Here is a 53,324-nt window from a genome sequence, read left to right as displayed (position 1 = left end):
GGCGCCGAGACGGAGAGAGCGCAGCGAACGTAGTGCGCCGGACGCCGCCGGGCCCGCCCTGCGGGCGGACGGCGCTACTTTCGCAACACGCCCTAGAAGGAGGCCACCGCCAGCCGGGCGGCGGCCTCCGCGCAGCCCCAGGCCACGGTGACTCCCGCGCCGCCGTGCCCGTAGTTGTGCACCACCCGCCCGCCCCCGGGCAGCGGCACGGCCTCGGCCTCCAGCCGCACCCGGGGACGGGCGGGCCGCAGCCCCACCCGGTGCTCAAGCACCCGCGCCCCGGCCAGTTCGGGCCGGATCCGGGCGCACCGCGCCACGATGGCCGCCGCCTCGGCCGGGTCGGGGCTCAGATCCCAGGAATGATCGCTCGCCGTGCCGCCGAGCAGCACCCCGTACGGCTGAGGCATCAGATACGTCGTCTCGGAGGACCCGGGAACGGCCGCCACGAACCACTCGTCGATCCCCGGGTTCTCCACGATCACCACCTGACCGCGCACCGGATACAGCGACGCGTCCCCCGCCAGCTCCCGGGCACCGAGCCCGGTGCAGTCGACCACGACGGACGACTCGGCCGCCGGCTCGGCGAGGTCCGTGACCGACCGGCGCTCGACCGTGCCGCCCGCCGTGCGCAGCCGCGCCTTCAAGTACCGCAGATACACCGGCATGTCGATCAGCGGGACCGCGGCCCGCAGCCCCTGGGCGACACCGTCGGGCAGCTCGTCCGTACGGGCCTCGCGCAGTTCGGGCACCCGCGAGGCCCAACTGCCCAGTCCCGCGAGCGGGGTGTCCGCCATCAGCCCCGCGACGATACGCACGCCGGTCCTGTCCGGGGTCCGCGCCAGCTGTACGTAGTGGCGCAGTGACTCCTCCAGCCACGCGCCGACCTCGCGCGCGGGCTCGATGCGATAGGGCCAGACCAGCGCTCCCGCCACCGCGGAGGTGGTCCGCGCCACCGGATCGCGGGTCCACAGCCCGACGTGGTGGCCGCTCTCCGCGAGCACCACCGCCGTCGTCAGCCCTATGACTCCGCCGCCCACCACGATCACATCAGTGCTTGTGCCGCTCATGCCCGGACCGTACCGGAATCCGCCCCGGTAGGATCAGCGCTCTGATGACTGCCACGCTCGTTGCCAAAGACCTCGCCGCGGGACACGGCGACCGCTCGCTGTTCTCCGGGCTCGATCTGGTCGTCGCGCCCGGCGATGTGATCGGACTCGTGGGCGCCAACGGCGCCGGGAAATCCACTCTGCTCCGGCTGCTCGCCGGAGTGGACACGCCCGAGAACGGGCAGCTGAGGCTGTCCCCGCCCACCGCCGCCGTCGGCCACCTCCCCCAGGAGCCCGACCGGCGCCCGGGGGAGACCGTACGGGCCTTCCTGGGCCGCCGTACCGGCGTCACCGCCGCGCAGACCGCCCTGGACGAGGCGACACTGGCGCTGGTCGAGAACGCGCCCGGTGCCGATGACGCCTACGCGACCGGCCTGGAGCGCTGGCTCGCCCTCGGCGGCGCCGACCTCGAAGAGCGGGCCGAGGAGGTCGCCGCCTCACTGGGGCTGACCGTCGGCCTGGACCAGCCCATGACCACGCTCTCCGGCGGCCAGGCCGCCCGCGCGAGCCTGGCCTCGCTGCTGCTCTCGCGGTACGACATCTTCCTGCTCGACGAGCCGACCAACGACCTCGACCTCGACGGCCTGGAGCGGCTTGAGGGCTTCGTCTCGGGCCTGCGCGCCGGCACGGTCGTCGTCAGCCATGACCGCGAGTTCCTGGTACGCACCGTGACCAAGGTGCTCGAACTCGACCTGGCCCAGCAGAGGATCACGCTCTTCGGCGGTGGCTACGAGGCGTATCTGGAGGAGCGCGAGACCGCGCGGCGGCACGCCCGTGAGGAGTTCGAGGAGTACGCCGACAAGAAGTCGTCCCTGGAGGCGCGGGCCCACACCCAGCGCTCCTGGATGGAGAAGGGCGTCAAGAACGCCCGGCGCAAGGCGAGCGACAACGACAAGATCGGCCGGAAGTTCCGTGCCGAGTCCACCGAGAAGCAGGCGGCCAAGGCACGCCAGACGCAGCGGCTGATCGAACGTCTCGATGTGGTCGAGGAGCCCCGCAAGGAGTGGGAACTGCGGATGGAGATCGCCTCCGCCGACCGGTCGGGAGCCGTGGTGGCGACGCTCCGTGCGGCCGAAGTGGCGCGCGGGGACTTCCACTTCGGACCCGTCACCCTCCAGATCGACCGGGCGGACCGGGTCGCCATCACCGGAGCCAACGGCAGTGGCAAGTCCACGCTCCTGGCCGCCCTGCTGGGCCGGCTTCCGCTGGACGAGGGCCACGCCACGCTCGGATCCGGTGTGGTCGTCGGGGAGGTGGACCAGGCACGCGCCCTCTTCCACGGTCCCGAATCCCTGCTGGACGCCTTCCGTAAGGCGGTCCCCGACACCGAACCGGCCGATATCCGTACGCTGCTCGCGAAGTTCGGCCTCAAGTCCGACCATCTCCTGCGCCCCGCGACCACGCTCTCACCGGGCGAGCGCACCCGCTCCGCGCTCGCGCTCCTCCAGGGCCGGGGCGTCAATCTCCTGGTCCTGGACGAGCCGACCAACCACCTCGACCTGCCGGCCATCGAACAGCTGGAATCGGCGCTCGACTCCTACGACGGCACGCTGCTGCTGGTCACACATGACCGCAGGATGCTGGACGCGGTCCGCACGACCCGCCGTCTCGATGTGGCGGACGGCAAGGTGACCGAGATCTGAGGCGGCCGGCGCGGAAGGTGTGAGGGCGGGGGGGGCTCCCGCCCGTCCACAGAGCCCCCGCACCCCCTCCCGCACCGCCGCGCCCAGGGCGCCTCAGCGCCGCTTGCCGCCGCCGTTCGGATCCGTCAGACCCGCCCGCCGCAAGGCGTCCGCCATCGCGCTGTTCGCCGGCGGCGGGGCCGAGGCCTGGCGTCCGCCACCGCCACCGCGGCCACCACGCCCCGCTTGCCGCTGCTGCGGAGGCCGCCCGCCGCCGCCCCCGGACCGCTCCCGGTCCTGCTTGGCCGGCTGTGCCTCGTCGTCCAGCCGCAGCGTCAGGGAGATCCGCTTACGGGGGATGTCGACGTCCATCACCTTCACCTTGACCACATCACCCGGCTTCACCACCTCGCGCGGGTCCTTCACGAAGTTCCTGGACATGGCGGAGACATGGACCAGACCGTCCTGATGCACCCCGATGTCGACGAACGCGCCGAACGCGGCGACATTCGTCACGACCCCTTCGAGCACCATCCCGGACGCCAGATCACCGAGCTTCTCGACGCCGTCCTTGAACGTGGCGGTCTTGAACGCCGGCCTCGGGTCCCGCCCCGGCTTCTCCAGCTCGCGCAGGATGTCGGTGACGGTCGGCAGACCGAAGGACTCGTTCACGAAATCGTCGGGCCGCAGCGTGCGCAGCACCGAAGCGTTCCCGATCAGCGAGGCGACCTCACTGCCCGTCCGCTTCACCATCGACCGCACCACCGGATACGCCTCGGGATGCACACTCGACGCGTCCAGCGGGTCGTCACCGCCGCGGATACGGAGGAAGCCCGCGCACTGCTCATACGCCTTCGGACCGAGCCGGGCCACATCCTTGAGCGCGCGCCGCGAGCGGAACGGGCCGTTGGCGTCGCGGTGGGCCACGATGTTCTCGGCGAGTCCCGCCCCGATGCCCGATACGCGGGAGAGCAGTGGCGCGGAAGCGGTGTTGACGTCCACACCGACACCGTTCACACAGTCCTCGACGACCGCGTCCAGTGAACGGGACAGCTTCACCTCGGACAGATCGTGCTGGTACTGGCCGACACCGATCGACTTGGGGTCGATCTTCACCAGCTCGGCCAGCGGGTCCTGGAGCCGGCGCGCGATGGAGACGGCGCCACGGATCGACACATCCAGCTCGGGCAGCTCCTGCGAAGCGAACGCCGAGGCGGAGTACACGGAGGCGCCCGCCTCCGAGACCATCACCTTCGTGAGCTTCAGCTCGGGGTGCTTGGCACAGAGGTCACCGGCGAGCTTGTCGGTCTCCCGGGACGCCGTGCCATTGCCGATGGCGATCAGATCGACGGAGTGGTCCTTGGCGAGCCGGGCCAGCTTCGCCAGCGACTCGTCCCACTTGTTGGCGGGCACATGGGGGTAGATCGTGTCGGTGGCGACGACCTTGCCGGTCGCGTCGACCACGGCCACCTTCACGCCCGTACGGAACCCGGGGTCGAGGCCGAGCGTGGCGCGGGTGCCGGCCGGGGCCGCCAGGAGCAGATCGCGGAGGTTGGCGGCGAACACCCGTACGGCCTCGTCCTCGGCTGCGGTCCGCAGCCGGAGCCTGAGGTCGATCCCGAGGTGCACCAGGACGCGGGTACGCCACGCCCAGCGCACCGTGTCGGCGAGCCACTTGTCGGCGGGACGGCCGCGGTCGGCCACGCCGAAGCGGCGCGCGACCATGTTCTCGTACATGCTCGGGCCCGGCTGCTCCGACGGCTCCTCGGGCTCCAGGACCAGATCGAGGACATCCTCCTTCTCGCCCCTGAGCATCGCGAGGACGCGGTGCGAGGGCAGCTGGGAGAAGCCCTCCGCGAAGTCGAAGTAGTCGGCGAACTTGGCGCCGGCCTCCTCCTTGCCGTCCCGCACCTTCGCCACGAGCCGGCCCCGGGTCCACATCCGTTCACGCAGCTCACCGATGAGATCGGCGTCCTCGGAGAACCGCTCCGCGAGGATGGCGCGGGCGCCCTCCAGCGCCGCCGCGGGGTCGGCGACCCCCTTGTCCGCGTCCACGAACGCGGTGGCCGCGACGAGCGGATCCACCGAAGGATCGCTCAACAGCCCCTCGGCGAGCGGCTCCAGACCGGCCTCCCGGGCGATCTGCGCCTTCGTACGCCGCTTGGGCTTGAACGGCAGATAGATGTCCTCAAGCCGCGCCTTCGTGTCGGCGGCCCGGATCCGCGCCTCCAGGGCGTCGTCGAGCTTGCCCTGCTCGCGTACGGACTCCAGGATCGCTCCCCGTCGCTCTTCCAGTTCGCGCAGATAACGCAGCCGCTCCTCAAGCGTGCGCAGCTGCGCGTCGTCGAGCATCTCGGTCGCTTCTTTGCGATAGCGCGCGATGAACGGCACGGTCGACCCGCCGTCGAGCAGCTCGACGGCCGCCTTCACCTGCCGCTCCCGTACGCCGAGTTCCTCGGCGATCCTGCCTTCGATGGACGTCGTCACGATCACGCTCCGCTGTTCAGTGGTCCGCCATGTGCATTGTGGCAGGTGGCACCGACATCAGCGGGCACGACCGGCGGTGACGAGCCGCTACAGGGACTGGTCGGTACGTGCGGCGGGGCGGGGAGGGACGGGCCGGGAATGGCAGGAAGGGTGGGGAATTCGTCCTTGCGGCCGTCGGACGCCGGGCCAAGGATGAGAACCATGACAGAGCGATCCGTACTCGTCGTCCTCTACGACGATGTGCAGAGCCTTGACGTGACCGGCCCCGTGGAGGTGTTCAACGGCGCCGGGCTCGCCATCGGCGACCGCGGCGCGTACCGGATCCGCACGGCCTCGCTCGACGGCGCTCCCGTACGGACCTCAAGCGGGCTGACCCTCGTCCCCGATCTCGCGCTCACCGACGCTCCCGACCCGCACACGCTGCTCGTGCCCGGCGGAAACGGCAGCCGCGCCCCCGACCCGCTGCTGATCGCGTGGCTGCGCCGCCGGGCGCCCCGCGCCGGGCGGATCGTCTCGGTCTGCACCGGAGCCCTGCTGCTCGCCGAGGCGGGGCTGCTCGACGGACGCCGCGCGACCACCCACTGGATAGCGGCGGACCTCCTCGCCAGGCGCTACCCCGCCGTCGACGTCGACCCCGACCCGATCTATGTACGGGACGGGCAGGTCTCCACCTCCGCCGGGGTCACCTCGGGCATCGATCTCGCCCTCGCCCTTGTCGAGGAGGACCACGGCCGCGAGGCGGCGCTCTGTGTGGCCCGTCATCTCGTGGTCTTCCTGCGCCGCCCCGGCAACCAGGCGCAGTTCAGCGTCCAGCTCGCCGCGCAGACCGCCCGGCGTGAGCCGCTGCGCGACGTACAGAGCTGGATCAGCGAACACCCGGGCGGTGATCTCTCGGTCGACTCCCTGGCGGCGCGGGCCAGTCTCTCGCCCCGTCACTTCGCGCGCGCCTTCCGGGCGGAGACCGGTATGACCCCGGGCCGCTATGTGGAACGCGTACGGCTCGAACACGCCAGAAGGCTGCTGGAGGAGAGCGCCGACGGCGTCGAGGAGATCTCCCGCGCGTGCGGCTACGGCACGCCCGAGGCCATGCGCCGCGCCTTTGTCAGAGCTCTGGGCACAGCGCCCGCCGAGTATCGCCGCCGTTTCCGTCCGAGCCCGGCTCTCGCGCCTGTCGGACCCTCTGCGCCTGTCGGACCCGCCGCGCCCGTTGCCAACCGATCAGTGACCCCGTCGAAAGGCCCCTTATGAAGATCGCGATCGTCCTGTTCGAAGGCTTCACCGCGCTCGACGCCGTCGGCCCCTACCAGATGCTCTGCTACACCCCGGGCGCCGAGACCTTCTTCGTCGCCGAGAAGACGGGGCCCGTGGCCGACGACACCGGCGCTCTCTCGCTCGTCGCCGGCAAGACGCTCACCGAGGTCCCCGCGCCGGACGTCCTGGTGGTGCCCGGCGGACCCGGCCAGGAGAAGCAGATGGAGAACGAGACGCTCCTCGGCTGGCTGCGCACGGCCGACGCCACCACCACCTGGACCACCTCCGTCTGCACCGGCTCCCTGCTGCTCGCCGCCGCCGGGCTGCTGCGCGGACGGCGGGCCACCTCCCACTGGCTGGCCGTGGACACACTGCGTACGTACGGAGCCGAGCCCACGGGCGAACGTGTCGTCACCGACGGCAAGTACGTCACGGCCGCCGGTGTCTCCTCGGGGATCGACATGGGGCTCACCCTCGCGGGCAGGCTCGTCGACGACCGGTTCGCCCAGACCGTCCAGCTGCTGACGGAGTACGACCCGCAGCCGCCCTACGACGCGGGCTCGGCGGACAAGGCGCCCGCCGATCTCGTCGCGGAGATGCGGGACGGGAGCCGGTTCATCGCTCAGTGACGGCCCGGCCCGCCTCGGCCGGTCCGAACGTCCAGTCGAAGCGCGGCTCGCGGCGTTCCAGGAAGGCTGCGACCCCCTCCGCGGTGTCGCCGCTGCCGTGCGCCTGCGCGGTCCAGTACGCCGCACGGTCGGTACGGCCCGAGGCGAACTCCTTGGCCGCCGCCTGGGTCAGCGGCGAACGCGAGACCAGCACGCGCGCGAACTCCGCCACCCGCTTGCCCAACTCGCCCTCCGGCAGCACCTCGTCGACGAGTCCGGTACGCAACGCCCGTTCCGTCTCGATCAACTCGGCCGAGAACAGCAGGTATTTGGTCGTGGCGGGACCCACCAGCGAGGCCAGCCGGCGCGTGGACGACTCCGGGTAGACGATCCCGAGCCGCGCCGGGGTGACCCCGAACCGCGCCCCCTCCTCGGCGAACCGCAGATCGCAGGCCGCGGCCAGCTGGCAGCCGCCGCCCACGCAGTAGCCGCGTACGGCCGCGAGCGTCGGCTTCGGGAAGGCGGCCAGCGCCTCCTCGGCGGCCACCGCCAGTGGCCGTGGATCCTGGTCCGGCTCGCGCAGCGAGGAGATGTCGGCGCCCGCGCAGAAGGTGGTGCCCTCACCGGTCAGGACCAGCACCCGTACGGCGGGGTCGTCCGCCAGCGTCCCGAGCAGCGGTGGCAGCTCGCGCCACATCCGCGCGGTCATCGCGTTCCGCTTGGCGGGATGGTGGATCACGACGGTCGCGATGCCGTCCGCGACGGTGTGCAGCAGCTGGGGCTCCATGCGCCGGATGCTATCCCCGCTCGCCATGACCCCGGCAACCGCTCAGAAATGGCCAGCGGATGAGCGGAGGCGATCGTGTTGCCCGTCGTGTCGTTCGAATGCGGTCGCGACACGGCAATTCCGGCTGACTTCTGTTCAGTACTCAGGTACGGACCGCGCCGGTCCCAAGACTCGGTACCGATGGACGACACCGTTCGACGCAAGGGTGGGTGCCGCACGATGGAGAGCCGCGGAAGTGTTCCGGCCCGGCCGCTGTCGTACGAGGGGGTCTGGCGGTTCACCGCACCCGCCATCGACAGCTCCGTGCCTCAGACCAGACACGCCGTACGTGACCTGCTGAAACGTCAGCGCGTACCGGTCAGGGAAGGGGTCGTCCAGGGGGCGCTACTCATCGTCTCCGAGCTGGTCACCAACGCCGTACTGCACGCGGCCCTGCTCTCGCCGGAGATCGCCGTCGAGGTCGCCATCGGCGCGACATGGATCCGGGTGTCGGTCGAGGACAACCATCCGTACCGGCCCACGGCGCTGGAGAGGGATCACGCCAGGACGGGCGGGCGCGGGCTGCTGCTCGTACAGGAGATCTCGCGTGAGGCCGGCGGGAACTGCGGTGTGGAGCACACCGCCGGCGGCGGGAAGATCGTCTGGGCGGTGCTGCCCTTCCCGTCGCCGGCCGCGCCGGACAGGACCTAAGCCCCGGGGTTACCAGCCCCCGGCAGGCCCGGTGAGCTCCCTGATGGCCGGGCGCGCCGTGTCCAGGACGGTCATGAACCACGCGGAGAACGCGGCCTCGCCATGCCGCTCGGTCAGCTCCGCCGGGGTGACGAACACCGTCTCACAGACCTCCTCGGGGTCCGGCCGCGGCGGCGCCTGCGCGAGCCCGACGAAGAGATGGTTGTACTCCTGCTCGACCAGCCCCGAGGCCGGGTCGGGGTGGTTGTAGCGCACCGTCCCCGCCTCGGCGAGCAGCGAGGGCGAGATGCCCAGCTCCTCGTGGGTACGGCGGGCGGCGGCGGCGAACGGCGCCTCGCCCGGGTACGGATGCCCGCAGCAGGTGTTCGACCAGACACCGGGGGAGTGGTACTTGCCGAGCGCACGGCGCTGGATCAGCAGCCTGCCCTGCTCGTCGAAGAGGAAGACCGAGAACGCCCGGTGCAGTTGGCCGGGTGGCTGATGGGCCGAGAGCTTCTCGGCGGTGCCGATGGTATTGCCGTGCTCGTCGACCAGCTCCAGCATGATCGTTTCTTGTGCGCCGTTCGACGAGCTGTTCGCCGCAGTGACTGGTGTGGTCGGCATAACCATCCTTCGCATCGGGCCTCGGGGCCCAAGTCTGCCGTACAAAAGCCTCGTGTCCGCACTTCGGGGGCGTGGGCATGTTCGTTCGGCGCCAGGCCGTGCCCCGGGGTGTGCCCGAGGGCGTCAGTGGCAGAGCTTCGCCTCGTGCTCCGCATGGCCCCGGGGCTCCAACTGGAAGGTGCAGTGCTCGACATCGAAGTGATGGCCCAGACATCCCTGCAGGTCATGGAGTATCTTCTCGTGGCCCACCGCGTCCAGCGCGTCCTGGTCCACCACCACATGCGCGGAGAGCACCGGCATCCCGGAAGTGATCGTCCAGACATGGAGATCGTGTACGTCCGCCACCCCGGGCAGTGCGAGCATATGCGCGCGTACCTCATTCATGTCGACGTTCTTGGGCGCCGCCTCCAGCAGGACGTTCAGCGTCTCCCGCAGCAGCTTCACCGTACGCGGGACGATCATGAGCCCGATCAGCAGGCCCGCGATCGGGTCGGCCGTCTGCCAGCCCGTGGTCAGGATGATGACGGCCGAGACCAGCACCGCGAGCGAGCCCAGGGTGTCCGCGAGGACCTCCAGATACGCGCCGCGCACATTGAGGCTCTCCTTCTGCCCCCGCATCAGCAGCGAGAGGGAGACCATGTTGGCGGCCATACCCACCAGGGCGAAGATGATCGTGAGCCCGCCCCTGGTCTCGGGCGGCACGAGGAAGCGCTCGATCGCCTCGTAGAGCAGGAAGCCACCGACCCCGAGCAGCAGCACACAGTTGGCCAGCGCGGCGAGGATCTCGGCCCGCGCGAAGCCGAAGGTGCGGGTCTCGTCCGCGGGCCTGGCTGCGAAGTGGATGGCCAGCAGGGCCATCCCGAGGCCCACCGCGTCCGTCGCCATATGCGCCGCGTCCGCGAACAGGGCGAGGGAGTCGGAGGCGATACCGCCGACGATCTCCACCACCATGACGGACAGCGTGATCGACAGAGCGATCCGCAGCCGGCCCCGGTACGCGGCGGTCGCGGTGCCCGCGGGTGGTCCTCCGTGCGTGTGCCCGTGGTTGTGCCCTGCCCCCATGAAGATGCCTCCCGGTCGTTCGGACAAACTGCCGACGAGGTCAGTGAACTACGGGTGGGGGGTATCCGGCAACACGGCACTGAACACCGTTGTCATATGCTCTGACCTGCGGAAATGACCGCAGGTCAGAGCGCGGCACGGTCACCCGACCGAGGCCGTGGGACGGTGCAGTCGCCAGCCCTCCCAGGCCGACTCGACCATCTCGCGTACACCGCGGCTCGCCGTCCAGCCCAGCTCCTCGCCGATCAGCCCGACGGCCGCGACGGCCCGCGCGGCGTCGCCGGGACGGCGCGCCTCGACCACCGGTTCCGTACGGTCGCCGGTCACCTCCGCCACCAGATCGGCCAGCTCTCGGACCGAGACCCCCTCGCCGCGGCCGATATTGACGGTGAGATCCCGGGCACGCTCCTGGCCGGCCAGCCACCGGGCGGCGGCGAGATGGGCCTCGGCGAGATCGGCGACATGGATGTAGTCCCGGATACAGGTGCCGTCCGGGGTCGGATAGTCGGCGCCGAAGATCCGCGGCGCCTCGCCCCGGCTGATCCGGTCGAAGAACATCGGGATGATGTTGAACACCCCGGTGTCCGCGAGTTCGGGCCGCCCGGCGCCCGCCACATTGAAGTAGCGCAGACAGCCGGTGGCGATCGAGTGCGCCTTTCCGGTCGCCCGTACCAGCCACTCACCCGTGAGCTTGGTCTCGCCGTACGGGTTGATCGGCACGGTGGGTGTCCGCTCCGTGATCAACTCCACATCCGGCACGCCGTACACGGCCGCCGAGGAGGAGAAGAGGAAACGCCGCACCCGCGCCGCCACCACGGCCTCCAGCAGCACCGTGAGCCCGTGCACATTCTCCCGGTAGTACCTCAGCGGCTGCTCGACGGACTCCCCGACCCGCTTCTTCGCCGCGAGATGCACGACCCCGGTGATCTCGTGCCCGGCGAGCGTACGGTCGACGAGCTCCCTGTCCAGCAAGGAACCCCGTACGAGCGGGATCCCCGCGGGCAGCCGGCCGGCGACGCCGGTCGACAGATCGTCGAGCACGACGACGCGCTCGCCCGCCGCCGCCATGGACCGCGCGACATGTGCCCCGATATAACCCGCTCCACCTGTGATCAACCACGTCATGCCGTCACCCTAGGGCGTGTCTTCGCGGGCCCGAGCTGCCGCCCGGCCGGGAACGCCGGGGACGAGCGCTCGTCAACGCCTTCTCGGCCCTCTCCGGCTTCTCCGGCGCCCTCGCTCAGGTTCTGTTCCTGTCACGGCCCGTTCATGTCATGGCCCCGCCCACAGCACCCACGGTTTGTGGGGCGGGCCGTCGATCGACAATGATGATCTCCAGGCGGGCTGTTCCCGGCCCAGATCATGGCGTCCGGGGCGTAAACGGTCGGTGAACTAAGTCTTCCGTTCATCCGATAGCCTCTGCCGACGTGCCGCAGCCCGCATCCCGGGGCGTTCGCCGCGCACCCCGCCCTGTCAGCGCCAAGGAGTGAGTTCGTCTGTCGACCGCCATCCTCACCGGTCCACCGGTACCCGGATCGTCGCTCGAAGGCGATCTGCGGTCGCTGGGTTTCGACGTACGTACCGCACCGGACGCGGAAGAGGCCCGGGGTCTGCTCGCCGCCGCCCCCGCGACCGAGCGGGTCGCGCTGGTCGACTCCCGCTTCGTCGGCCATGTCCACGCCCTGCGGCTGGCCCTGACCGATCCCCGCTTCCCGGTCGCCGCGGTGCCCGGCGCGGTCACCGCCCAGCCCGGCGCCCGTGCCGCCCTGCTGCGCGCCCTGACGTCCCTGGACGGAACCGGGGACGGGCCCCGGCAGGCCGGCGGTACGACGGAGCCGGCGCGGCCGGCCGCCACGGCCGTGGCCCCGTGTGAACCGCTCGCCGACCGGGTCGCCACCGCGCTCGACGCCGGCGGCACCACCGTCACCCGCCCCGTACTCGGCTCGCTCGTCGCCGCCGTACCGGCCGACGCCGCCGCCCGGGAACAGGCCGAGGCCGCCGTCGCCGCCGTGGACGACGAGGCCGTACGGCTGCGCTCCGCCGTGAAGGCCCGCGACGGCTTCTTCACCACCTTCTGCATCAGCCCGTACTCCCGCTATCTCGCCCGCTGGTGCGCCCGTCGGGGGCTGACCCCCAACCAGGTCACCACCGCCTCGCTGATCACCGCGCTGATCGCGGCGGCCTGCGCGGCCACCGGCACCCGCGGCGGCTATGTCGCCGCCGGCGCGCTGCTGCTCTTCTCCTTCGTCCTGGACTGCACCGACGGGCAGCTCGCCCGCTACTCGCTCCAGTACTCCACGATGGGCGCCTGGCTGGACGCGACCTTCGACCGCGCCAAGGAGTACGCCTACTACGCGGGTCTGGCGCTCGGCGCCGCGCGGGGCGGCGACGACGTATGGGCGCTCGCGCTCGGTGCGATGGTCCTCCAGACCTGCCGCCATGTCGTCGACTTCTCGTTCAACGAGGCGAACGTCGACGCGACCGCCGCGAACTCCTCGGGCAAGGCCGTGGTGGGCACCCCCACCGCCGCGCTCTCCAGCAAACTCGACAGCGTCGGCTGGACGGTCTGGGTGCGCCGGATGATCGTGCTGCCGATCGGTGAGCGCTGGGCGATGATCGCTGTTCTGACGGCCGTCACCACCCCCCGGATCGTCTTCTACGCACTGCTCATCGGCTGCGCCTTCGCCGCCTGCTACACCACCGCGGGCCGGGTCCTGCGCTCGGTGACCCGCAAGGCCGTCCGTACCGACCGGGCCGCCCAGGCGCTCGCGGACCTGTCCGACTCGGGGCCGCTCGCGGAGCTCGTCGCGCGCGTGCTGCGGCGCCCGGCCCGCGCGCTGCCCGGTGTGCTGCCGTTCCTGATCGCGCTGGCCGGTGGCGTCGTGGTCGTGGCCACGGCGGCCTTCGCGCCGCTGAAGGACCTCTCCGACAGCCCCGTGCTCATCCTCGGCGCCCTGGTGTACGTCCTGACCTCGGGGTTCGCCGTCGCCCGCCGGATGGGCGGCCCCCTCGACTGGCTGATCCCACCGGTCTTCCGGGCGGCCGAGTACAGCACTGTCCTGGTGTTCGCCGCCCGCGCCGATGTGCCCGGCGCGCTGCCCGCGGCATTCGGGCTGGTGGCGGCGGTCGCCTACCATCACTACGACGCGGTCTACCGCATCCGCGGCGGCAGTGGCGCCCCGCCCCGCCCGCTCGTCCGAGCGCTCGGCGGCCACGAGGGCCGTACGTTGCTGGTCACCGTCTGCGCCGCTCTCTCCACGCGCGAATTCGACTTCCCGCTGGAACTGACGGTGCTCGCCGTCGCCGTGGCGCTGGTCGCGCTCACGGAGTCCATCCGGTTCTGGGTGTCCTCCGGAGCCCCCGCCGTGCATGACGAAGGAGAACCCGCATGATCGGCCTCGTACTCGCCGCCGGTGCCGGAAGGCGTCTGCGCCCCTACACCGACACACTGCCGAAGGCCCTCGTGCCGGTGGATCCGGCCGGGGAGGGCACCACCACGGTTCTCGACCTGACGCTCGGCAACTTCGCCGAGGTCGGCCTCACCGAGGCGGCGATCGTCGTCGGCTACCGCAAGGAGGCCGTGTACGAGCGCAAGGCCGCGCTGGAGAAGACGTACGGGCTGAAGCTCACCCTCGTCGACAACGACAAGGCCGAGGAGTGGAACAACGCCTACTCCCTCTGGTGCGCGCGCGAGGTGCTGGCGCGGGGAGTGATCCTCGCCAACGGCGACACCGTGCACCCTGTCTCCGTCGAGAAGACCCTCCTCGCCGCCCGCGGCGAGGACCGCAGGATCATCCTGGCCCTCGACACGGTCAAGCGGCTGGCCGACGAGGAGATGAAGGTCATCACGGACGGCGCCAGGGGCGTACGCCGGATCACCAAGCTGATGGACCCGGCCACCGCCACCGGCGAGTACATCGGGGTCACCCTGATCGAGCCCGAGGCCGCCGCGGATCTCGCCGACGCGCTCAAGGCCACCTTCGAGCGGGACCCCGACCTCTACTACGAGGACGGCTACCAGGAGCTGGTCAACCGCGGCTTCACCCTCGACGTGGCGCCGATCGGCGACATCCCCTGGGTCGAGATCGACAACCACGACGACCTCGCGAAGGGCCGTGAGATCGCGTGCCAGTACTGACCCGGCTCATCCCGTCCCCGGTCGTTGTCGACATCAACCGCGGCGCCCTGGACGATCTCGCCGGCCTCCTGGCCGACCAGCGGATCTCCAGCTCGGGCCGGCTCGCCGTGGCCATAAGCGGCGGCTCAGGACAGGTGCTGCGCGAACGCCTCGCGCCGGACCTGCCGGGCGCGGACTGGTTCTCCGTCGCGGACGGCACGATCGACTGCGCGGTCAGGCTCGCCGACGACATCAAGGGCAAGCGGTACGACGCCGTGGTCGGCCTCGGCGGCGGCAAGATCATCGACGTGACGAAGTACGCGGCGGCCCGGGTGGGCCTGCCGATGGTGGCCGTCGCCACCAACCTCTCGCACGACGGCCTGTGTTCACCGGTCGCGACACTCGACAACGACAACGGCCGCGGCTCGTACGGCGTCCCCACCCCCATCGCCGTCGTCATCGATCTCGATGTGATCAGGGACGCGCCGATCCGCTTCGTACGGTCCGGCATCGGCGACGCCATCTCGAACCTCTCGGCCATCGCGGACTGGGAGCTGTCGCACCGGATCAACGGCGAGCAGGTGGACGGACTGGCCGCCGCCATGGCCCGTACCGCGGGTGAGGCCGTGCTGCGCCACCCCGGCGGGGTCGGCGACGACGAGTTCCTGACCGTCCTGGCGGAGGCCCTGGTGCTCACCGGTATCGCCATGTCGATCAGCGGGGACACCCGCCCCTCGTCCGGTGCCTGTCACGAGATCAGTCACGCCTTCGACCTGCTCTTCCCCAAGCGCTCCGCTCTCCATGGCGAACAGGTCGGCATCGGCGCCGCCTTCGCCATGCATCTGCGCGGCGCCCATGAGCAGTCACACCTGTTCACCGAGGTGCTGCACCGGCACGGGCTGCCCGTGCTGCCCGAGGAGATCGGCTTCTCCGTGGAGGAGTTCGTACGGGCCGTCGCCTACGCGCCGCAGACCCGCCCCGGCCGCTTCACCATCCTTGAGCACCTCGACCTGTCCACCGACCACATCAGGGACGCGTACGCCGACTATGCCAAGACCATCAGTAGCTGAACTCCGCCCGGTCGTACACCCGGAGGGGGTCAAGGACCGGCGCAGCGGTGAGCACTGGGCCGGGCGCCTGTACATGCGGGAGATCTCGCTGCGCGTCGACCGGTACCTGGTGAACACGCGGGTCACGCCCAACCAGCTGACGTACGTGATGACCGTCGCCGGTGCCCTCGCCGCCCCCGCCCTGCTGGTGCCGGGGATCACGGGCGCGGTGCTCGGTGTGCTGGCGGTCCAGCTCTATCTGCTGCTGGACTGCGTCGACGGTGAGATCGCCCGCTGGAAGAAGCAGTACTCGATGACCGGGGTGTATCTGGACCGGGTCGCCGCCTATCTGTGCGACGCCGCCGTTCTGCTCGGCTTCGGGCTGCGCGGCGCCGACCTGTGGGGCACCGGACGGATCGACTGGCTGTGGGCCTTCCTCGGTACGCTCGCCGCCCTCGGCGCCATCATGGTCAAGGCGGAGACCGACCTGGTCGGTGTCGCCCGCCATCAGCAGGGGCTGGCCCCGGTCAAGGAGGCGGCCTCCGAACCGCGCTCGTCCGGTATGGCGCTGGCCCGCAGGGCCGCCGGGGCGCTCAAGTTCCACCGGCTCATCCTCGGGATCGAGGCGTCCCTGCTGATCCTGCTCCTGGCGATCCTGGACTCGGTCAGGGGCGATCTGTTCTTCAGCCGTCTCGGGATCGCGGTCCTGGCCGCGATCGCCGTCGTACAGACCGTGCTGCACCTGGTCTCCATCCTGGCGTCCAGCAGGCTGAGGTGAGCGACATGCGGCTCGGCGCGGTGATTATCACGATGGGTGACCGCCCCGGCGAACTGCGTGCGCTGATCGACTCCGTCCGCCGCCAGAACGGCGACCCGGTCGAGATCGTCGTGGTCGGGAACGGCGCCCCCGTGGGCGCCGTCCCCGACGGCGTACGGACGGTCGAGCTGCCCGAGAACCTCGGGATCCCCGGCGGCCGCAACGTCGGGATCGAGGCGTTCGGACCCGCCGGCTCTGATGTGGACGCCCTGCTCTTCCTGGACGACGACGGTCTGCTGCCGCACACCGACACCGCCGAGCTGCTCCGCGAGGCGTTCGCGGCCGATCCCGTGCTCGGGATCGTCAGCTTCCGGATCACCGATCCGGAGACCGGTCTCACCCAGCGCCGCCATGTCCCGCGGCTGCGCGCGTCGGACCCGCTGCGCTCCTCCCGGGTGACGACCTTCCTCGGCGGTGCCAGTGCCGTACGCACGAGGGTCCTCGCGCAGGTCGGCGCGTTGCCCGGCGGTTTCTTCTACGCCCATGAGGAGACCGATCTCGCCTGGCGGGCGCTGGACGCCGGCTGGATGATCGACTACCGCGCCGACATGGTGCTGAACCACCCGACCATGCCGCCGTCCCGGCACGCGGTCTACCACCGCATGGTGGCCCGTAACCGGGTCTGGCTCGCCCGTCGCAATCTGCCCGCCCCCGTCGTCCCGCTCTATCTCGGCGTATGGGTGCTGCTCACCCTGGTCCGGCGCCCTTCCGTGTCCGCGCTGAAGGCGTGGTTCGGCGGGTTCCGGGAGGGGTGGGCCACCCCGTGCGGGCCGCGCCGTCCGATGAAGTGGCGTACGGTATGGCGGCTGACCCGGCTGGGCCGACCGCCTGTCATCTGACAAGCTCGGTTCTGAGAGCATCGGACAAGAGGCCGCCTGCCTCTTAACCCCCCGGGGCCGGGCCGTCCGCGCCCGCGCCCGACCGGCTGCGCATCTTGAACACGAAAGTTTCAACTTGTGAGTGACACAACCCAAGAGGGTGCGATCGCTGTGAGCGCCCCCCCGTCGCCCGACGACGGTCTGTCCGCGGCGGATCTCGCCGCCAAGTACGGTCTGTCGGTGAGCGGCGCCCGGCCAGGGCTGCGCGACTACATCCGGCAGCTGTGGGGCCGGCGTCATTTCATCCTGGCCTTTTCCCAGGCGAAGCTCACGGCCCAGTACAGCCAGGCGAAGCTGGGCCAGCTCTGGCAGGTGGCGACGCCGCTGCTGAACGCCTTCGTCTACTACTTGATCTTCGGCCTGATCCTGGGGACCAAGAAGGACATCCCCCAGGATGTCTTCGTGCCCTTCCTGGTCACCGGGGTCTTCGTCTTCACCTTCACCCAGAGCTCGGTGATGGCCGGCGTCCGCGCCATCTCCGGCAATCTGGGGCTTGTGCGGGCCCTGCACTTCCCCCGGGCCTCGCTGCCGGTCTCCTTCTCCCTCCAGCAGCTTCAGCAGCTTCTCTTCTCGATGATCGTGCTGGTCGTCGTCGCGGTGGCCTTCGGCAGCTACCCGGCCCTGAGCTGGCTGCTGGTCGTGCCCGCGCTGGCGCTCCAGTTCGTCTTCAACACCGGTCTCGCGCTGATCATGGCGAGGCTGGGCAGCAAGACGCCCGACCTCGCGCAGCTGATGCCGTTCGTGATGCGCACCTGGATGTACGCCTCGGGCGTGATGTTCTCGATCCCGTTGATGCTCAAGGACAAGCCCGCCTGGATCGCCGACGTACTCCAGTACAACCCGGCCGCCATCTACATGGACCTGGTCAGGTTCGCGCTGATCGACGGGTACGGTTCCGACAACCTGCCCGCGCACGTCTGGCTGGTCGCGCTGGTGTGGGCCGTGCTCCTGGGCGTCGTCGGCTTCGTCTACTTCTGGAAGGCTGAGGAGCGCTACGGCCGTGGCTGAGGACAACACGCAGGGGCGTATCCCCACGGTCATCGCCGACGACGTGCACATCGTGTACCGCGTCAACGGCGGTGGCGGCGGCCGGGGCAGCGCCACCGCCGCGCTCAGCCGCATACTCCGCCGCGACAAGGGGGAGTCGCGGGGCGTCCGCAAGGTCCATGCCGTCCGGGGGGTCACCTTCACCGCGTACCGCGGCGAGGCGATCGGGCTGATCGGCACGAACGGTTCCGGCAAGTCGACCCTGCTGCGCGCGATCGCCGGTCTGCTGCCGGCCGAGAGCGGCAAGGTCTACACCGACGGCCAGCCGTCCCTGCTGGGGGTCAACGCGGCCCTGATGAACGATCTGACCGGTGAGCGCAATGTCATCCTCGGCGGTCTGGCCATGGGGATGACACGGGAGCAGATCCGCGAGCGCTACCAGGAGATCGTCGACTTCTCCGGCATCAACGAGAAGGGCGACTTCATCACGCTCCCCATGCGGACGTACTCCTCCGGCATGGCGGCCAGGCTCCGGTTCTCCATCGCCGCGGCCAAGGACCACGACGTCCTCATGATCGACGAGGCGCTGGCCACCGGCGACCGGAAGTTCCAGATCCGCTCCGAGCAGCGAATTCGTGAGCTGCGCAAGGAGGCGGGTACGGTCTTCCTGGTCAGCCACAGCAACAAGTCGATCAGGGACACCTGCGACCGGGTGCTGTGGCTGGAGAAGGGCGAGCTGCTGATGGACGGCCCGACCGACGAGGTCATCAAGGCGTACGAGAAGGAGACCGGCAAGTAGTCCGGTCGGACATGATCGAATGGGCCCCCGCCGGATCGCCCCGGCGGGGGCCTCCTGGTGAGTCGATCGTCAAGGAACGGTCAAGTCCGGTGGTTCGGGGGAAGGTTGGCGTGTATTGCGCAGTTCTTGTAATGCGCGTAACACCCCGACGTGTTCCTCTTAGCTGTACAACGTAAGCTGTGCTGGGCCGATTCGCGGCAAGTGGGGTCATTCCCGCGGAGCACCCCGACTGCCTGGCAGCCTTCTGTACTCGGAGGAGCGGGCGGCGTGTCCGAAATGGGATGTATTGGGTCAGCAGTGTAGAACGGGAGATGTGACGGCAATGACGGAAAATCTCCAGCTCCGCGAGGATTCCGCCGTCCCCGTACCGGGCAGCACGCGATGACGGGCCCCCCACAGGTACGCTCCGACGTCTCCTCGCGCACCACCCTGGACAAGGCCGCGGACGAGAACTTTCCCGTGGCCCCGTTCTTCCTGCCGCGCGCCTGGCGAGACGATCTGATGGCCGTGTACGGCTTCGCCCGGCTCGTCGACGACATCGGTGACGGCGATCTCGCCCCCGGCGGCGGCGACGCCCGCCACCTGGGCGTCGACCCCTCCCAGGCGGACGACCGCGTGGTCATGCTGGACGCCTTCGAGGCGGATCTGCGGCGCCTCTTCGAACCGAAGGGCCCGGCTCCGGCACATCCGCTGCTGCGCGCCCTGACCTCGACCGTACGGCGCCGCTCGCTCACCCCCGAGCCGTTCCTCGGACTGGTCGCGGCCAACCGCCAGGACCAGCTGGTGCGCCGCTACGAGACCTATGACGACCTGCTCGCCTACTGCGAGCTGTCCGCGAACCCGGTCGGCCGTCTCGTGCTCCGGATCACCGGCACCGCGAGCCCCGAGCGCATCCGCCGCTCCGACGCCGTCTGCACGGCGCTGCAGATCGTCGAACACCTCCAGGACATCACCGAGGACCTCGGCCGGGACCGTATCTATGTGCCCGCCCAGGACATGAAGAGGTTTCATGTCACCGAGGCGGACCTCGCCGCGGGCACCGCGAACGCGTCGGTGCGCGCACTGGTGGCCTTCGAGGCCGAACGCGCCGGGCAGCTGCTGGACGAGGGCATTCCACTGGTGGGCAGCGTCCACGGCAGACTCCGGCTGCTGCTCGCCGGATTCGTCGCCGGAGGGCGAGCCGCCCTCGGTTCGATCGCGGCCGCCGGGCACGATGTGCTCCCCGGACCGCCCAAACCCACCAAGCCGCGTCTGCTGCGCGAAGTGGGAGCTGTCCTGCGAAGTGCGCACAGAAAGGGGTGAGCCGGAACGTGGAGGGACAGACGCCCATGTCCGCGCCGGTACTGGCGGCCTACAGCTACTGCGAGGCCGTCACCGGACAGCAGGCCCGTAACTTCGCCTATGGCATCAGACTGCTGCCGGCCGAGAAGCGACAGGCCATGTCCGCGCTGTACGCCCTCTCCCGGCGGGTGGACGACATCGGCGACGGCACACTCGCCCCGGAGGCCAAGCAGGTGCGCCTCGACGACACGCGCGCGCTCCTTGAGCGGGTCAGAAAGGGCGCGGTCGACGAGGACGACACCGACCCCGTCGCCGTCGCGCTCACCGACGCGGCGCGCCGTTTCCCGATCCCGCTCGGCGGCCTCGACGAGCTGATCGACGGCGTGCTGATGGACGTACGCGGTGACACCTATGAGACCTGGGACGACCTCAAGGCCTACTGCCGGTGTGTCGCGGGTGCCATCGGCCGCGTGTCGCTCGGCGTGTTCGGCACCACCCCCGGCGCGCCCGGCGCCGAGCGCGCCGCCGAGTACGCCGACACGCTGGGACTCGCACTCCAGTTGACCAACATCCTGCGCGACGTACGCGAGGACGCGGGCAACGGCCGTACGTACCTGCCCTCCGACGACCTCGCCAAGTTCGGCTGCTCCGCGGGCTTCCACAGCGCGACCCCGGCCGCGGGGGCCGACTTCGCCGGACTGGTGCACTTCGAGGTGCGCCGCGCCCGCGCGCTCTTCGCCGAGGGCCTGCGTCTGCTGCCCATGCTCGACCGGCGCAGCGGCGCCTGCGTCGCCGCCATGGCCGGTATCTACCGCCGGCTGCTCGACCGCATCGCACGCGACCCCCAGGCCGTGCTGCGCGGCAGGGTCTCGCTGCCGGGACGCGAGAAGGCCTATGTCGCCGTGCGCGGGCTGTCGGGGCTCGACGCGCGCCAGATCTCCCGGCAGACCATCAGGAGGCGTGGCTGATGCGGCTCACCGCCCGATTCGGCCCGATGCCCACGCCCCGCGGAATCCACCGGAACACGCACACACACCAGAGGTTCTCAACTCAGCGGCGCCTTGACGCGTCCTTGGTTGCGACGGAACCGGTGACTACGGGAAAACTTGATGGAAACGCCGTAAGGCGTGTCACGAGAGCGGCGCCGTCCGCCCACCGGGCGGGGCCGCCGTGCGTGACGGGCCGGGCGGGACTTCGCGGACACGGCCCAGGGGGGCACGCATGACAACGGCCGAGGACACATCCCGTCAGGCGGTCGTGGTCGGCGCGGGGCTCGCCGGCATCACGGCCGCCCTTCAGCTCGCCGACGCGGGAGTGCGGGTGACGCTCGTCGAGGGGCGGCCCCGGCTCGGCGGTCTCGCCTTCTCCTTCCAGCGCGGCGATCTCACCGTCGACAACGGTCAGCATGTGTATCTGCGCTGCTGCACGGCGTACCGCTGGTTCCTCGACCGGGTGGACGGTGCCGCGCTGGCGCCGCTCCAGGACCGGCTGGACGTACCCGTACTCGATGTCGCCCCGGCCGGCGGGCCCAGGCTGGGACGGATCCGCCGCAACGGTCTGCCCGTCCCGCTGCATCTGGCCGCCGGGCTCGCGACGTACCCGCATCTCTCGCTGGCCGAGCGCGCCTCCGTCGGGCGTGCCGCGCTCGCGCTCAAGCGGCTCGACCCCGCCGATCCGGCGCTGGACGGCATCGACTTCGCCACCTGGCTCGGCCGGCACGGCCAGTCGGAGCGGACCATCGAGGCCCTGTGGGACCTGGTCGGCGTGGCGACTCTCAACGCCACCGCGCCGCACGCGTCCATGGGGCTCGCCGCGATGGTCTTCAAGACCGGGCTGCTCTCCGAGCCCGGAGCCGCCGACATCGGCTGGGCGCGTGTTCCGCTCGGTGAGCTGCACGACACGCTCGCCCGCAAGGCACTCGACTCCGCGGGGGTACGGACCGAGACCCGCACCCGTGTCAGCTCCGTCTCCCGTGCGGAGGACGGCGGTTGGCATATCGACATGGACGGAGAGCGGCTGCGCTCGGACATCGTCGTCCTCGCCGTACCCCAGCGCGAGGCCCACGCGCTGCTGCCCGGGGGCGCGCTGGCGGACCCCGACCGGCTGCTGGACATCGGCACCGCGCCGATCCTCAACCTCCATGTCGTGTACGACCGCAAGGTGCTGCGCCGGCCGTTCTTCGCCGCGCTCGGCAGCCCGGTCCAGTGGGTCTTCGACCGTACCGATGCCTCAGGGCTGAAGGACGGCCAGTATCTGGCGGTGTCCCAGTCGGCCGCCCAGGACGAGATCGACACGCCCGTGTCGGAGTTGCGCGCGCGGTATCTGCCCGAATTGGAACGACTCCTTCCGGCCACCCGGGGCGCGGAGGTGCGGGACTTCTTCGTGACACGCGAGCGCACCGCGACGTTCGCGCCCACACCCGGCGTGGGCAGGCTGCGGCCGACGGCCCATACCCGTGCCCCCGGCCTCTTTCTGGCCGGCGCATGGACCGCCACCGGTTGGCCCGCGACCATGGAGGGTGCGGTGCGCAGCGGCTTCAGCGCCGCCGGCGCGGCCCTCGCCGAGCTGGGGCACCGCCATGAACACCCCTTGCGGGAGGCGGCATGAGCCCGAGTACCGCACCAACGAGTACTGGAACAAGAGGAGAGACCGTGCCGACTGTGCCCCCGGCTAATCCGGCTGTCGACACCGCGGATGTCCACGCGCTGCTTGAGCGAGGCCGGAGCCTGTCAACGCCGGTGCTGCGCGCCGCTGTTGAGCGGCTTGCCGCGCCCATGGACACCGTCGCGGCCTACCACTTCGGCTGGATCGACGCCGAGGGCCGGCCCGCAGACGGAGACGGCGGGAAGGCGGTGCGCCCGGCGCTCGCGCTGCTCTCCGCGGAGGCCGCCGGCGCCCCCGCCGAGACGGGGGTCCCCGGCGCGGTCGCGGTGGAACTGGTCCATAACTTCTCGCTGCTGCACGACGATCTGATGGACGGCGACGAGCAGCGCCGGCACCGCGACACCGTATGGAAGGTGCACGGCCCCGCCCAGGCGATCCTCGTCGGCGACGCCCTCTTCGTTCTCGCCAATGAGGTGCTGCTGGAGATCGGCACGGTCGAGGCGGGCCGCGCGACCCGCCGGCTGACCACCGCCACCCGCAAACTGATCGACGGTCAGGCGCAGGACATCTCCTACGAGCACCGCGAGCGGGTCACCGTCGAGGAGTGCCTGGAGATGGAGGGCAACAAGACCGGCGCCCTGCTCGCCTGCGCCGTCTCCATCGGCGCGGTCCTCGGCGGCGCCGACGACCGTACGGCCGACACGCTGGAGGCGTACGGGCACCATCTCGGCCTCGCCTTCCAGGCTGTTGACGATCTGCTCGGCATCTGGGGCGACCCGGGGGCCACCGGCAAGCAGACCTGGAGCGATCTGCGTCAGCGCAAGAAGTCCCTGCCGGTCGTCGCCGCGCTCGCCGCGGGCGGCCCGGCCTCGGAACGGCTCGGTGAACTGCTCGCCGCCGACGCCAAAAGCACTGATTTCGAGACCTTCTCGGAGGAAGAATTCGCCACCAGGGCGGCGTTGATCGAAGAGGCGGGCGGCCGGGAGTGGACCTCGCAGGAGGCTCGCAGGCAGCACGCCGTCGCCATCGAGGCCCTGGACGGTGTCGACATGCCGGAACAGGTCCGGGCGCAGCTCATCGCGCTCGCGGACTTCGTCGTCGTACGGAAGAGATGATCACTATCCCCCTATGCCTTCCTTCCAGGGGCTGAACCCCATACCCCCAACAGTCGCCGTCCATAGCCCTTAGGGCGCCGGACGACGGAGACCCCAGCACAGCAGAAGCACACGACTGCACGAAGGGGAAGCCATGACAGCGACGACCGACGGAAGCACCGGGGCCGTGGGACCCCGCGCAGCCTCGGCCAGCAGACCGACCGAAACCACCATCCCCGCGGCGGGCGGTGACCTTCGAGTCGCCGCCGAGCGGGCCACCGCACGATCCGTCGAGCATCTGCTCGGCAGGCAGGACGCCCAGGGCTGGTGGAAGGGCGACCTGGCGACCAATGTGACGATGGACGCCGAGGATCTGCTGCTCCGCCAGTTCCTCGGAATCCAGGACGCGCGCACCACAGAGGCATCGGCCCTCTTCATCCGTGGTGAGCAGCGCTCGGACGGTACGTGGTCCACCTTCTACGGAGGGCCCGGCGAACTCTCCGCCACCATCGAGGCGTATGTCGCCCTGCGACTGGCCGGAGACAGTCCCGAGGACCCGCACATGGCGCGCGCCTCGCGCTGGGTGCGCGAACACGGCGGTATCGCGGGCTCCCGGGTCTTCACCCGGGTCTGGCTCGCCCTCTTCGGCTGGTGGAAGTGGGACGATCTGCCCGAACTGCCGCCCGAACTCATCTTCTTCCCCAAGTGGTTCCCGCTCAACATCTATGACTTCGGCTGCTGGGCACGGCAGACGATCGTGCCGCTCACCATCGTCTCCGCGAAGCGGCCCGTACGCCCCGCTCCCTTCCCGCTGGACGAGCTGCGCGCCGACCCCGCGCGCCCCGGCACGGGCAAGTCCGTCGCGCCCATGACCAGTTGGGACGGCGTGTTCCAGCGCCTCGACAAGGCGCTGCGCGCGTACCACAAGATCGCGCCGCGCCGGCTGCGCCGTACCGCGATGAACGCCGCCGCGCGCTGGATCATCGAACGGCAGGAGAACGACGGCTGCTGGGGCGGAATCCAGCCTCCGGCCGTCTACTCCGTGATCGCCCTGCATCTGCTCGGCTACGACCTCGACCACCCGATCATGCGCGCCGGTCTGGAATCACTCGACCGGTTCGCCGTACGGCGCGAGGACGGCGCCCGGATGATCGAGGCCTGTCAGTCCCCGGTCTGGGACACCTGCCTCGCCACCATCGCACTCGCCGACGCCGGTCTGGATCCGGACCATCCGGCCCTGGTCAAGGCCGCCGACTGGATGCTCGGCGAGCAGATCGTGCGCCCCGGCGACTGGTCCGTACGCCGGCCCGGACTCGACCCGGGCGGCTGGGCGTTCGAGTTCCACAACGACAACTACCCCGATATCGACGACACCGCCGAGGTCATCCTCGCGCTGCGCCGGGTCAGGCACCCGGACGGCAAGCGGCTCGACGCGGCCATCGAGCGCGGCGCCCGGTGGAATCTGGGCATGCAGTCGAGGAACGGAGCCTGGGGCGCCTTCGACGCCGACAACACCAGCCCGTTCCCCAACCGACTGCCCTTCTGCGACTTCGGCGAGGTCATCGACCCGCCGTCCGCGGATGTCACCGCGCATGTCGTTGAGATGCTCGCCTTCGAGGGCAAGTCCCATCACCCCCGCACCCGGCGCGGAATCGACTGGCTCCTCGCCGAACAGGAGACCAACGGCGCCTGGTTCGGCCGCTGGGGCGTCAACTACGTATACGGGACAGGGTCGGTGGTGCCCGCGCTGACCGCGGCCGGACTGCCGGCCTCCCATCCCGCGATCCGCCGCGCGGTCAGCTGGCTCGAATCCGTGCAGAACGAGGACGGCGGCTGGGGCGAGGATCTGCGCTCGTACGACGACGAGGAGTGGATCGGACGCGGTGCCACGACCGCCTCCCAGACCGCCTGGGCGCTGCTGGCGCTCCTCGCCGCCGGCGAGCGGGAGAGCAAGGCCGTCGAACGGGGAATCGCCTGGCTCGCCGCGGCTCAGCGGGAGGACGGCTCCTGGGACGAGCCGTACTTCACCGGTACCGGCTTTCCCTGGGACTTCTCGATCAACTACCACCTCTACCGGCAGGTCTTCCCGCTCACCGCGCTCGGCAGGTACCTCCATGGCGAGCCCAAGCCGCTCGCGGTCCTCGCGGGCGACCGCAAGGGCAGCTGATGGAACGGTCCTCCGACCCGTCCTCGGCTCCGTCCTCCGGTCCGTCGCCGGGTCCGGTACCCGGTCCCGCCGCGCCGCTGCTGATCGCCTGCGCGCTCGGCATCGAGCGGTTCGCCCTGCGCGCGGGGCGGGCCGGTGCGGCGGGGCCGGTGACCATCCTGCGTACGGGCATGGGACCCAAGAACGCCCGGCGCGCCGTGACACGTGTGCTCGGAGAGGCCAGGAACAGAGATGCCGCCGTGATCGCGTCCGGGTTCTGTGCCGGACTCGTCCCGGGGATGAACCCCGGGGATCTGATCGTCGCCGACGAGACCCGGCACCCGGATGGAGCCACGCCCTGTACGGACACCGCACTGCTGGTGGAGGCGCTGGCCAGGGCAGTGCCCGGCCATACGGTCCACACCGGCCCGCTGACCGGCTCCGACCATGTGATCCGTGGTCAGGAGCGGGCCGAGCTGCGTGCCACGGGTGCGGTCGCGGTGGACATGGAGTCCGCCGCCACACTCCGAAGTGCTCTGAGCGCCGGGTCCCGCCCGGTTGCGGCCGTCCGGGTGGTCGTGGACGCTCCAGAGCATGAGCTCGTCCGTATTGGCACAGTGCGCGGTGGAATATCAGCCTTCCGCGTTCTCCGTGCCGTCCTCCCAGCTTTCCATGAATGGCACCGTTCTTTGCTGCTCCCCAGGAGGTGAGCTAGATGGCCATGCCGCTCCGTCAGACCATCAGGGTCGGGACGTACCTCTTTGAACAGAAGCTCCGCAAGCGTAAGAAGTTTCCGCTCATCGTCGAGCTGGAACCCCTCTTCGCCTGCAATCTGAAATGTGAGGGCTGCGGCAAGATCCAGCACCCGGCCGGCATCCTGAAGCAGCGTATGCCCGTTGCCCAGGCCGTCGGGGCGGTGCTGGAGTCCGGGGCGCCCATGGTCTCCATCGCCGGTGGCGAGCCGCTGATGCATCCGCAGATCGACGAGATCGTCCGGCAGCTGGTGGCGAAGAGGAAATACGTCTTCCTGTGCACCAACGCGATGCTGCTGCGCAAGAAGATCGAGAAATTCAAGCCTTCGCCGTATTTCGCCTTCGCGGTGCACATCGACGGGCTGCGTGAGCGGCACGACGAGTCCGTGGCGAAGGAAGGTGTGTTCGACGAGGCCGTGGCGGCCATCAAGGAGGCCAAGCGCCGCGGCTTCCGGGTGACCACCAACTCCACCTTCTTCAACACCGACACCCCGCAGACCATCATCGAGGTGCTCAACTATCTCAATGACGATCTGAAGGTCGACGAGATGATGATCTCGCCCGCCTATGCCTATGAGAAGGCCCCCGATCAGGAGCACTTCCTGGGAGTCGAGCAGACCCGGGAGCTGTTCAGGAAATCGTTCGCCGGGGGAAACCGGGCGCGCTGGCGTCTCAACCACTCACCGCTGTTCCTGGACTTCCTCGAAGGCAAGGCCGACTTCCCGTGCACGGCGTGGGCCATCCCCAACTACTCGCTCTTCGGCTGGCAGCGCCCCTGCTATCTGATGAGCGACGGGTATGTGCCGACGTACCGGCAGCTCATCGAGGAGACGGACTGGGACAAGTACGGCCGCGGCAAGGACGCGCGCTGCGCCAACTGCATGGCGCACTGCGGCTATGAGCCGACCGCCGTCCTCGCCACCATGGGCTCGCTCAAGGAGTCCCTGCGGGCGGTCCGTGAGACGGTCGCCGGGACGCGGTGACGAGATGACCGCAGGAGAGCCAGTCCCGCCGGGGTTCCCTCGGGGACTCCCGCCGTCACCGTGAGCTGAAGAAGCATTCCGAGAGGGGGCCCGAGCGTGTCAGTCTTGGAGAATATCCGGGGGCCGCGTGATCTCAAGGCGCTGAGTGAAAGCGACATGAGTGAACTGGCCGAGGACATCAGACAGTTCCTGATTCAGGCGGTCGCCAGAACCGGCGGCCATCTCGGGCCCAACCTCGGAGTGGTGGAGCTGACCATCGCCCTGCACCGGGTCTTCGATTCGCCTGTCGACCGAATTCTGTGGGACACCGGCCATCAGAGCTATGTCCATAAACTCCTCACCGGCAGACAGGACTTCTCCAAACTGCGTGGCAAGGGCGGTCTTTCCGGTTATCCCTCCCGCGCCGAGTCCGTGCACGATGTCATCGAGAACTCGCACGCCTCCACGGTGCTCGGCTGGGCCGACGGACTCGCCAAGGCCCGTGAGGTGCTGGGCGGTGAGGACCATGTCGTCGCGGTCATCGGGGACGGGGCGCTCACCGGCGGAATGGCCTGGGAGGCGCTGAACAATATCGCCGCGGCCAAGGACCGGCCCCTGATCATCGTGGTCAACGACAATGAACGGTCCTACGGTCCGACGATAGGCGGACTCGCCGACCACCTCGCCACGCTCCGTACCACCGACGGTTATGAGAGCGTCCTGGCCTGGGGCAAGGACGTACTCCAACGCACCCCCGTGGTGGGCCGGACCCTGTACGAGTCGCTGCACGGTGCGAAGAAGGGGTTCAAGGACACCTTCGCCCCCCAGGGCATGTTCGAGGACCTCGGTCTCAAATATGTCGGACCGGTCGACGGCCATGACACCGTTGCCCTGGAATCGGCGCTGCGGCGCGCGAAACGCTTCCACGGACCCGTACTGGTGCACTGTCTGACGGAGAAGGGGCGCGGCTACGCGCCGGCGCTGGAGGACGAGGCGGACCGCTTCCATACGGTCGGCGTGATGGATCCACTGACCTGCGAGCCGCTGGCACCATCCAGCGGCCCGTCGTGGACCTCCGTGTTCCGCGACGAGATCGTCGCGATCGGCGAGGAGCGGCCTGATGTGGTGGCGATCACGGCGGCCATGCTGCACCCCGTCGGGCTGACGAAGTTCGCCGAGCGATTCCCGGACCGGGTCTGGGACGTGGGGATCGCCGAGCAGCACGCGGCGGTCTCCGCGGCCGGGCTCGCCACCGGCGGGCTGCACCCGGTCGTCGCCGTCTACGCCACATTCCTCAACCGCGCCTTCGACCAGTTGCTGATGGATGTCGCCCTGCACCGGTGCGGCGTCACGTTCGTACTCGACCGGGCCGGGGTCACCGGGGTCGACGGAGCCTCGCACAACGGCATGTGGGACATGTCGATCCTCCAGTGCGTGCCCGGACTGCGCATCGCGGCGCCGCGCGACGCCGGACAGCTGAGGGCGCAGCTGCGCGAGGCGGTGGACGTGGCCGACGCGCCGACCGTGGTGCGGTTCGCCAAGGAGTCCGCGGGGCCGGAGATCCCGGCCGTCGGGCGCGTGGGCGGGATGGACGTCCTGCGCCGCGCGGCCGACGCCGAGGTGCTGCTCGTATCGGTGGGCGTGCTCGCGCCCGTATGTCTCCGGGCGGCACAGCTGCTCGCGGAGCGCGGTATCGGCTGCACGGTGGTCGATCCCCGATGGGTCAAGCCCGTCGACGAACAGCTCGCCCCGCTGGCCGAACGGCACCGGCTGGTCGCGGTCGTCGAGGACAACAGCCGCAGCGGTGGGGTGGGTTCGGCCGTGGGACAGTCGCTGCGTGACGCGGGGGTGGACGTACCGCTGCGGACCTTCGGAATCCCCGAGGAGTTCCTGGCCCACGCGAAGCGGGGTGAGGTGCTGGCCGACATCGGTCTCACTCCGGTGGAGATCGCGGGACGGATCAGCGCCGTCCTGGCAGCCAAGAAGACCCCGGCACCCAGGAAGACCCCGGCACCCGGGAAGCCACGCGTAGGGCAGCCGGCGCGCGAGCAGAGCCCGGCAGGCAAGGAGAGCACGGAATGACCGAGCCCACGGGCTTCGACCTGTCCCGGCTGCTCGCGGAGCGCGGCGCCGAGCGCTACGAGCTGTACACCAAGCACCTCAACCACCAGCTTCCGCGCATGCTGCACACCATCGGCTTCGACCGGTTCTACGAGCGGGCCGAGGGGGCCTACTTCTGGGACGAGGACGGCAACGACTATCTCGACATGCTCGCCGGCTTCGGCGTCATGGGCCTCGGCCGGCACCATCCCGTCGTACGCAAGGCGCTGCACGATGTCCTCGACGCCTCGCTCGCCGACCTCACCCGCTTCGACTGCCAGCCGCTGCCCGGACTGCTCGCCGAGAAGCTGCTCGCGCACTCCCCGCATCTGGACCGGGTGTTCTTCGGCAACAGCGGTACGGAAGCCGTGGAGACGGCGCTGAAGTTCGCCCGGTACGCGACGGGCAGGCCCAGAATCCTCTACTGCTCGCACGCCTTCCACGGGCTCACCACGGGCTCGCTGTCGGTCAACGGCGAGGACGGCTTCCGGGACGGTTTCGCGCCGCTGCTGCCCGACACCGCCCTCGCGCTCGGCGATCTCGACGCGCTGGAGAGGGAGCTCAAGCGCGGCGATGTGGCCGCCTTCGTCGTCGAACCGATCCAGGGCAAGGGCGTCCACGAGACCCCGCCCGGTTTTCTGCGCGCCGCCCAGGAACTGCTGCACAGGCACCGGGCACTGCTCATCGTCGACGAGGTGCAGACCGGCCTCGGCAGGACCGGGGACTTCTACGCGTACCAGCACGAGGACGGGGTGGAGCCGGATCTCGTCTGTGTGGCCAAGGCGCTCTCCGGCGGCTATGTGCCCGTCGGCGCGACCCTCGGCAAGGACTGGATCTTCAAGAAGGTCTACTCCTCGATGGACCGGGTGCTTGTCCACTCGGCGAGCTTCGGATCCAACGCCCAGGCCATGGCCGCGGGCCTGGCCGTGCTGTCCGTGATGGAGGACGAGAACGTCGTCGCCAACGCACGGGTCACCGGGGATCTCCTCAGGTCACGACTGGCCGCGCTCGTCGACCGTTATGAGCTGCTGTACGAGGTACGCGGCCGTGGCCTGATGATCGGCATCGAGTTCGGCCGGCCGAACTCGATCAAGCTGCGCGGTCGCTGGACCATGCTCCAGGCGGCCCGCAAGGGACTCTTCGCGCAGATGGTGGTCGTACCGCTGCTCCAGAAGCACCGGATCCTCACCCAGGTCTCCGGTGACCATCTGGAGGTGATCAAGCTGATCCCGCCGCTGACCATCGGCGAACGGGAGGTCGAGCGCTTCGTGGACGCCTTCACGGCGGTCATGGACGACGCGCACGGCGGCGGCGGACTGATGTGGGACTTCGGCAGGACCCTGGTGAAGCAGGCCGTGGCCAACCGCTAGAGCCTCCAGCGCGCCACGGGAGTTTTTGCCTCCTAGGTAAGAAATTTGCCACGGAGGAAAATTCCTGGCGCAATGAAGGTATGAGTACCCCTCCTGCTGGAGAGGCCGCCGAAGGGCTGCCCGACCAGTTGCCCGATGTCGCACCCCGCCTGCGCGAGCTGCGCCGCGGCCGACGGCTCACCCTGGAGACCGCCGCCGGGCGGGCCGGGCTCTCTCCCGCCCATCTCTCCCGGCTGGAGACCGGCCACAGACAGCCGTCGCTCCCGATGCTGCTGAGCCTTGCCCGTATCTACGGTACGACGGTCTCCGAGCTGCTCGGGGAGATGCCGCCGGAGCGTGATCCGATCGTCCGGGCCAACCGGATGGAACCGGTCGAGGCCGACGGCTGGACGTACCACCAGGCGGGCGGCTCGGGACGGGCCATGCAGCCCCTGCGGGTCCAGGTCCCGTACGGGGCGCAGGGCGACCTCGTCCGCGTACACCCGGGTGAGGAGTGGCTCTATGTCCTCGAAGGGCGGCTGCGGCTGACCCTCGGGGACGCCGCCCACATACTCGACCCCGGGGACAGCGCGCACTTCGACTCGCTCACCCCGCACCGGATCGCGGCGGCCGGACCCGAGGGGACCGAGCTGCTCTTCGTCCATACTCTGCTGCAGAGCCCCGCCGCCGAGTTGTGCCTCGGTGCCGGGGCCCATCGCCGCTGACCTGCTGAGAGAGGTCTGCCACCATGCCCGAGTCAGAGAACCCCGTGCCCGGCCCGGCCGACGGACCGGAAGGCCGGCCCACACCCGCCGGGTCCGGTCATGTCATGAAGGAAGAGGGGAAGTTCCCGCGCGGGCTGGTCATCCGGCTCTTCGCCTATCTGATCGCCGGCCATCTCTTCGCGGCCTTCCTCTATCTGCTCTTCGAGATGGGTGCGCGGGGGTAGCGGCGTCCCCTTTGACGACAGGATCTAGTCGAGGAGGCGGGTGCGAAGCCGCTCGCGGGTCTCGGGGGTGAGCCCGAGACCCTCGGTCAGATAGCGGTCGGTGGTGCCCCAGGTCTTCTCGATGGTCTCGAAGGCCGCCGCGAGGTATTCGGCGCGAGCGTCGAAGAGCGGGCTGAGCAGCTCCATCACCTCCGAGGACATCCCGGTGGGGGAGTTGTCGCTGCGCTGGATCGGGTAGCGGCGGTGCGGGTCGTTCGACTTCAGATAGTCGGCCTGGATCGCCTCGGGCTCCACCCCGACCGCGAGCAGGGTCACCGCGATGGAGAGCCCCGCCCGGTCCTTGCCGGCCGCGCAGTGCATGAGTGCCGGAACGCTGTCCTCGGCGAGGGAGTGCAGGACGCGGCTGTGCTCGGCGGTGCGTTCCGTGATGATCATCCGGTACGAGTCGATCATCCGGGTCGCCGCTCTGTCGTCCGAGAGGAGCGAGCGCAGCTGGTCGAGATCGCCGTCCCGCACCATCCGCCAGAACTCGGCGCCGTCCGCCGGATCGGTGAGCGGCAGGTTCACATTGCGTACGCCGGGCAGTGCCACGTCCGCGCCGTCCAGCTTCAGATCGGCGGCGTTACGGAAGTCGAAGATCGTGTGCAGGCCGAGGGAGGAGAGGAAGGCGGCATCGGCCGGGGTGGCGTTGGCGAGATGTCCGCTGCGGAAGAGCCTGCCGTGGGTCACCCGCCGGCCGTCCGTGGTCGGCAGTCCGCCCACATCGCGGAAGTTGCGCACGCCGGACAACTCGGGCTCTGTCGACGGGACCTGCGGCAGCTGCTGCGTCACGGCGTGCTCCTCCGTGTCTGCCGTCGGCGCGGCTCGCCGACGATGTCGACTTCTGACCCTACGACATTTGTTCCTCAGGCAACCTGTGGCAATCGGCCCGGCCTCTGAGGGGTCAGAAGCGCATTATTCGGACACCTCGCGCGGATGAATCGCGGATGAATATCGCCCACATGTACATCTGTCCGGAATGGGTGATTCCGGATAACCTGCCCCGGTCGCGGGGGAGATGGGCTCCGGTCCGTGAGCAGGATCATATCCGTGACGTTGCGTGGCGGTATCGGGTGGGGGAATTGCTGCTCCGTAAGGTAATTGGAGACCGGAATCCACACAGGGTGACCGAATATCCCGAGCGATATCCGGAACGGGCGCCACCGCCCGAATACAGCATCTTGTTCCGGCCGTCCGGCTCGCTTACCTTCAGCCTCAATCCGAGCGGATCGCCGAATCCTGCCGCCGCTCGGAATTCGCATCCACCCATCAACGCGTGGCAGGAGCGGGGGAACCAGGTAGTACGCCGATCCGGAAGTTCGGACGGCTCGGGGTGAAGTCGCGCACCACGCGCGGCCGGGCAGCTCCAGCCCGAACCCGACAGCTCACCTCGCAGGCGCCGGAGAGGAATTCGCCATGCCCTCGAAGGGTAAGCACCGCCGTCCCAAGTCCAATTCGATCTCGCGCGGATTCATCGCCGCGGGCACGGGTGGCGCGGCAATCGCGCTTCCGCTCATCGGCGCCACCGGCGCGCACGCCGCGGAGAAGGCCGCCCCCGCCGTCGCTCCGCAGGCCGCCTCCGCCTCGGCGCAGAACGTCAAGAATCTGTCCGGCGCCCAGCAGCGGGCCGAGACGAAGCAGATCGCCACCCAGGCCGCCACCAAGGTCGCGAGGACCTACACCGTGGTCTCCGGCGACTATCTCTCCAAGATCGCCGTCGAGCACCATGTACGGGGCGGCTGGCATCGGCTGTATCAGGACAACCGCGAGGCCGTGGGCGACAACCCGTCGCTGATCCACCCCGGCCTGAAGCTGACCCTCGGCGCGCGGGCCGCGGCGAGCGCGCCGTCCGAGGCCCCGGCGGAGCCCTCCAGTTCCTCGGCCGACTCCGGCTCGTCGGCCGACGCCACCTCCTCGGACGACACCACCTCTTCGGACGACTCCACCTCTTCGGACGACTCCGCCAGTTCCTCGGCCGACTCCTCGTCGAGCGGTTCGACGCAGGAGCCCGCCGCCTCGACCCCCGAGGAGGCCCCCGCCGCCGACCCCGCGGAGCAGAGCAGCGGTTCCGGCTTCACCGCGCCGGTCGACGGCCCGACCTCCACGCCGTACCGCGCCTCCGGCTCCAGCTGGTCCAGCGGCTACCACACCGGTGTCGACTTCTCGGCCTCCTCGGGCACCCCCGTGAAGGCGGTCAGTGACGGCACGGTCGTGTCGGCCGGCTGGGGTGGCGCGTACGGCAACCAGGTCGTCATCCAGCACAGCGACGGCATGTACTCGCAGTACGGTCACCTGTCGTCCCTGGAGGTCTCCGCGGGCGAGAGCGTCAGCGCGGGTCAGCAGATCGGACTCTCCGGTTCCACCGGCAATTCCACCGGTCCGCACCTGCACTTCGAGATCCGTACCGGCCCCGATTACGGCTCGGACGTCGACCCGGTGGCCTACCTCCGGCAGAACGGCGTGAACGTCTGATTCATCGGATCACGACAGCCCATTCCGCCGCCCGGCACTTTCCGTGCCGGGCGGCGGCCGTTTCCTCCTATTCCCGCTTGGCCGAAACTTGACCGATGGCATATCTCACCCGGCGTCAACCCCTCCTTACGGTCGCGTAGGTCACATCTGCCGGTGGATGATGTGGTGCTGTGGCAGACGATTCGAGATCAAGAAGAAATGGCGTACTCGGGTCGTACGCGGCGATCGGCGACAGCTTCACCGAAGGGGTGGGCGACCCGGGCCCCGACGGGATGTATGTCGGCTGGGCGGACCGCCTCGCGGTTCTGCTCGCCGACCAACTGCCGGTCTCGGGTGCGACGGCGGACACTGTCCATGGCGATTTCCGGTACGCCAATCTCGCCGTACGCGGCCGGCTCCTCGATCAGATCGTCGACGAACAGATACCACGCGCGAAGGAACTCGCCCCGGATCTGGTGACGTTCTGCGCCGGCGGCAATGACATCATCCGGCCCGGCACCGACCCCGACGATGTCGCCGAACGTTTCGAGCGGGCCGTCGCCGATCTCTCCGGTGCCGTCGGCGCGGTCATGGTGACCACCGGCTTCGACACCCGGGGCGTACCCGTCCTGCGCCATCTGCGCGGCAAGATCGCCACCTACACCGCCCATGTGCGGGCCATCGCGGACCGCTACGACTGTCCGGTGCTCGACCTCTGGTCGCTCAAGTCCGTACAGGACAGGCGGGCCTGGGACGGCGACCGGCTGCATCTGTCACCCGAGGGACACACCCGCGTCGCGCTGCGCGCCGCGCAGGTGCTCGGACTCGATGTGCCCGCCGACCCCGACCAGCCATGGCCGCCACAGCCGCCGCGCGGGACGCTTGAGGTACGGCGCGACGACATCCACTGGGCGCGCGAGTATCTGGTGCCGTGGATCGGGCGACGGCTGCGCGGCGAGTCCTCCGGCGATCATGTCGAAGCGAAGCGGCCGGACCTCTTGCCCCTCAAGTACTGACACCGGGGGCGGATCCGGCCGGTCGTATCCCCGCCGGGACCCGTTCCAGTACCCCTCCGGCGAAGACGTCGTACAACGGCAGTGTCTCCAGATGCACATAGCCGATATGGCAGTCGCACACCGCCAGCGGGCACGCCCGCGGAGCCAGCGCCCGCCGGTAGGACCCGTCGTAGAGACGGCCCAGCTCGGCGCGGACGAAGTGGCAGCGCCGCACCGTACCCTCGCCGTCCACCGAGATCACCGACTCGCCCGTCCGGCAGGGCAGACCGGCCGAGCGGTGCGGGTCCCGGCTGTAGGGGAAGAGCGGATCGAGGGCCGTCCAGCGGTCGGCCTCCTCGTCCGTATAGCTGTGCCCCTCGGCCGCGTTGATCCACAGATACACCTGCTCGGGCAGGTCCGCGCGCAGCCTGCGGGCGTGCTCCAGATGGTCCGGCAGGCCGACGACCCCCACACTGAACCGGATCGACCGGTCCGCCAGCTCATGGGTCTTGGCGAGGAAGCGGTCGTACGGCGTCTGGCCCGGGTGGTACGTACACCACAGGGCGACCTTCGCGGGATCGGCGTCCGCCAGCCAGTCGGTGCGGCAGCTGAGATTCGTCTGGATGGCGACCCGGCCGATGTGCGGCAGCAGCGACAGCTCGGTGAGGGCGCGCCGGTACCAGGAACGCACCAGCCCCTCGCCCCAGGGAGTGAACAGCACCGACAGCCTGTCCTCCCGCTGCTCCGACGCCCAGGCGGTGAAGCGCTCCAGGGCGGCCCGGTCGGCGCGCAGTTGGTCGCGGCTGTCGCGCCGCTTGGCGAACGGGCAGTAGGGACAGTCGTAGTCGCAGGAGGCGAGCGGGCCGCGGTAGAGGATGGTCAGGTCCACGGGAGGTCTCACTTCCTTTCGTACGCGGCCATCGAGGCCCGGACAGCGGGGGAGAAGAGCGCGGGACCCAGCGCGTCCGAGTACGCGAGTCCCTCGGGGGAGAGGCGCAGCAGGCCGGTCGGCGCGCTCTCGTCGAGCCAGCCGAGGGCCGCGAACCGGGCCAGCTCGGCGGGGAAGTCCTCGGCGGGACCGGAACCGAACCGCGCGCGGTACTCGGCCTCCGCCATCCCCCCGGCCTGGAGGAGGGACTGGAGAAGATGGCGACGGCGAGCCTCGTCACCGTCGATCCGGCGGCCGACCTCCGCGCGGGAGAAGTCCTCCGTCGCCGTGTAGGTATCGATGATGGCGCGTATCTCGCGCATGTCGACCGCGTAGTCGAAGGAGTAGTGGAGAGCGGAGGTGTACGAGCGGGCCCCGCAGCCCAGGCCGATCATTCCATCGGTCTGACAGGCGTAGTCGTCCGCGCCGGCGTCCTGGAACGGGATGTCCGGGCGGCGGAACATCCGCATCGACAGCTGTTCGTAGCCCTGCGCGAGCAGGTGGTCCCGGCCCTGCCGGTAGAGCCGTAGCCGCTGGTCGTCCCAGGCGGAGTCGGCGCCGGCGCCGAGCCGGCCGAGGCCCGTGAGCGGCCGTACGTACAGGGGATAGAGATAGAGCTCCTCGGGCCGCCAGGCGAGCGCGGCGTCCAGGGAGCGGCGCCAGCTCGCCTCCGTCTGGCCGTCGATGCCGTAGATGAGATCGATGTTCAGGACGGGGATCCGGGCGTCCCGTATGCGGCCGAGCGCGGCCTCGACCTCGGCGCGGCGCTGTGGGCGTACGGCCGCCTTCGCCTCCGCGTCGACGAAGCTCTGGACGCCGATGCTCAGTCGCGTGGCACCCCGCTCGGCGAGCACCGCCAGCCGGTCGGCCGTGGCCGTGGCGGGAGAGGTCTCCACGGAGAGCGGGACGGCTCGCAGGTCGGCCCCCATCCGCTTCTCCGCGATGTCGCACAGCCGGTCCAGCTCGTCGGCTTCCAGATAGGTGGGCGTACCGCCGCCGAAGGCCGCCGCGGCGAACCGAACTCTCTCCGCGCCGGCCTCCGAGTCCGCCAGGGCGTCGCGCACGGCGGTCGCCTGCCGGTCGAGCGCGTCGAGATAGCGCGTCGTCAGTTCGTCGGGGGCACCGATCCGGGTGAAGAGATTGCAGAAGCCGCAGCGGACCTCGCAGAACGGGATGTGCAGATAGAGGGAGAGCGCGTCCTTGCGTTCACCGGCCCACAGTCCACGCAGCGCCGGGCGGTCCTCCAGCGGGCGGTAGGCGGTCTTGTGCGGGTACGCGTAGACATAGCTCTCGTACGGACGAGGTGCGAGGGTGGTGCTCATCGGGCTGTCCCGCTCTCCAGGAAGAAATGGGCGTACGGCACGGTCCAGACCACCTCGTGGCCCAGACGGTGGCCGGTCCAGCCGTCGTCGCCGTAGGCGGTGCCATGGTCGGAACAGACGATCGTGAAGCAGCGCCGACGACTGCTCGCGGCGGCGAAGAGCCGGCCGATATGGCGGTCGACATACTCCAGCGCGGCGGCGTGCGTGGCCCGCGAGTCGCCCGCCTCCCGGGTGGCGCCCGGCAGATGGAACCAGTTGGGCTGGTGCAGCGCCGCCACATTGACGAACAGGAACAGCCGCTGGTCGGGCTCCAGACCGGCGACGACCTTCTCCGCGCGCTCGACCTGCGCCTCGAAGGAGTTGGTGGAGGCCACACCGAACTCCGGCTCCCAGTGGCTCTCCTGGAACATTCCCGGCAGTACGGAGCCGAGCGCGCCCCGCTGGTTGAAGAAGCCGACCCCGCCCACGCACACCGTGCGATAGCCGGCCGCCGCGAGGCCCGAGACCAGATCCGGCGTGTCATAGACGTAGGTACGCTCGGCCGTGGTCTCGCTGCCGCCGAAGCGCGCGGCGAACAGCCGTGGCCGCGGCCCCGGCACGGCGGGGGTGGGCAGAAACCCGGCGAAGATCGCCTGATGCGAGGCGTAGGTGAAACTGCCCGGCGCGTGCCGCTTCTCCCAGCGACCGCCCGGGAGATGCCGGGCGAGATGGGGGATGCGGCCACCGGCGGCCAGCTCCTCCGCGACATCGAAGCGCAGTGTGTCGAGGGTGACGAGCAGGAGATCGTCCCGCCCGACGACTTCGTTCATGTCAGGTGTCTGCACGGCGGTTCCTCGGTCGTCCGGCGCGTCGCGCGCCTCGGCAGGGCCGCGAGCTGCGCCGCGTATGTGTCCAGGCCCTCGGCGCCTCGGCCCGGCAGCCCCGTGAGACCGGGCAGCAGATCGCCGAAGGCATTGACCTCGCCGACGGCATACCGCCGCCAGCTCGGCGCGGGGAGCAGATCGACACCCACGCAATGGGTGTCGGGGAAGCAGTCGGCCGCCGCCTCACTGATGGTGAGAGCGGTGGAGAAACTGCCGCCTGACGCCTTGATCACATCGCGGGCCGCGTCGAGATCCCCGCGTGCGCCGCCCAGATGGAGATTGGTCATGGGCGACCGGCTGGTCCGCACGACCACGTGCGTGGCGCGGCCCGCGACGACCACCACCCGCAGATCCGCCGATCTGCCGTCCAGGACCCCCTTCGGTACCCACTGCTCGATATGCAGTCCGTCGGGCGCGAGGGTGTCGATGATCGCGGCCACGTCGCGCTCGCTGGTGTAGTCGCGGATCCGCAGGGAGTTGAAGAGGCGCCCCGCGCCGTCCCGTTCGACGGAGGTGAGAGCGCGCACCCGGCCGGGGCCCGCCCGCTCGACGGCCAGGACACCGGAGGCCGACGACCCGTGGGCGATCTTGACGAACGCGCGGCGGAGCCCGGCCGCGGCCATCAGCGCCCGTACCTCGTCCCAGCCGGACACGGCCGGCCCTTCGGGGCCCGAGGTGGGCGACACGGGAACGCGGACCCCCGCCGCGTCGAGCACGCCATGGCAGAGCCGCTTGTCGAAGAGGACCGCCAACTCGTCGGGATCGTCCAGCAGATCGGCTCCGGCGGCAGAGGCCGCCCGGCCGAGGCCCCGGGCGAGCGCCATGAAGCGTTCGTACCAGCGGCCCGTGCCTTCCACACGGGTCGGGTCGTCCATGTCGCGCAACAGCCGGTCCACCTCCGGGTCTTCGCCCGGGGAGTCGATCCGTACCGTCTCACCGGCCGTGAACCGCGCCCGGCCGTCGAGCACCTCGCGCCAGGGCACCTCGCGGGCGGGGGACAGCCCGGCGGCCCGCACGGCGTCCTGGAACAGGGACACGCGGCGATTGCCGGGGATCCCGACCACGACCAGCTCCGGATCGACGCCGCGCGGGGATGTGTCGCTCGGGTCGCGGGCCATCCGTTACTCCGCCACCGCGGTGTAGCGGTGCTCGACGCCGTCGGACTCACGGTCCGGCTCCGTGTTCTCGGAGAGGTCGATCTCGACACCGGCCGCGCCGAGCGTGTCGAGGAGACGCTTCCGTATCGCCTCGCCGAGGTAGTTGTGGTGCAGATCGAGCTTCTTGAGATGGCTGAGCGGCTGGCCGCCGAGCAGAGCCTCCGCGCCCTCGTCGCCGAGCGTGCCCATCGAGAGGTCGAGCGTCTCCAGCCCGGCCACGACCGGGGCGCCCGACAGCGCCACGGCGATCTCGTCCTGTATCTCGCTGTTGCGCAGCGCCAGTGACCGCAGCCGGGGCAGCCGCGAACCGGCCAGGATCGGGGCCAGATCGGACACCTGGGCGTTCGCGCCGTACCACGACGTACCGAGCCAGAGATCGAGATGCTCCAGCTCGGGGAAGTCGCTCGCCCCGACGGACCGCACCACGTCGGCGTCCAGGCCGCCCGTCTCGATGGTGAGGGAGCGCAGCCGCGCATGCCGGACGGCGGGGAATCGCAGCTCCTGCCCGCCGCGGACCCCGAACTCGCGCAGCTCGGGGAAGGCGTCGAGCAGCGGGGTCACCAGCCCCTGATTGATCCAGGAGATCTCGCACTCCATGAACGTGATGTCACCGAGGAACAGCGCGCGCAGCGCGGGCAGTCGGTCGCGGGCCGCGACGAGCGCCGCGATCACCTCGTCGGGGCCGGAGTCGTAGGCATCGCTCCAGGAACCGACGATCAGCGCCCGGACCTCGGTGGTGTCCACGGACGCGGCGAAGCGCGCGAACGCCGCCTCCCACTCCTCCTCGGATTCGTACGACTCGACCGAGATTCGCCAGGCCACGGCGGCCGGTTCGGGAAGCTCCGCCTTCGTCTCCGCCGCGGGGAAGTCGAAGGCGGGCAGGCCGTAGAACTCCCGCAGATGGTTCGAAATGGCCATGACGAACGCTCCAGACCTGAGACATGTGATCGGCTGATGTGGAGCAGTTCTACCAGCGGCCACTGACAACGCCCCGCGCCGGGGCCGATTGTCAGACCCTCCCCTTAGCGTCGTTCACAGGTCGGCGCACTCGGCGCCGCCGGTCGAGGGGAGAGCCATGTTCCGGCAGGGAGACGTCCTGATCGTGCCCGTCGCGGAAGAGACGGTGCCGTCGCGTCTGGTGGACGCCGAGCACGCCCCCGGTGAGCCGAGGGACGCGCGGGGACGGCTGGTCCTGGCCCTCGGCGAGGTCACCGGCCACGCCCACGCGGTGACCGGACCGGGCAGGCTCGTCCGTGAGCCCGGCGACCAGCTCGGACCGATGTTCCTCCATCTTCCGGAGGGCGGACGGGTGGTGCACGAGGAGCACGCGGCGATACCGCTGCCCAAGGGGTGGTTCCGGGTGGTGCGCCAGCGCGAGTACCTGCCGGGCGCGGTGCGCATGGTCGCGGACTGAGGGCGCCGGATCAGCACGGCCCGGGAGCGGACCCCGCGGCAGCAGCGGTACGGAAGCGGTGCACAGGCATGACAGGGGGACAGGCATGACAGAGGACGACAAGGACACGGGATGGGGCTTCGGGGATGAGTGACGTGGAGACATGGCGGGCGGTCGCGGCGGCGACGGGCGATACGGACCGGGCCGCCGCCGAGCGCGGGGTGCGGCTCGCCTACCGCGGCGCGGGCCTCGCGGAGCCTGAGCGGATCATCTGGGCCGGCTCACCGCTGGCCGGCGCACGGATCGCGCGGTCGCTCGGCGACGCGGGACGGTCCGTGCGCGACGAGGTGCGTACACACCCGTGGGCCGAGGAACGGCGCAGGGTGCACGATGTGTTGGGGCCCGCGGGCTGGGCCGAGCACTGGAACACCACAGGCGCGCGGCTCTGGGACACCACCCGGGCGCTCGCCGAGCGGATACGCACCGGAATCATGGAAGCACTCGCCGACCAGCCGGCCGAGGCGGCCGAGATCCGGGCGGTGCTGCTCGACGCGGTCCTCGGCCAGCACGACGCGGCCTGGCTCGCCGCGTTCGACGGCCGCGGTGAACGCCTCGAAGGGCTTGCGGAGGTGGCGCGGCACGCCGGCTGGTGGTGGCCGTACGAACGCGCCGTGGTGATCTGCGAGCGCCCCGTCGCGCTCCACCGCGACGAGGCGGGCCGGCTGGACCGCGGGGACGGCCCCGCGCTCGCCTATCCGGACGGCTTCGCGCTGTACGCGTGGCGTGGGATGCCCGTCCCCGCCGAATTCCTCACCGGGCTGCCGTCCTTGACCCCCGAGCGCATCCGTACCGAGGCCAACGCCGAGCTGCGCCGCGTGATGCTGGAGTACTACGGCTACGACCGCTATCTGAACGAGTCGGAAGCGCGGCCCGTCCATCGCGACGAGACCGGTGTGCTGTGGCGGATCGCGCTGGACGGCGACGAGGATGTCGCGATGGTCGAGGTCGTCAACTCGACACCCGAGCCCGACGGTACGTACCGCACCTACTGGCTGCGCGTACCGCCCACGGTGTCCACGGCGAAGGCGGGGGTCGCGTGGACCTTCGGAGTGGAGGAGGAGGTGTACGCGCCGGTGCGGCAGACCTGAACGGGCAGCAGGACAGCCGGGTGCGCCGGCGCCGGGGCACCGGGACCCGGGGCGGTCAGACAGTGGCCGCCAGCAGTTCGTCCGGTCCGATCAGCGCCTCATTGCCCTCGCCCGTACAGGCGTAGGCACCCGCCACGGCGCCGAGCCGGGCGCACTCCTCCAGGTCGCGTCCGGCCAGTCGCCCGTACAGGAAACCACAGACGTACGCGTCACCCGCACCGTTGGAGTCCACCACCGGCGCGGGCGGGACGGTCGCCCTGACCGGGCGCGGCGTACGGCTCCCCTCACGGCTCATCACATACGAGCCGCCCGCGCCCGCCGTCGCCACGACCGCCTCCGCCCGGCCCTCGCGCAGGATCTCCCGCATCACCGAGGCGATCCGCTCGCTCGCCCCGGCGGCGCTGAGGAACACCAGGTCGGAGCGGAGGGCGAAGTCCTTGTGATAGTCGGCGAGACCGTCCCAGTCGTGCAGATCGGTCGAGACCGGGACACCCAGCGCCTCGATGTCGTCATAGAGGAACCGGGCGAAGTTGGTGATCGACAGATGGACATGGCGGGCGCGTTCGAGATGGGGCAGATAGAAGTCGCGCGGCATCCGCAGATCGTCCGGGTCCCTGGCGTCGTGGAAGGACATCCGGCGGCCCGTCTTCTCGACGAGATTCACCGCGCGCCGGGTGCCGGCGGGGGAGATCAGCGCCTCGAAGTCCACACCACTCCGTGCGAGCCGCTCCCGGACCCGTTCGCCGGTCCAGTCGTCTCCCAGATAGTCGAGGAACTTGACGTTCAGGCCCAGATTCCGGCAGCCGAGGGCCACATTGCCGCCGGTGTGCCCCGGCCATTCGAGGATCGGCCCCACCGATACCGAATCGGCGAGTGGCACAGGCAGTGAGTCGACCCGGACGACGGTATCCACCCCGCTGCCCCCGACGACCAGCACATCATGATGGAGCTGGTCGGTCCGCTGCTGGGCCACGATCTCCCTTTCCGCTGCCTGAGGTCGGTGTCTGTCGTTCGGTCAGTCTGTGTAGCTGTGTAGCTGTTGTATTCGTCTACGGTGTGGGGCCGGACATCCCGAAGGCCGCGCTGTCCAGCCCCAGTTCGTGTGCCAGGGCCTCGTCGGCCCACTCCAGCATGGTGGCGCGCGGCAGTGAACCCTCGTACGACGTCATCTGAACCGCGAGGCCGTCCAGCATGGCGGTCAGCCGCCAGGCCGCCGACACCGGGTCCGCGCAGTGGAATTCGCCCGCCGCCGAGCCCTCCGCCATGACCTCGGCGAGAGCCGTTTTCCACTGCTGGTCCAGGGCGCCCGCGACCTCACGCAGCGCGGGGTCGCGCAGGGCCGCCGCCCAGCTCTCGATCCACAGCCGCCACCCCTTGGCCTCGCCGGTCGGCGCGTACCAGCGGACCGCGCCGTGCAGCCGGGCCAGCGCGGTGTCGTCCCGGCCGAGCAGCGCGCGCAACTGGTCGAGATCGTCCCGTGCGGCATGGGCGAAGGCGGCGGCGACCAGCTTCTCCTTCGTGGAGAAGTGGTAGAGCACCAGCGCGTTGCTGACACCGAGCACCGCGGCGACATCGGAGATCCGCACGGCGGCCACGCCCCGCGCCTCGATCTGCCCGACGGCGGCACGCAGCAGATCCTCGCGCCGTTCCGCCACACTCAGCCGCACTCTCGCCACGACGCCACCCTATCGAGACCGACCCGGGCGCCTCACCCGTACCAGTCGTAACGCCGTGCGATGACGACTCGGGGGCTTATTTGGGAATCCCGGAGGCAGTGACGACGTTGGACGGGCGTAGGTCGGCCCGGGTGGGGCCCCGATCGATTCCGGTCGACTCAACCCGCACCGTTGTACACACCCGGACATAATGGGACGACACCGAACCTCCAGGAGGTGCTGTGACAGGCGCTGGTTCCCCCCTTTCGTTGCGCTCCCGGCTGCGCTCGCTGCGACCCGCGGCCTTCGGGGCCGATTCGGCGGGCGAGCGGCTGGAGCGGATCCACCGCTCGCCGAACTTCGCCGACGGGGTGTTCCAGAACCCGGTGGGTGCCAGGACCAGACCGTCCGGCGCCTCGGGACTGGAGTTCGCGAAGATCTACTTCCAGAAGGAGGCGCGCGCCCGGCGCGCGCCGATCGGCACCATCCCCGTGCACTCCACCACCCTCGCGGACCTCGCCGCGCCCCCGGTCTCGGGCCTCCGCCTCACCTGGATGGGGCATTCGAGTGTTCTCGCCGAGATTGACGGCCGGCGCGTGCTCTTCGACCCCGTCTGGGGTGAGCGATGTTCACCGTTCGCCTTCGCCGGGCCTAAGCGGCTGCACCCCGTGCCCGTGCCGCTCGCCTCCCTCGGTCCTGTCGATGTCGTCGTGATCTCCCACGACCACTACGACCATCTGGATCTGCCCACGATCCGGGCCCTCGCCTCCACGGACACGGTCTTCGCCGTACCGCTCGGTGTCGGCGCCCATCTGGAGCGGTGGGGTGTTGCCGCGTCCCGGCTGCGTGAGCTGGACTGGAACGAGTCCACCGAGGTCGCCGGTATCCGGCTGACCGCCACCCCGGCGCGGCACTTCTGCGGTCGCGGTCTGCGCAACCAGCAGCACACTCTCTGGGCCTCCTGGGTCGTGGCGGGTCCCGAGCACCGCGTCTACCACAGCGGGGACACCGGCTACTTCCCTGGATTCCGGGACATCGGCGCCGAGCACGGTCCGTTCGACGCCACCATGATCCAGATCGGCGCGTACAGCGAGTACTGGCCCGATATTCATATGACCCCGGCCGAGGGTATGCGCGCCCATCTCGATCTCCAGGGCGGCCGTCCGTCCGGAGTGATGCTGCCGATCCACTGGGGCACGTTCAATCTCGCCCCGCACCCGTGGGCCGAGCCCGGCGAGGGCACGGTCACCGCCGCCACCGAAGCGGGCGCCGGGATCGCGCTGCCGCGCCCGGGCCAGCCCTTCGAGCCCACCGGGGACGAGGTTCCCGACGCCCCCTGGTGGCGCTCGGTGGCGGCCGTACCGGCCGAGGGCTGGCCCGCCGTGTCCGCGCCCTCCGCCGCGGGTGCGCCGGCGGCGAAGGTAGCGGCGACGGGGGCGGCGGGCGACACCCCTGGCAGGGGCGACGGCGGGAAGACGGAGGAGACGGCCGAGAGCGCGTCGTCCGCGTAAGCACACAGGAGCCACCCGGGAGCCGTCCGTACACGAGGGCGGGGGCGCGGGAGCCAGGGGGCGGGGGCGCGGGAGCTCGGGGGCGCGGGAGCCGGGAGCCGGGAGCCAGGGAGGGAAGGCCGTCCGCTCAGACCTGGACGACGCGTACCCCGCGCTCCTCGAACCGGCGCGCCCACTCCGGCGCGCCGGAGTCCGTGATGAGCGTCCCGATGTCCTCCACCGGACAGATCCGCGCGAACGCCCGGGCCCCCAGCTTGGAGCTGTCGGCGACCACGACCAGCGTCCGCGCCCGCTCGGCGAGCAGCGCGTTGATGCTCGCCTCGTGCTCGCTGTGGGCGCCGGCACCCGACTCCGTATCGACGGCGTCCGCGCCGATGAACGCGATGTCGAGGCTGATCTCGTCGATGATGTGCCGGGCCAGCGGCCCGACCAGCTCGTACGACTGGGGCATCGCGACCCCGCCCGTCGTCACCACCTTGACATGCGGGCGAACGGCCAGTTCATGGGCGATATTCAGCGCGTTCGTGACGATCGTGAGCGCGGGTTCCTCGGCCATCCGCTCGTCGGCCGTTCCCCGCAGCTCACCACGGGTGGCGAGCGCCCTGGCCACCTCCGAGGTGGTCGTCCCGCCGTTCAGCCCGACCACCATGCCGCGCTCGGTCATCGCCGCCGCGGCCCGCGCGATGCGCTCCTTCGCCGCGGCGTGCCGTACCGCCTTGTACCGCAGCGGCAGTTCGTACGCGACGGAGTGAGCCACCGCCCCGCCCCGGGTACGCGTCACCAACTGCTGCTCGGCGAGGTGATCGAGGTCACGGCGGATGGTCGCCACGGACACCCCCAGCTCCGCGGCGACGGCCTCGACCTCCAGCTGATGCCGCTCGGTCAGCAGCTCAAGCAAGGTCGTATGCCGCTCATGGCGATTCACCGTAACCCCCTCGATCCCGTGGACTCTTGATCCTATGCGCTCGTGACGCCGGCCGGATTGCTTGTTAGTGATTGAAAGTGTCGTCTAACATGCAGAAACAATCATAGGGCTCGGGTCGGTCGTGCGGCGCGGAGTCGTACGGCGCGGAGTCGTTCGGATCGGAGCCGTAAGGCTCAGGGGAGTGGAGACGCGCATGACGCATGTGGAGACGGAACTGGCCAGTCAGCCCGAGTGCTGGCGCCGGGCGGCGGCCCTGGCCGGGTCGGTGCGTGACCAGCTGCCCGAGCCCGGTGAGCGCACGGCCGTCGTCGGCTGTGGCACCTCGCTGTTCATGGCCCGCGCCTACGCCGGGCTGCGGGAGGGGGCGGGGCTGGGCGAGACGGACGCGTTCGCCGCCTCCGAGTTCCCCGCCGGCCGCCGCTACGACCGGATCGTGGCGCTGACCCGGTCGGGGACGACCACCGAGGTGCTGTCCCTGCTCGCGGACGTCCGCGGCACCGCCCGTACGACCGCGATCACCGCGGACCCGGAGACGCCGGTGCGTACGGCCGCCGACGATCTGGTCGTACTGGACTTCGCCGACGAGCGGTCCGTCGTCCAGACGCGCTTCGCCACCACCGCGCTCACGCTGCTCCGCGCGCACCTCGGTCTGCATCCGGACACGGCGGTCACGGACGCGGAGACGGCCCTCGCGGAGCCGCTGCCCGCGGGCGTGACCGACTGCACGCAGTTCACCTTCCTCGGCCGGGGCTGGACGGTGGGGCTCGCGGAGGAGGGCGCGCTCAAGATGCGCGAGGCGGCCCTTGCCTGGACCGAGGCGTATCCGGCGATGGAGTACCGCCACGGTCCCATCAGCATCACGACCCAGGGGACGGCGACGTGGGCGCTCGGCCCGGCCCCCGAGGGGCTGGGGGAGCAGGTGCGGGCCACCGGCGGGCTGTGGGTGGCGGGGACGCTCGATCCGCTGGCCGAACTGGTACGGATCCAGCGGCTCGCCCTCGCGCTGGCGGACCGGCGCGGTCTCGACCCGGACAACCCGCGTCACCTGAGCCGCTCCGTGATCCTGTCGCCGGCCTCCTGAGCCGCTCTCTCCACTCAGTTCAGTCCTTACTGTCCTCCGTCGCTTTCTCGTCTTTCTTGTCTCTCCCGTCCTGGTAGGGGAGTTCGGCCCGGTGCCCCGCACCGGGCCGAACGTGTATTTCGCGCTGATGTGCGATGCCTCATACCAGAGCGGGATGCTCTGTGGGGAACTTCGTCAACTGCCCATCGCGAAGGAACGCTTGGCGACTACCGTGTGTGCTCGGTGATCAACGGAGGGCGTACGCGGCATGCGCAGGTCCCGCCGCTGCCGCCGGAACCGGAACATCCGCACGAACGCCGCTTCCTGGGGCCCCACGTACCGAGGACACTGATGTCTCAACTTCGCGCACCTGTCGCGCGGCCGGAGCGCCGCGAAGGCGGGCGGCACGGCAGGCCGGGCTCCCGCTCGTTCCCGTCCCCGGCCAGAGCGGACACGCCGACGCCGCCCGACGCCCGCATACGGCCTCAACTCCTGCGTACCGCGGTCCTTCCCGCGATAGTCGCCGCTCTCTGCGGCGCCGCCGCCGTCGTGCTCATCCTGCGCTCCACCGCGACGGAACCGACCACCGCGCTCTGGACGGCCCTGTTCGGTATGGCGCTGCTCGCCTTCGCCGCCATCGCGGCGGCGGCCCTCGGCGCGGAACGTACCGCGAAGTCCTTCCTGGACCGCTGCAACGCGATGCGCCGCTCCAACGCGCGCGGGCAGACGGAGCTGAAGGCGGTCGTCGAGCAGCTCCGACGGGGTGAGCGGGTGCCCGTACGCCCTCCACCGGCCCCGCCCGCCATGCCCGGCGGTGATGAATTCGATCTGCTGGAACAGGAACTGGGCCGCTCCCGGGACGCCGCCGTCGCCGCTGTCGTGCAGGCGTCCCGGCTGTCCAGCAGCGTCGGAGACGAACAGAAGGTGGAGGTCTTCGTCAATCTGGCCCGTCGGCTCCAGTCCCTCGTCCACCGGGAGATCCAGCTGCTCGACGAGCTGGAGAACGAGGTCGAGGACCCGGAGCTGCTGAAGGGCATCTTCCACGTCGACCACCTGGCGACCCGCATCCGCAGGCACGCCGAGAACCTCGCCGTCCTCGGCGGAGCGATCTCCCGGCGCCAGTGGAGCAGGCCGGTCTCCATGACGGAGGTCCTGCGATCGGCCATCGCCGAGGTCGAGCAGTACCCGCGGATCAAGCTCGTACCGCCGATCGACGGCACGCTGCGCGGCCATGCCGTGGCCGATGTCATCCATCTGCTGGCCGAACTGGTCGAGAACGCCACGCTCTTCTCCTCCCCGCACACCCAAGTACTGCTCCGCGCGCAGCATGTGACGGCGGGGCTGGCGATCGAGGTGGAGGACCGGGGCCTCGGGATGCCGTTCAACGAGCAGAAGAAGATGAACGGTCTGCTCACCGACCCCGACCAGGTCAATGTCGCGCATCTGCTCCAGGACGGGCGGATCGGGCTCTTCGTGGTGTCGGCCCTGGCGCGCAGGCACGGCATCGCCGTACGTCTCCAGTCCAATATCTACGGGGGGATCCAGGCCGTACTGGTCCTGCCGCAGGCGCTGCTCGGCTCCGACCGGGCGGACGAGCGAAACGGCGACCACCAGACATACGGGAGTCAGCCGCAGCCCCAACCCCAGGCCCCTGCGCAGCCGCAGTCTCCTGCGCAGCCGCAGATGTACGAGGGGCAGCTCCCGTCCCAGCGGCCACCCTCTCCACAACCACCGCTCCAGCCTCAGCCCCAGCCCCAGCTTCACCCTCAGCCCCAGCCTCAGCTTCACCCTCAGCCCCAAGCTCAGCTTCACCCTCAGCCCCAGCCTCAGCTTCACCCTCAGCCCCAGCCTCCGTCCGAGCCGACGTCACCCCAGGGCGCCCCCGCCCCCCTGCCCGTACGTGACACAGGCGCCGACCGTCCCACCCCCGCCGCCGCGCGCCCCGGTGCCGTCCACCCCGACCGGCGCCGCCCGCCCGCCGCACCGGACCCGGCCCGCCCGCGGGTCGAGCCTCTCGGCGACGGCACGATCCACGCCACCGCGAGCCGGCCCCAACTGCCCAGACGCCGTGGCCAGGAGCATTTGGTCCCGCAACTGCGCGAGGGCCCGCCCGCGCCGCCGCCCGTCGAGGAGTCCGTGCTCCACGATCCCGGGCTGATGGCCGCCTTCCAGCGGGGCATCGGCCTCGCCGAGTCCCAGCCCGCCCGCCAGTCCGTCCCCTCGCCCGACCCGCTGACCGACCCACTGCCCGACCCGCTGACCATCCCCCTGTCCGAACCCCCAGCGGAACCGCCGGAACCGCAGCGCCACAACACCACCCCCAAGGAGTAGATGCACCATGGCGAGCGATGTGCCGACCGGCCATGTCTCCGACCTCGACTGGCTGTTGAGCGGTCTGGTCCAGCGAGTCCCGTACACCCGCAGCGCGGTGCTGCTCTCCTCCGACGGCCTGGTGAGGTCCGTACACGGCCTGGATCCCGACAGCGCCGACCATATGGCGGCGCTCGCCTCGGGCCTCTACTCCCTGGGCCGCAGCGCGGGGGCGCGCTTCGGTGACGGCGGGGAGGTCCGCCAGGTCGTCGTGGAACTCGACTCGACCCTGCTCTTCGTCTCCACCGCGGGCTCGGGCACCTGTCTCGCCGTGCTGGCGGGCCGGGAGGCGGACGCGGCCGTCCTCGGCTACGAGATGGCGATGCTGGTCAAGAGCGTACGGCCGTATCTGGTCACCCCGCTCAGGCATGGCGCCGGTTTCTCCCCGAGCGCCGCGGGGCACTGAAGGTGCCGCTTCCGACGGACGGGCCGTGGCTCGACGACGCGGCCGGTCGGCTCATCCGCCCGTACGCGGTGAGCGGCGGCCGGACCCGGCCGACGACGGACCTGGATCTGCTGACGCTGATCATGTCCACGGGATCGGGACCCCAGACGCATCTCGGGCCGGAGCACGCCCATGCCATGGATCTCTGTCAGGGGCCCACCTCGGTCGCGGAGGTCGCGGCGCATCTACGGCTCCCCGTGACGGTCACCAAGGTGCTGCTCTCCGATCTCGTGGACTGCGGGGCGATCACCGCGCGACCGCCTCGCACCTTCGACCACCCCACCGATCGATTCCTGCTGGAGGCAGTCCTCGATGGTCTACGACGACAGCTCTGACGCCCCCACCACCCCTGCCGCCACCGGCCTCCCCGTCGCCCCCGCCGTACCGGTCACCCCTGCCGTACCCGTTGTCCCCGCCGTGCCCGTCGTCCCCGAGCCCTTTCCCACCGCGCTGAAGGTCCTGGTCGCGGGCGGTTTCGGGGTCGGCAAGACGACGTTCGTGGGAGCCGTCAGCGAGATCGCGCCGCTGAGTACGGAGGAGCTGCTGACCCAGGTCAGCGCCGCGACCGACGATCTGACGGGCGTCGAGGCCAAGACATCGACGACGGTCGCCATGGACTTCGGCAGACTGACGCTCGACGAGCGCCATGTGCTGTATCTGTTCGGGACGCCGGGGCAGGAGCGGTTCTGGTTCATGTGGGACGAGTTGTCCCGCGGCGCACTCGGCGCGATCGTGCTGGCCGACACCCGGCGGCTGGACCGCTCCTTCTCCGCGGTGGACTTCTTCGAGCAGCGGGGCATCGGATTCGTCGTCGCCGTCAATGAGTTCGACGGCTCGTACCGCTATGAGCCGGAGGAGGTGCGGGCCGCGATCGATCTCAGGCCGGAGGTGCCGATCGTGCTCTGCGACGCGCGCATCGCCAGTTCCGGTATCCAGACGCTGGTCACCCTCGTACAGCATCTGATCACCGCTGTCCCGGCCCCGCCCATGGCCATCCCAGAGTGACGGAGTACGCGCATGATGTACGACCCGATCGGCCGTCTGCTGCTCACCCCCGTCGACCGGGAGGCGCCCGAGCGAGTGATCCGGCTGCGCGGGCTCGGGCTGGGGGAGCGCGCCGAGCCCGCTTTCGACGCCGTCGCCCAGCAGCTGGCCCAGCTGACGGGCGCTCCGTACGCGATGGTCAACTTCATCGACGAGGAGCGGCAGTTCTTCGCGGGGCTGCACACTCCGCCGGGCGCGGGGAGGGAGCGGTTCATGGCCCGTGACCACGGCTACTGCCCCTATGTGGTGGTACGCCACAAGGCGCTGGTCCTGGAGGACGTACGGGACTTCCCCCGGTTCGCCGGCAACGCGCTGGTCGACGAGACCGGCATCCGCTCCTATCTCGGGGCGCCGCTCATCGACCGTACGGGAATGGCGCTCGGCACCGTCTGCGTGGCCGATACCGAGCCGAGGCGCTGGGGACGGACCGGTCTGGACACCATCAAGTCCTTCGCCGCCGAGCTGATGGCGCAGATCCACCGCAGGGAGGACGGTCTGATCTGATCTCCGTCCCTCCTCCCCCCTCGGCGCCCCGGCGTCTCTGACGGTGGGTCAACAGGTGTCCCAGAGAGGACTGGTGGCGGTGGACGGCGGTCCAGTGCTGGCGCGCAGTACGACCTCGCCGCCGACCCGCAGCACCCGTGAGCGCGCGCCACGCGGCTCGCGCAGCGCGAGCGAGATCACGCTCTCCCCCATGGTGGTGAGCGGCAGGGCGACGGTCGTGAGCGGGGGAGTCAACTCCCGTACGAGCGGGATGTCGTCGAAGCCGGCGAGCGACAGGTCCTGCGGGACCCGTACGCCCGCCTCCCGGAAAGCGGCGAGCGCGCCCACCGCCATCACGTCCGTCACCGCGAAGACGCAGGTGGGCCGGGGGCGAGCGGGCCCGTCGAGCAGTTCCCTGGCCGCCGCGTAGCCGCCGTCCCGGGTGAACGCGCCCTGTACGACGGCCCCGGGCCGTAGGGTGACCCCGGCCTCGCCGAGCCCTTCCCGGAACCCGGCCAGCCGGTCGGATACCGTGGTGAGTTCGCGCGGCCCGCTGAGGACGCCGAACTCCCGGTGTCCCAGGGCCAGCAGAGCGCGGGCGAGCGCCGCGGCCCCGGCGCGGTTCTCGGGAAGGACGGCGTCGGCACGCAGGCTTCGATGCCGGCTCACCACGGCGACACGCCCGCCCGCGCGGACGTAAGGTGTCACCTCGGCGGCCAGCTTCCGTTCCCAGGAAGGGTCCTGGAAGCCCGAACCGATCAGCAGAATGGCCCGGGCGCGCTGGGCGCGGAGCATCGAGACATAGGCGATCTCCCTGGCCGGCTCCCGGAACGTACTGGCGAGCATGACCAGGACGTCCTGCTCGGCCGCCGCCCGCATCACCCCGCCCGCGATCGCGGCGAAGTACGGGTCGCCCACATCGTGGCAGATGAGCCCCACCGTATTGCTGGAGGCGCTGGCGAGCGCCTGTGCATGGGCGTTGGGGATATAGCCGAGCAGATCGGCCGCCGCTCGCACCCGCTGGCGCAGCTCCTCGCGGACTCTCGTCGTGCCGTTCAGCGCTCTGGAGGCCGTCGCCAGGGAGACACCCGCGCGGCGGGCGACGGCGTCCAGCGTCACATGGGCCTGTGCTTCCCGTTCACTCAACTCGACCCCCGGGTCGCGGTGGCGGCGGGGCCCGTGGTGGACCCCGAAACTTCGGGACGACCTATTGACCGTACGGACGGGCAGTCATTAGCGTGGCGATCACCTTATCAGAAAGCGCTTTCTGAAAGCGCTTGTAGGCGAACAGCGCACTTATAACTGCCCGGTTTTCCCGAGGAGTTCACAGTGAGCCAGAGCGTCGCGCCGGCATCAGCGCCGCCGCCGGACCCCGCACCCGCGCCTTCACCGGACCGGAAGGTGTCCGGGGTCGCCGAACGGAACGGTCCGGGGG

50 protein-coding genes and 1 riboswitch (1 of these 51 cut by a window edge) are annotated in these 53,324 nt (G+C 70.4%); of the genes, 34 read left to right on the top strand and 16 right to left on the bottom strand.

The annotated features are described in order from the left end of the window. Positions 1-92: 92 nt before the first annotated feature. Positions 93-1,067, bottom strand: coding sequence for an FAD-dependent oxidoreductase (locus AB0M67_RS29390; RefSeq protein ID WP_365750305.1), 975 nt, complete (start codon positions 1,065-1,067; stop codon positions 93-95). 44 nt (positions 1,068-1,111) lie between these two features. Between AB0M67_RS29390 and AB0M67_RS29385 the strand changes: the two genes are divergently transcribed. Next, a complete protein-coding gene (locus AB0M67_RS29385; RefSeq protein ID WP_365750303.1) occupies positions 1,112-2,749 on the top strand; it encodes an ABC-F family ATP-binding cassette domain-containing protein in 1,638 nt (545 codons plus the stop codon). 93 nt (positions 2,750-2,842) lie between these two features. Here AB0M67_RS29385 and AB0M67_RS29380 read toward each other — a convergent pair whose 3' ends face one another. Beyond that, complete coding sequence (locus AB0M67_RS29380) at positions 2,843-5,215, bottom strand: Tex family protein (RefSeq protein WP_365750301.1); 2,373 nt, start codon at positions 5,213-5,215, stop codon at positions 2,843-2,845. Positions 5,216-5,416: 201 nt separating this feature from the next. Between AB0M67_RS29380 and AB0M67_RS29375 the strand changes: the two genes are divergently transcribed. Both AB0M67_RS29375 and AB0M67_RS29370 read left to right on the top strand, forming a co-directional pair. Then, positions 5,417-6,463, top strand: a complete 1,047-nt coding sequence (locus tag AB0M67_RS29375) for a GlxA family transcriptional regulator (RefSeq protein WP_365750299.1) — start codon at positions 5,417-5,419, stop codon at positions 6,461-6,463. Then, positions 6,460-7,095: a DJ-1/PfpI family protein gene (locus tag AB0M67_RS29370; RefSeq protein WP_365750297.1), complete on the top strand. Its 636-nt coding sequence runs from the start codon at positions 6,460-6,462 to the stop codon at positions 7,093-7,095. Before AB0M67_RS29375 ends, AB0M67_RS29370 begins: the two co-directional genes overlap by 4 nt. Here the strand turns inward: AB0M67_RS29370 and AB0M67_RS29365 are convergent. After that, positions 7,082-7,861 (bottom strand): enoyl-CoA hydratase/isomerase family protein, encoded by a 780-nt coding sequence (locus AB0M67_RS29365; RefSeq protein WP_365750295.1) that lies wholly within the window; start codon positions 7,859-7,861, stop codon positions 7,082-7,084. The two genes, AB0M67_RS29370 and AB0M67_RS29365, sit on opposite strands and share 14 nt — an antisense overlap. A 219-nt stretch (positions 7,862-8,080) precedes the next feature. Here AB0M67_RS29365 and AB0M67_RS29360 point away from each other — a divergent pair, with 219 nt between their 5' ends. Beyond that, positions 8,081-8,551, top strand: a complete 471-nt coding sequence (locus tag AB0M67_RS29360; protein WP_365750293.1) for an ATP-binding protein — start codon at positions 8,081-8,083, stop codon at positions 8,549-8,551. A 9-nt stretch (positions 8,552-8,560) separates the two neighbouring features. On the opposite strand, the gene idi is transcribed toward AB0M67_RS29360, so the two are convergent. The 3 genes from idi to galE all read right to left on the bottom strand — a co-directional run bounded on the left by idi (position 8,561) and on the right by galE (position 11,341). Continuing rightward, positions 8,561-9,154: an isopentenyl-diphosphate Delta-isomerase gene (gene idi, locus AB0M67_RS29355; RefSeq protein ID WP_365750291.1), complete on the bottom strand. Its 594-nt coding sequence runs from the start codon at positions 9,152-9,154 to the stop codon at positions 8,561-8,563. Between the two features lie 123 nt (positions 9,155-9,277). Then, positions 9,278-10,216, bottom strand: coding sequence for a cation diffusion facilitator family transporter (locus tag AB0M67_RS29350; RefSeq protein ID WP_365750289.1), 939 nt, complete (start codon positions 10,214-10,216; stop codon positions 9,278-9,280). 141 nt (positions 10,217-10,357) lie between these two features. Continuing rightward, positions 10,358-11,341: a UDP-glucose 4-epimerase GalE gene (gene galE / locus AB0M67_RS29345; RefSeq protein WP_365750287.1), complete on the bottom strand. Its 984-nt coding sequence runs from the start codon at positions 11,339-11,341 to the stop codon at positions 10,358-10,360. Between the two features lie 371 nt (positions 11,342-11,712). Between galE and AB0M67_RS29340 the strand changes: the two genes are divergently transcribed. The 18 genes from AB0M67_RS29340 to AB0M67_RS29255 all read left to right on the top strand — a co-directional run bounded on the left by AB0M67_RS29340 (position 11,713) and on the right by AB0M67_RS29255 (position 32,100). Further along, entirely contained in the window at positions 11,713-13,608 is a 1,896-nt protein-coding gene (locus AB0M67_RS29340) for a DUF5941 domain-containing protein (RefSeq protein ID WP_365750319.1), read from the top strand. Beyond that, a complete protein-coding gene (locus AB0M67_RS29335; RefSeq protein ID WP_365750285.1) occupies positions 13,605-14,354 on the top strand; it encodes a phosphocholine cytidylyltransferase family protein in 750 nt (249 codons plus the stop codon). The genes AB0M67_RS29340 and AB0M67_RS29335 overlap by 4 nt, the downstream gene beginning before the upstream one ends. Further along, positions 14,342-15,403 carry an iron-containing alcohol dehydrogenase family protein gene (locus AB0M67_RS29330; protein WP_365750283.1) on the top strand — a complete coding sequence of 354 codons (1,062 nt, stop codon included), beginning with the start codon at positions 14,342-14,344 and terminating at the stop codon, positions 15,401-15,403. Before AB0M67_RS29335 ends, AB0M67_RS29330 begins: the two co-directional genes overlap by 13 nt. Then, on the top strand, positions 15,381-16,160 hold the full coding sequence (locus tag AB0M67_RS29325) for a CDP-alcohol phosphatidyltransferase family protein (RefSeq protein WP_351417374.1): 780 nt from the start codon (positions 15,381-15,383) through the stop codon (positions 16,158-16,160). Before AB0M67_RS29330 ends, AB0M67_RS29325 begins: the two co-directional genes overlap by 23 nt. 5 nt (positions 16,161-16,165) lie before the next feature. Then, positions 16,166-17,038 carry a glycosyltransferase gene (locus AB0M67_RS29320; RefSeq protein WP_365750317.1) on the top strand — a complete coding sequence of 291 codons (873 nt, stop codon included), beginning with the start codon at positions 16,166-16,168 and terminating at the stop codon, positions 17,036-17,038. A 117-nt stretch (positions 17,039-17,155) separates the two neighbouring features. Next, a complete protein-coding gene (locus AB0M67_RS29315; RefSeq protein WP_249947439.1) occupies positions 17,156-18,085 on the top strand; it encodes an ABC transporter permease in 930 nt (309 codons plus the stop codon). Continuing rightward, the gene (locus AB0M67_RS29310) at positions 18,078-18,863 is read left to right on the top strand and encodes an ABC transporter ATP-binding protein (protein WP_365750280.1); all 786 of its coding nucleotides are present in this window, start codon (positions 18,078-18,080) and stop codon (positions 18,861-18,863) included. Before AB0M67_RS29315 ends, AB0M67_RS29310 begins: the two co-directional genes overlap by 8 nt. A 381-nt stretch (positions 18,864-19,244) precedes the next feature. Next, on the top strand, positions 19,245-20,165 hold the full coding sequence (hpnC, locus tag AB0M67_RS29305) for a squalene synthase HpnC (protein WP_365750278.1): 921 nt from the start codon (positions 19,245-19,247) through the stop codon (positions 20,163-20,165). Positions 20,166-20,173: 8 nt separating this feature from the next. Further along, positions 20,174-21,112, top strand: a complete 939-nt coding sequence (gene hpnD / locus AB0M67_RS29300) for a presqualene diphosphate synthase HpnD (protein ID WP_365750276.1) — start codon at positions 20,174-20,176, stop codon at positions 21,110-21,112. A 253-nt stretch (positions 21,113-21,365) separates the two neighbouring features. Beyond that, positions 21,366-22,751 (top strand): hydroxysqualene dehydroxylase HpnE, encoded by a 1,386-nt coding sequence (gene hpnE / locus AB0M67_RS29295; protein ID WP_365750274.1) that lies wholly within the window; start codon positions 21,366-21,368, stop codon positions 22,749-22,751. Between the two features lie 53 nt (positions 22,752-22,804). Continuing rightward, on the top strand, positions 22,805-23,863 hold the full coding sequence (locus AB0M67_RS29290; protein WP_365750315.1) for a polyprenyl synthetase family protein: 1,059 nt from the start codon (positions 22,805-22,807) through the stop codon (positions 23,861-23,863). A 133-nt stretch (positions 23,864-23,996) separates the two neighbouring features. After that, the gene (gene shc / locus AB0M67_RS29285; RefSeq protein ID WP_365750272.1) at positions 23,997-26,009 is read left to right on the top strand and encodes a squalene--hopene cyclase; all 2,013 of its coding nucleotides are present in this window, start codon (positions 23,997-23,999) and stop codon (positions 26,007-26,009) included. Further along, positions 26,009-26,698, top strand: coding sequence for a 1-hydroxy-2-methyl-2-butenyl 4-diphosphate reductase (locus tag AB0M67_RS29280; protein ID WP_365750270.1), 690 nt, complete (start codon positions 26,009-26,011; stop codon positions 26,696-26,698). The genes shc and AB0M67_RS29280 overlap by 1 nt, the downstream gene beginning before the upstream one ends. A gap of 5 nt (positions 26,699-26,703) precedes the next feature. Continuing rightward, positions 26,704-27,723 carry an adenosyl-hopene transferase HpnH gene (gene hpnH / locus AB0M67_RS29275; protein WP_365750268.1) on the top strand — a complete coding sequence of 340 codons (1,020 nt, stop codon included), beginning with the start codon at positions 26,704-26,706 and terminating at the stop codon, positions 27,721-27,723. 96 nt (positions 27,724-27,819) lie between these two features. Then, positions 27,820-29,784 (top strand): 1-deoxy-D-xylulose-5-phosphate synthase, encoded by a 1,965-nt coding sequence (gene dxs / locus AB0M67_RS29270; RefSeq protein WP_365750266.1) that lies wholly within the window; start codon positions 27,820-27,822, stop codon positions 29,782-29,784. After that, positions 29,781-31,172: an aspartate aminotransferase family protein gene (locus AB0M67_RS29265; protein WP_365750264.1), complete on the top strand. Its 1,392-nt coding sequence runs from the start codon at positions 29,781-29,783 to the stop codon at positions 31,170-31,172. Before dxs ends, AB0M67_RS29265 begins: the two co-directional genes overlap by 4 nt. An 80-nt stretch (positions 31,173-31,252) precedes the next feature. Further along, complete coding sequence (locus tag AB0M67_RS29260; protein ID WP_365750263.1) at positions 31,253-31,876, top strand: XRE family transcriptional regulator; 624 nt, start codon at positions 31,253-31,255, stop codon at positions 31,874-31,876. Positions 31,877-31,899: 23 nt separating this feature from the next. Beyond that, a complete protein-coding gene (locus AB0M67_RS29255) occupies positions 31,900-32,100 on the top strand; it encodes a DUF6126 family protein (RefSeq protein WP_365750261.1) in 201 nt (66 codons plus the stop codon). Between the two features lie 24 nt (positions 32,101-32,124). Here AB0M67_RS29255 and AB0M67_RS29250 read toward each other — a convergent pair whose 3' ends face one another. Next, positions 32,125-32,931: a tyrosine-protein phosphatase gene (locus AB0M67_RS29250; RefSeq protein WP_365750259.1), complete on the bottom strand. Its 807-nt coding sequence runs from the start codon at positions 32,929-32,931 to the stop codon at positions 32,125-32,127. Positions 32,932-33,359: 428 nt separating this feature from the next. Beyond that, positions 33,360-33,551: riboswitch (cyclic di-AMP (ydaO/yuaA leader) on the top strand. Between the two features lie 4 nt (positions 33,552-33,555). Here AB0M67_RS29250 and AB0M67_RS29245 point away from each other — a divergent pair. Together AB0M67_RS29245 and AB0M67_RS29240 are read left to right on the top strand one after the other, a co-directional pair. Beyond that, complete coding sequence (locus tag AB0M67_RS29245; RefSeq protein WP_365750257.1) at positions 33,556-34,611, top strand: LysM peptidoglycan-binding domain-containing M23 family metallopeptidase; 1,056 nt, start codon at positions 33,556-33,558, stop codon at positions 34,609-34,611. 170 nt (positions 34,612-34,781) lie between these two features. Beyond that, entirely contained in the window at positions 34,782-35,606 is an 825-nt protein-coding gene (locus AB0M67_RS29240) for an SGNH/GDSL hydrolase family protein (RefSeq protein WP_365750255.1), read from the top strand. Here the strand turns inward: AB0M67_RS29240 and AB0M67_RS29235 are convergent. Genes AB0M67_RS29235 through AB0M67_RS29215 form a run of 5 tightly spaced genes read right to left on the bottom strand, consistent with a single transcriptional unit; the run spans position 35,596 to position 40,773 of the window. After that, positions 35,596-36,474: an STM4011 family radical SAM protein gene (locus tag AB0M67_RS29235; RefSeq protein WP_365750253.1), complete on the bottom strand. Its 879-nt coding sequence runs from the start codon at positions 36,472-36,474 to the stop codon at positions 35,596-35,598. The two genes, AB0M67_RS29240 and AB0M67_RS29235, sit on opposite strands and share 11 nt — an antisense overlap. 8 nt (positions 36,475-36,482) lie before the next feature. Further along, positions 36,483-37,835 (bottom strand): STM4012 family radical SAM protein, encoded by a 1,353-nt coding sequence (locus AB0M67_RS29230; protein ID WP_365750251.1) that lies wholly within the window; start codon positions 37,833-37,835, stop codon positions 36,483-36,485. Then, positions 37,832-38,644: an STM4013/SEN3800 family hydrolase gene (locus AB0M67_RS29225; RefSeq protein ID WP_365750314.1), complete on the bottom strand. Its 813-nt coding sequence runs from the start codon at positions 38,642-38,644 to the stop codon at positions 37,832-37,834. The genes AB0M67_RS29230 and AB0M67_RS29225 overlap by 4 nt, the downstream gene beginning before the upstream one ends. After that, on the bottom strand, positions 38,641-39,816 hold the full coding sequence (locus tag AB0M67_RS29220) for an STM4014 family protein (protein ID WP_365750249.1): 1,176 nt from the start codon (positions 39,814-39,816) through the stop codon (positions 38,641-38,643). Before AB0M67_RS29220 ends, AB0M67_RS29225 begins: the two co-directional genes overlap by 4 nt. 3 nt (positions 39,817-39,819) lie before the next feature. After that, positions 39,820-40,773: an STM4015 family protein gene (locus AB0M67_RS29215; protein WP_365750247.1), complete on the bottom strand. Its 954-nt coding sequence runs from the start codon at positions 40,771-40,773 to the stop codon at positions 39,820-39,822. Between the two features lie 157 nt (positions 40,774-40,930). Between AB0M67_RS29215 and AB0M67_RS29210 the strand changes: the two genes are divergently transcribed. Both AB0M67_RS29210 and AB0M67_RS29205 read left to right on the top strand, forming a co-directional pair. Continuing rightward, a complete protein-coding gene (locus tag AB0M67_RS29210) occupies positions 40,931-41,269 on the top strand; it encodes a hypothetical protein (RefSeq protein ID WP_249947420.1) in 339 nt (112 codons plus the stop codon). Between the two features lie 125 nt (positions 41,270-41,394). Further along, positions 41,395-42,396: a DUF6745 domain-containing protein gene (locus tag AB0M67_RS29205; RefSeq protein ID WP_365750245.1), complete on the top strand. Its 1,002-nt coding sequence runs from the start codon at positions 41,395-41,397 to the stop codon at positions 42,394-42,396. Positions 42,397-42,451: 55 nt separating this feature from the next. Here the strand turns inward: AB0M67_RS29205 and AB0M67_RS29200 are convergent, their stop codons facing one another. Next, complete coding sequence (locus AB0M67_RS29200; protein WP_365750243.1) at positions 42,452-43,369, bottom strand: carbohydrate kinase family protein; 918 nt, start codon at positions 43,367-43,369, stop codon at positions 42,452-42,454. A 76-nt stretch (positions 43,370-43,445) separates the two neighbouring features. Then, the gene (locus AB0M67_RS29195; RefSeq protein ID WP_365750241.1) at positions 43,446-44,072 is read right to left on the bottom strand and encodes a TetR/AcrR family transcriptional regulator; all 627 of its coding nucleotides are present in this window, start codon (positions 44,070-44,072) and stop codon (positions 43,446-43,448) included. A 221-nt stretch (positions 44,073-44,293) separates the two neighbouring features. Here AB0M67_RS29195 and AB0M67_RS29190 point away from each other — a divergent pair, with 221 nt between their 5' ends. After that, the gene (locus AB0M67_RS29190) at positions 44,294-45,562 is read left to right on the top strand and encodes an MBL fold metallo-hydrolase (RefSeq protein WP_365750240.1); all 1,269 of its coding nucleotides are present in this window, start codon (positions 44,294-44,296) and stop codon (positions 45,560-45,562) included. 127 nt (positions 45,563-45,689) lie between these two features. Here the strand turns inward: AB0M67_RS29190 and AB0M67_RS29185 are convergent, their stop codons facing one another. Next, positions 45,690-46,487, bottom strand: a complete 798-nt coding sequence (locus AB0M67_RS29185) for a DeoR/GlpR family DNA-binding transcription regulator (protein WP_365750238.1) — start codon at positions 46,485-46,487, stop codon at positions 45,690-45,692. Between the two features lie 193 nt (positions 46,488-46,680). On the opposite strand from AB0M67_RS29185, the gene AB0M67_RS29180 reads away from it, so the two are divergent. The 6 genes from AB0M67_RS29180 (at position 46,681) to AB0M67_RS29155 (ending at position 51,910) form a co-directional block, all read left to right on the top strand. Next, the gene (locus AB0M67_RS29180) at positions 46,681-47,568 is read left to right on the top strand and encodes a sugar isomerase (protein ID WP_365750236.1); all 888 of its coding nucleotides are present in this window, start codon (positions 46,681-46,683) and stop codon (positions 47,566-47,568) included. 330 nt (positions 47,569-47,898) lie between these two features. After that, the gene (locus tag AB0M67_RS29175) at positions 47,899-49,878 is read left to right on the top strand and encodes an ATP-binding protein (protein ID WP_365750234.1); all 1,980 of its coding nucleotides are present in this window, start codon (positions 47,899-47,901) and stop codon (positions 49,876-49,878) included. 7 nt (positions 49,879-49,885) lie between these two features. After that, positions 49,886-50,323: a roadblock/LC7 domain-containing protein gene (locus AB0M67_RS29170; RefSeq protein WP_365750232.1), complete on the top strand. Its 438-nt coding sequence runs from the start codon at positions 49,886-49,888 to the stop codon at positions 50,321-50,323. Positions 50,324-50,325: 2 nt separating this feature from the next. Then, positions 50,326-50,697, top strand: coding sequence for a DUF742 domain-containing protein (locus AB0M67_RS29165; RefSeq protein WP_365750230.1), 372 nt, complete (start codon positions 50,326-50,328; stop codon positions 50,695-50,697). Continuing rightward, entirely contained in the window at positions 50,675-51,367 is a 693-nt protein-coding gene (locus AB0M67_RS29160) for an ATP/GTP-binding protein (RefSeq protein WP_365750228.1), read from the top strand. Before AB0M67_RS29165 ends, AB0M67_RS29160 begins: the two co-directional genes overlap by 23 nt. A 12-nt stretch (positions 51,368-51,379) precedes the next feature. Next, entirely contained in the window at positions 51,380-51,910 is a 531-nt protein-coding gene (locus AB0M67_RS29155; protein WP_365750226.1) for a GAF domain-containing protein, read from the top strand. Between the two features lie 48 nt (positions 51,911-51,958). On the opposite strand, the gene AB0M67_RS29150 is transcribed toward AB0M67_RS29155, so the two are convergent. Then, positions 51,959-53,035: a LacI family DNA-binding transcriptional regulator gene (locus AB0M67_RS29150; protein ID WP_365750224.1), complete on the bottom strand. Its 1,077-nt coding sequence runs from the start codon at positions 53,033-53,035 to the stop codon at positions 51,959-51,961. Positions 53,036-53,290: 255 nt separating this feature from the next. On the opposite strand from AB0M67_RS29150, the gene AB0M67_RS29145 reads away from it, so the two are divergent. Continuing rightward, positions 53,291-53,324, top strand: the 5' portion of a protein-coding gene (locus AB0M67_RS29145) for an ABC transporter permease (RefSeq protein ID WP_365750313.1). It continues 794 nt past the right edge of the window; the window shows 34 of its 828 coding nt (coding positions 1-34); its start codon is at positions 53,291-53,293; the stop codon falls past the right edge of the window.

The sequence above is a fragment of the Streptomyces sp. NPDC051662 genome (genome assembly GCF_040681655.1).
In the GTDB taxonomy this organism is placed as follows: Bacteria; Actinomycetota; Actinomycetes; order Streptomycetales; family Streptomycetaceae; genus Streptomyces.
The sequence above is the reverse complement of the archived record's forward strand: the minus strand, read 5'-3'. Positions and strand labels throughout refer to the sequence as shown.

Bases quoted from the DNA above. Each gene is read 5' to 3' on its own strand.
- AB0M67_RS29320 (WP_365750317.1), top strand. From the start codon at position 16,166: ATGCGGCTCGGCGCGGTGATTATCACGATGGGTGACCGCCCCGGCGAA.
- AB0M67_RS29370 (WP_365750297.1), top strand. From the start codon at position 6,460: ATGAAGATCGCGATCGTCCTGTTCGAAGGCTTCACCGCGCTCGACGCC.
- AB0M67_RS29385 (WP_365750303.1), top strand. From the start codon at position 1,112: ATGACTGCCACGCTCGTTGCCAAAGACCTCGCCGCGGGACACGGCGAC.
- AB0M67_RS29215 (WP_365750247.1), bottom strand. From the start codon at position 40,773: ATGGCCATTTCGAACCATCTGCGGGAGTTCTACGGCCTGCCCGCCTTC.
- AB0M67_RS29360 (WP_365750293.1), top strand. From the start codon at position 8,081: ATGGAGAGCCGCGGAAGTGTTCCGGCCCGGCCGCTGTCGTACGAGGGG.
- AB0M67_RS29255 (WP_365750261.1), top strand. From the start codon at position 31,900: ATGCCCGAGTCAGAGAACCCCGTGCCCGGCCCGGCCGACGGACCGGAA.
- AB0M67_RS29230 (WP_365750251.1), bottom strand. From the start codon at position 37,835: ATGAGCACCACCCTCGCACCTCGTCCGTACGAGAGCTATGTCTACGCG.
- AB0M67_RS29160 (WP_365750228.1), top strand. From the start codon at position 50,675: ATGGTCTACGACGACAGCTCTGACGCCCCCACCACCCCTGCCGCCACC.
- AB0M67_RS29220 (WP_365750249.1), bottom strand. From the start codon at position 39,816: ATGGCCCGCGACCCGAGCGACACATCCCCGCGCGGCGTCGATCCGGAG.
- galE (WP_365750287.1), bottom strand. From the start codon at position 11,341: ATGACGTGGTTGATCACAGGTGGAGCGGGTTATATCGGGGCACATGTC.
- hpnH (WP_365750268.1), top strand. From the start codon at position 26,704: ATGGCCATGCCGCTCCGTCAGACCATCAGGGTCGGGACGTACCTCTTT.
- AB0M67_RS29180 (WP_365750236.1), top strand. From the start codon at position 46,681: ATGACGCATGTGGAGACGGAACTGGCCAGTCAGCCCGAGTGCTGGCGC.
- AB0M67_RS29280 (WP_365750270.1), top strand. From the start codon at position 26,009: ATGGAACGGTCCTCCGACCCGTCCTCGGCTCCGTCCTCCGGTCCGTCG.
- idi (WP_365750291.1), bottom strand. From the start codon at position 9,154: ATGCCGACCACACCAGTCACTGCGGCGAACAGCTCGTCGAACGGCGCA.
- AB0M67_RS29375 (WP_365750299.1), top strand. From the start codon at position 5,417: ATGACAGAGCGATCCGTACTCGTCGTCCTCTACGACGATGTGCAGAGC.
- AB0M67_RS29350 (WP_365750289.1), bottom strand. From the start codon at position 10,216: ATGGGGGCAGGGCACAACCACGGGCACACGCACGGAGGACCACCCGCG.
- AB0M67_RS29205 (WP_365750245.1), top strand. From the start codon at position 41,395: ATGAGTGACGTGGAGACATGGCGGGCGGTCGCGGCGGCGACGGGCGAT.
- AB0M67_RS29225 (WP_365750314.1), bottom strand. From the start codon at position 38,644: ATGAACGAAGTCGTCGGGCGGGACGATCTCCTGCTCGTCACCCTCGAC.
- AB0M67_RS29260 (WP_365750263.1), top strand. From the start codon at position 31,253: ATGAGTACCCCTCCTGCTGGAGAGGCCGCCGAAGGGCTGCCCGACCAG.
- AB0M67_RS29210 (WP_249947420.1), top strand. From the start codon at position 40,931: ATGTTCCGGCAGGGAGACGTCCTGATCGTGCCCGTCGCGGAAGAGACG.
- AB0M67_RS29155 (WP_365750226.1), top strand. From the start codon at position 51,380: ATGATGTACGACCCGATCGGCCGTCTGCTGCTCACCCCCGTCGACCGG.
- hpnC (WP_365750278.1), top strand. From the start codon at position 19,245: ATGACGGGCCCCCCACAGGTACGCTCCGACGTCTCCTCGCGCACCACC.
- AB0M67_RS29245 (WP_365750257.1), top strand. From the start codon at position 33,556: ATGCCCTCGAAGGGTAAGCACCGCCGTCCCAAGTCCAATTCGATCTCG.
- hpnE (WP_365750274.1), top strand. From the start codon at position 21,366: ATGACAACGGCCGAGGACACATCCCGTCAGGCGGTCGTGGTCGGCGCG.
- AB0M67_RS29325 (WP_351417374.1), top strand. From the start codon at position 15,381: ATGCCAAGACCATCAGTAGCTGAACTCCGCCCGGTCGTACACCCGGAG.
- AB0M67_RS29175 (WP_365750234.1), top strand. From the start codon at position 47,899: ATGTCTCAACTTCGCGCACCTGTCGCGCGGCCGGAGCGCCGCGAAGGC.
- AB0M67_RS29335 (WP_365750285.1), top strand. From the start codon at position 13,605: ATGATCGGCCTCGTACTCGCCGCCGGTGCCGGAAGGCGTCTGCGCCCC.
- AB0M67_RS29390 (WP_365750305.1), bottom strand. From the start codon at position 1,067: ATGAGCGGCACAAGCACTGATGTGATCGTGGTGGGCGGCGGAGTCATA.
- AB0M67_RS29365 (WP_365750295.1), bottom strand. From the start codon at position 7,861: ATGGAGCCCCAGCTGCTGCACACCGTCGCGGACGGCATCGCGACCGTC.
- shc (WP_365750272.1), top strand. From the start codon at position 23,997: ATGACAGCGACGACCGACGGAAGCACCGGGGCCGTGGGACCCCGCGCA.
- AB0M67_RS29170 (WP_365750232.1), top strand. From the start codon at position 49,886: ATGGCGAGCGATGTGCCGACCGGCCATGTCTCCGACCTCGACTGGCTG.
- AB0M67_RS29265 (WP_365750264.1), top strand. From the start codon at position 29,781: ATGACCGAGCCCACGGGCTTCGACCTGTCCCGGCTGCTCGCGGAGCGC.